This window comes from Isobaculum melis, from assembly GCF_900111355.1.
Classification (GTDB): Bacteria; Bacillota; Bacilli; order Lactobacillales; family Carnobacteriaceae; genus Isobaculum; species Isobaculum melis.
In genome coordinates, this window is record NZ_FOHA01000017.1 from 1 (window position 1) to 47,967 (window position 47,967).

Annotated in this window: 50 protein-coding genes and 1 pseudogene; 43 read left to right on the forward strand and 8 right to left on the reverse strand. The window is 35.3% G+C overall.

What is annotated here, in order from left to right; translation table 11 throughout:
- A partial coding sequence (locus BMW29_RS11140) for a DUF3324 domain-containing protein (RefSeq protein ID WP_143047347.1) occupies nucleotides 1-510 on the forward strand: 510 nt, incomplete at its 5' end.
- Nucleotides 511-653: 143 nt separating this feature from the next.
- Here BMW29_RS11140 and BMW29_RS11145 read toward each other — a convergent pair.
- The 4 genes and pseudogenes from BMW29_RS11145 to BMW29_RS11160 all read right to left on the reverse strand — a co-directional run bounded on the left by BMW29_RS11145 (nucleotide 654) and on the right by BMW29_RS11160 (nucleotide 3,767).
- On the reverse strand, nucleotides 654-1,583 hold the full coding sequence (locus BMW29_RS11145; RefSeq protein ID WP_092653389.1) for a cation diffusion facilitator family transporter: 930 nt from the start codon (nucleotides 1,581-1,583) through the stop codon (nucleotides 654-656).
- 292 nt (nucleotides 1,584-1,875) lie between these two features.
- A pseudogene (locus BMW29_RS11150) lies at nucleotides 1,876-2,083 on the reverse strand (PTS sugar transporter subunit IIA); the annotation flags it as partial.
- A gap of 11 nt (nucleotides 2,084-2,094) precedes the next feature.
- Nucleotides 2,095-3,018: a 1-phosphofructokinase gene (gene pfkB / locus BMW29_RS11155; RefSeq protein WP_092653391.1), complete on the reverse strand. Its 924-nt coding sequence runs from the start codon at nucleotides 3,016-3,018 to the stop codon at nucleotides 2,095-2,097.
- A complete protein-coding gene (locus BMW29_RS11160; RefSeq protein ID WP_092653393.1) occupies nucleotides 3,015-3,767 on the reverse strand; it encodes a DeoR/GlpR family DNA-binding transcription regulator in 753 nt (250 codons plus the stop codon). The genes pfkB and BMW29_RS11160 overlap by 4 nt, the downstream gene beginning before the upstream one ends.
- Before the next feature lie 209 nt (nucleotides 3,768-3,976).
- Here BMW29_RS11160 and BMW29_RS11165 point away from each other — a divergent pair, with 209 nt between their 5' ends.
- From BMW29_RS11165 to BMW29_RS11205, 9 genes are all read left to right on the forward strand, one after another.
- Entirely contained in the window at nucleotides 3,977-4,192 is a 216-nt protein-coding gene (locus BMW29_RS11165) for a PLDc N-terminal domain-containing protein (RefSeq protein ID WP_092653395.1), read from the forward strand.
- Between the two features lie 5 nt (nucleotides 4,193-4,197).
- Nucleotides 4,198-5,124, forward strand: a complete 927-nt coding sequence (locus tag BMW29_RS11170; protein ID WP_092653397.1) for an ABC transporter ATP-binding protein — start codon at nucleotides 4,198-4,200, stop codon at nucleotides 5,122-5,124.
- Complete coding sequence (locus tag BMW29_RS11175; RefSeq protein WP_245706278.1) at nucleotides 5,111-5,884, forward strand: ABC transporter permease; 774 nt, start codon at nucleotides 5,111-5,113, stop codon at nucleotides 5,882-5,884. The genes BMW29_RS11170 and BMW29_RS11175 overlap by 14 nt, the downstream gene beginning before the upstream one ends.
- Before the next feature lie 24 nt (nucleotides 5,885-5,908).
- Nucleotides 5,909-6,298 carry a GntR family transcriptional regulator gene (locus BMW29_RS11180; protein ID WP_177165760.1) on the forward strand — a complete coding sequence of 130 codons (390 nt, stop codon included), beginning with the start codon at nucleotides 5,909-5,911 and terminating at the stop codon, nucleotides 6,296-6,298.
- Entirely contained in the window at nucleotides 6,295-7,419 is a 1,125-nt protein-coding gene (locus tag BMW29_RS11185) for a DUF1648 domain-containing protein (RefSeq protein WP_092653403.1), read from the forward strand. The genes BMW29_RS11180 and BMW29_RS11185 overlap by 4 nt, the downstream gene beginning before the upstream one ends.
- 542 nt (nucleotides 7,420-7,961) lie before the next feature.
- Complete coding sequence (locus tag BMW29_RS11190; protein ID WP_092653405.1) at nucleotides 7,962-9,053, forward strand: DUF871 domain-containing protein; 1,092 nt, start codon at nucleotides 7,962-7,964, stop codon at nucleotides 9,051-9,053.
- Nucleotides 9,054-9,232: 179 nt separating this feature from the next.
- Nucleotides 9,233-9,742, forward strand: a complete 510-nt coding sequence (locus BMW29_RS11195; RefSeq protein WP_092653407.1) for an EndoU domain-containing protein — start codon at nucleotides 9,233-9,235, stop codon at nucleotides 9,740-9,742.
- A gap of 11 nt (nucleotides 9,743-9,753) precedes the next feature.
- Nucleotides 9,754-10,086, forward strand: coding sequence for a hypothetical protein (locus BMW29_RS11200; protein ID WP_092653409.1), 333 nt, complete (start codon nucleotides 9,754-9,756; stop codon nucleotides 10,084-10,086).
- Between the two features lie 412 nt (nucleotides 10,087-10,498).
- Nucleotides 10,499-13,546, forward strand: a complete 3,048-nt coding sequence (locus BMW29_RS11205; RefSeq protein WP_092653411.1) for a hypothetical protein — start codon at nucleotides 10,499-10,501, stop codon at nucleotides 13,544-13,546.
- A gap of 64 nt (nucleotides 13,547-13,610) precedes the next feature.
- Here the strand turns inward: BMW29_RS11205 and BMW29_RS11210 are convergent, their stop codons facing one another.
- Nucleotides 13,611-13,991 (reverse strand): DUF3021 domain-containing protein, encoded by a 381-nt coding sequence (locus tag BMW29_RS11210; protein ID WP_092653413.1) that lies wholly within the window; start codon nucleotides 13,989-13,991, stop codon nucleotides 13,611-13,613.
- A gap of 11 nt (nucleotides 13,992-14,002) precedes the next feature.
- Nucleotides 14,003-14,452: a LytTR family DNA-binding domain-containing protein gene (locus BMW29_RS11215; RefSeq protein WP_092653415.1), complete on the reverse strand. Its 450-nt coding sequence runs from the start codon at nucleotides 14,450-14,452 to the stop codon at nucleotides 14,003-14,005.
- A gap of 325 nt (nucleotides 14,453-14,777) precedes the next feature.
- Between BMW29_RS11215 and obgE the strand changes: the two genes are divergently transcribed.
- From obgE to BMW29_RS11350, 27 genes are all read left to right on the forward strand, one after another.
- Complete coding sequence (gene obgE / locus BMW29_RS11220) at nucleotides 14,778-16,091, forward strand: GTPase ObgE (protein WP_092653417.1); 1,314 nt, start codon at nucleotides 14,778-14,780, stop codon at nucleotides 16,089-16,091.
- 78 nt (nucleotides 16,092-16,169) lie between these two features.
- Entirely contained in the window at nucleotides 16,170-16,367 is a 198-nt protein-coding gene (locus BMW29_RS11225; protein ID WP_092653419.1) for a hypothetical protein, read from the forward strand.
- A 113-nt stretch (nucleotides 16,368-16,480) separates the two neighbouring features.
- A complete protein-coding gene (locus tag BMW29_RS11230; protein ID WP_177165761.1) occupies nucleotides 16,481-17,707 on the forward strand; it encodes an alanyl-tRNA editing protein in 1,227 nt (408 codons plus the stop codon).
- Nucleotides 17,700-18,494: a pyrroline-5-carboxylate reductase gene (proC, locus tag BMW29_RS11235; RefSeq protein ID WP_092653423.1), complete on the forward strand. Its 795-nt coding sequence runs from the start codon at nucleotides 17,700-17,702 to the stop codon at nucleotides 18,492-18,494. Before BMW29_RS11230 ends, proC begins: the two co-directional genes overlap by 8 nt.
- A 17-nt stretch (nucleotides 18,495-18,511) precedes the next feature.
- Complete coding sequence (locus BMW29_RS11240; RefSeq protein ID WP_245706276.1) at nucleotides 18,512-19,015, forward strand: VanZ family protein; 504 nt, start codon at nucleotides 18,512-18,514, stop codon at nucleotides 19,013-19,015.
- 170 nt (nucleotides 19,016-19,185) lie between these two features.
- On the forward strand, nucleotides 19,186-19,911 hold the full coding sequence (locus tag BMW29_RS11245) for a YebC/PmpR family DNA-binding transcriptional regulator (RefSeq protein ID WP_092653425.1): 726 nt from the start codon (nucleotides 19,186-19,188) through the stop codon (nucleotides 19,909-19,911).
- An 88-nt stretch (nucleotides 19,912-19,999) separates the two neighbouring features.
- Nucleotides 20,000-21,052, forward strand: coding sequence for a competence type IV pilus ATPase ComGA (gene comGA / locus BMW29_RS11250; protein ID WP_092653427.1), 1,053 nt, complete (start codon nucleotides 20,000-20,002; stop codon nucleotides 21,050-21,052).
- A complete protein-coding gene (comGB, locus tag BMW29_RS11255; protein WP_177165762.1) occupies nucleotides 21,006-22,067 on the forward strand; it encodes a competence type IV pilus assembly protein ComGB in 1,062 nt (353 codons plus the stop codon). Before comGA ends, comGB begins: the two co-directional genes overlap by 47 nt.
- Nucleotides 22,064-22,453 (forward strand): competence type IV pilus major pilin ComGC, encoded by a 390-nt coding sequence (gene comGC, locus BMW29_RS11260; protein WP_245706277.1) that lies wholly within the window; start codon nucleotides 22,064-22,066, stop codon nucleotides 22,451-22,453. Before comGB ends, comGC begins: the two co-directional genes overlap by 4 nt.
- Nucleotides 22,446-22,880, forward strand: a complete 435-nt coding sequence (gene comGD, locus BMW29_RS11265; protein WP_092653431.1) for a competence type IV pilus minor pilin ComGD — start codon at nucleotides 22,446-22,448, stop codon at nucleotides 22,878-22,880. Before comGC ends, comGD begins: the two co-directional genes overlap by 8 nt.
- Complete coding sequence (locus tag BMW29_RS11270) at nucleotides 22,861-23,184, forward strand: hypothetical protein (RefSeq protein ID WP_092653432.1); 324 nt, start codon at nucleotides 22,861-22,863, stop codon at nucleotides 23,182-23,184. The genes comGD and BMW29_RS11270 overlap by 20 nt, the downstream gene beginning before the upstream one ends.
- Nucleotides 23,129-23,632, forward strand: a complete 504-nt coding sequence (gene comGF, locus BMW29_RS11275; RefSeq protein WP_143047362.1) for a competence type IV pilus minor pilin ComGF — start codon at nucleotides 23,129-23,131, stop codon at nucleotides 23,630-23,632. Before BMW29_RS11270 ends, comGF begins: the two co-directional genes overlap by 56 nt.
- A 133-nt stretch (nucleotides 23,633-23,765) precedes the next feature.
- Nucleotides 23,766-23,957 carry a hypothetical protein gene (locus BMW29_RS11280; RefSeq protein ID WP_143047363.1) on the forward strand — a complete coding sequence of 64 codons (192 nt, stop codon included), beginning with the start codon at nucleotides 23,766-23,768 and terminating at the stop codon, nucleotides 23,955-23,957.
- 296 nt (nucleotides 23,958-24,253) lie between these two features.
- Nucleotides 24,254-25,315: a M24 family metallopeptidase gene (locus tag BMW29_RS11285; RefSeq protein WP_092653436.1), complete on the forward strand. Its 1,062-nt coding sequence runs from the start codon at nucleotides 24,254-24,256 to the stop codon at nucleotides 25,313-25,315.
- A 27-nt stretch (nucleotides 25,316-25,342) separates the two neighbouring features.
- Nucleotides 25,343-25,900, forward strand: coding sequence for an elongation factor P (gene efp / locus BMW29_RS11290; protein ID WP_092653438.1), 558 nt, complete (start codon nucleotides 25,343-25,345; stop codon nucleotides 25,898-25,900).
- A gap of 169 nt (nucleotides 25,901-26,069) precedes the next feature.
- Nucleotides 26,070-26,573, forward strand: a complete 504-nt coding sequence (gene accB, locus BMW29_RS11295; RefSeq protein WP_177165763.1) for an acetyl-CoA carboxylase biotin carboxyl carrier protein — start codon at nucleotides 26,070-26,072, stop codon at nucleotides 26,571-26,573.
- A gap of 11 nt (nucleotides 26,574-26,584) precedes the next feature.
- On the forward strand, nucleotides 26,585-27,934 hold the full coding sequence (accC, locus tag BMW29_RS11300) for an acetyl-CoA carboxylase biotin carboxylase subunit (RefSeq protein WP_092653442.1): 1,350 nt from the start codon (nucleotides 26,585-26,587) through the stop codon (nucleotides 27,932-27,934).
- Between the two features lie 18 nt (nucleotides 27,935-27,952).
- Entirely contained in the window at nucleotides 27,953-28,372 is a 420-nt protein-coding gene (locus BMW29_RS11305; RefSeq protein WP_092653444.1) for an Asp23/Gls24 family envelope stress response protein, read from the forward strand.
- Nucleotides 28,369-28,803, forward strand: coding sequence for a transcription antitermination factor NusB (nusB, locus tag BMW29_RS11310; RefSeq protein WP_342706553.1), 435 nt, complete (start codon nucleotides 28,369-28,371; stop codon nucleotides 28,801-28,803). The genes BMW29_RS11305 and nusB overlap by 4 nt, the downstream gene beginning before the upstream one ends.
- A 184-nt stretch (nucleotides 28,804-28,987) precedes the next feature.
- Nucleotides 28,988-29,482 carry an LURP-one-related/scramblase family protein gene (locus BMW29_RS11315; RefSeq protein WP_092653446.1) on the forward strand — a complete coding sequence of 165 codons (495 nt, stop codon included), beginning with the start codon at nucleotides 28,988-28,990 and terminating at the stop codon, nucleotides 29,480-29,482.
- A 385-nt stretch (nucleotides 29,483-29,867) separates the two neighbouring features.
- Nucleotides 29,868-31,940 carry a hypothetical protein gene (locus BMW29_RS11320; protein WP_092653448.1) on the forward strand — a complete coding sequence of 691 codons (2,073 nt, stop codon included), beginning with the start codon at nucleotides 29,868-29,870 and terminating at the stop codon, nucleotides 31,938-31,940.
- 148 nt (nucleotides 31,941-32,088) lie between these two features.
- Nucleotides 32,089-32,943: a bifunctional methylenetetrahydrofolate dehydrogenase/methenyltetrahydrofolate cyclohydrolase gene (locus tag BMW29_RS11325; RefSeq protein ID WP_092653450.1), complete on the forward strand. Its 855-nt coding sequence runs from the start codon at nucleotides 32,089-32,091 to the stop codon at nucleotides 32,941-32,943.
- Nucleotides 32,944-32,959: 16 nt separating this feature from the next.
- The gene (xseA, locus tag BMW29_RS11330; protein ID WP_092653452.1) at nucleotides 32,960-34,300 is read left to right on the forward strand and encodes an exodeoxyribonuclease VII large subunit; all 1,341 of its coding nucleotides are present in this window, start codon (nucleotides 32,960-32,962) and stop codon (nucleotides 34,298-34,300) included.
- Nucleotides 34,297-34,521: an exodeoxyribonuclease VII small subunit gene (locus tag BMW29_RS11335; protein ID WP_092653454.1), complete on the forward strand. Its 225-nt coding sequence runs from the start codon at nucleotides 34,297-34,299 to the stop codon at nucleotides 34,519-34,521. The genes xseA and BMW29_RS11335 overlap by 4 nt, the downstream gene beginning before the upstream one ends.
- Before the next feature lie 21 nt (nucleotides 34,522-34,542).
- Nucleotides 34,543-35,439 carry a polyprenyl synthetase family protein gene (locus BMW29_RS11340; RefSeq protein WP_092653456.1) on the forward strand — a complete coding sequence of 299 codons (897 nt, stop codon included), beginning with the start codon at nucleotides 34,543-34,545 and terminating at the stop codon, nucleotides 35,437-35,439.
- Nucleotides 35,440-35,447: 8 nt separating this feature from the next.
- Nucleotides 35,448-36,266 (forward strand): TlyA family RNA methyltransferase, encoded by an 819-nt coding sequence (locus BMW29_RS11345; RefSeq protein ID WP_092653458.1) that lies wholly within the window; start codon nucleotides 35,448-35,450, stop codon nucleotides 36,264-36,266.
- 316 nt (nucleotides 36,267-36,582) lie between these two features.
- A complete protein-coding gene (locus BMW29_RS11350; RefSeq protein ID WP_092653460.1) occupies nucleotides 36,583-40,812 on the forward strand; it encodes a Cna B-type domain-containing protein in 4,230 nt (1,409 codons plus the stop codon).
- A 92-nt stretch (nucleotides 40,813-40,904) separates the two neighbouring features.
- On the opposite strand, the gene BMW29_RS11355 is transcribed toward BMW29_RS11350, so the two are convergent.
- Nucleotides 40,905-41,462, reverse strand: coding sequence for a cysteine hydrolase family protein (locus BMW29_RS11355; RefSeq protein WP_092653462.1), 558 nt, complete (start codon nucleotides 41,460-41,462; stop codon nucleotides 40,905-40,907).
- A 114-nt stretch (nucleotides 41,463-41,576) separates the two neighbouring features.
- Here BMW29_RS11355 and BMW29_RS11360 point away from each other — a divergent pair, with 114 nt between their 5' ends.
- The 6 genes from BMW29_RS11360 to BMW29_RS11385 all read left to right on the forward strand — a co-directional run bounded on the left by BMW29_RS11360 (nucleotide 41,577) and on the right by BMW29_RS11385 (nucleotide 47,602).
- A complete protein-coding gene (locus tag BMW29_RS11360; RefSeq protein ID WP_092653464.1) occupies nucleotides 41,577-41,969 on the forward strand; it encodes an Lrp/AsnC family transcriptional regulator in 393 nt (130 codons plus the stop codon).
- Nucleotides 41,970-42,129: 160 nt separating this feature from the next.
- Nucleotides 42,130-42,579, forward strand: coding sequence for a transcriptional regulator AhrC/ArgR (gene ahrC, locus BMW29_RS11365; protein ID WP_092653466.1), 450 nt, complete (start codon nucleotides 42,130-42,132; stop codon nucleotides 42,577-42,579).
- 34 nt (nucleotides 42,580-42,613) lie between these two features.
- Nucleotides 42,614-44,317, forward strand: a complete 1,704-nt coding sequence (recN, locus tag BMW29_RS11370) for a DNA repair protein RecN (protein ID WP_092653468.1) — start codon at nucleotides 42,614-42,616, stop codon at nucleotides 44,315-44,317.
- Between the two features lie 117 nt (nucleotides 44,318-44,434).
- Nucleotides 44,435-45,412 (forward strand): thiamine pyrophosphate-dependent dehydrogenase E1 component subunit alpha, encoded by a 978-nt coding sequence (locus BMW29_RS11375; protein ID WP_092653470.1) that lies wholly within the window; start codon nucleotides 44,435-44,437, stop codon nucleotides 45,410-45,412.
- Nucleotides 45,409-46,389, forward strand: coding sequence for an alpha-ketoacid dehydrogenase subunit beta (locus BMW29_RS11380; RefSeq protein WP_092653472.1), 981 nt, complete (start codon nucleotides 45,409-45,411; stop codon nucleotides 46,387-46,389). Before BMW29_RS11375 ends, BMW29_RS11380 begins: the two co-directional genes overlap by 4 nt.
- A gap of 13 nt (nucleotides 46,390-46,402) precedes the next feature.
- The gene (locus BMW29_RS11385; RefSeq protein ID WP_092653474.1) at nucleotides 46,403-47,602 is read left to right on the forward strand and encodes a dihydrolipoamide acetyltransferase family protein; all 1,200 of its coding nucleotides are present in this window, start codon (nucleotides 46,403-46,405) and stop codon (nucleotides 47,600-47,602) included.
- Between the two features lie 113 nt (nucleotides 47,603-47,715).
- Here the strand turns inward: BMW29_RS11385 and BMW29_RS11390 are convergent.
- Nucleotides 47,716-47,967 (reverse strand): transposase (locus tag BMW29_RS11390; RefSeq protein ID WP_143047364.1); only part of this gene is annotated, 252 nt, incomplete at its 5' end.

Sequence of the window (47,967 nt, forward strand, 5' to 3'; positions counted from 1 at the left end):
ATTAAAAATGAATATGCCTATGTCGTTGGGATTGTGCTCAGTGAATCAGATGAGGCAGTTAAGCCAGAGCTTGTTTTAAATCAAGTGGTAGCAGATCAAGTCAATGCTAGAAATGCCATCAAAGCAAATGTCCAAAATACAACACCAACCTTTGTCAATCAATTGAAAATCTCCACAGAAATTCGTAAAAAAGGCAGCCAAGATGTGCTTTATAGCACCACAAAAGAAGCGATGCAAATGGCACCAAATTCTAACTTTGACTTTCCAACGATGTTAGAAGGAGAGAAGTTAGCAGCAGGAACTTACCTACTAAGTATGGAGGCTACATCAGGTGAAAATACGTGGCATTTTGAACAAGAGTTTACCATCGATGCAGATGAAGCCAAAGAGTTAAACAAATCGGATGTAACCATTCGTGAAGACTACACATGGCTTTATATTCTGTTAAGTGCCCTTGGTGGGATGCTGTTAATGCTTGCCTTTTACATCATCTTTAAAAGAAAAAGATAAGTATCAGTGAACAATCCAAAGATAGATAAAAAAAGACAAAACAAGGCTAGAGGTAAACTCACTTTTAGCCTTGTTTTAGTAAGCGATTGTTTTTATGGATAAAAAAATAGTGCGAGCAATTAAATGCACCGCACTATCTTTGTTTATTTATTTTTATATTTATAGTGTTTTTCCGTTATATGAGCCGGGGGATTTGTTTTAATATCACTAGGTTCAACATGAACCTTTGTATCAAAAACATTAAAATGATCATGGAGTGAAATTTCGATTTCCTCTGTAATTTCATGACTTCTAGCAACACTCATTTCAGGATTTGTCCAAATCACCACATCAACGAAAACATTCGCGCCATAGCTACGTGCTTTAATTGTTCGAACAGCCACAATATCTGGCATTTCTAAAATGGATTTTTTATATTGTTCCAATTGATGTTCATCAAAGCCATCAGATAGAGAAAAGGCACTATCTCTAAAAATTTCAATAGCTGTTTTTAAAATTAACAGAGCAACAATAATCGCGGTCACACCATCTAGCCAAGGCATGCCTAATTGAGAACCGAAAATCCCAATTGCCGCGCCAATACTGGTAAAAGCATCACTTAAATTATCTTTAGCTGCTGCAAGTAAGGCGCCACTTTTAATTTCTCTTGATAACTTCCGATTATAAAAGTAAACGCCTGCCATGATGATACTACTGAAAATTCCTGTGTAGGCAGCTAACATATCTGGTGCAGCTGTTTCACCCTTTGATAAACCTAAGATTGCAGCATATAAAACCTGTAAACCAACCAGTAGCATAATAAATGAAGTGACCATACTTGCAACGGTTTCAGCTTTCCAATGCCCATATGGGTGATCATCATCAGCAGGTCTTCTAGCAAGCTTTAAGCCAACTAAGACTGCTACAGAGGCTACGATATCAGTTGTATTGTTCAGACCATCCGCTCTTAACGCAGCTGATCCAGCAAGTTGTGCAATAAATAGTTTCAGAACAGACAAGAGCATATAAGTGACAATACTGATAATCGCGCCACGTTCAGCGACCTTTAATTCTTGATAACGTTCTTCCATCATGGGAATCACCTCTGGTTTAGGATTATAAAAGCTGCTTTTGAAGAAAAAGCAATAGGATTATTCTACTTGATTTTTGAAGAGGAAGCAATCAAAAACACCTATTTTTTTCATCTTCAAAGAGAACTTTTAGAATGTCGTTTTCGCTAAAAATATTTTAAGGTTGACCAAAAAAATAAGAGCGTAAAAAGCTAAGAAATTAGCGTTTTACACTCACTTTTTTTAGTTATTAACAGGTACTTTCTTTTTCCAGCAGTCTAAAATAATGCTGAAATACTCAATTAACGCTCGTATTACTTTTAGCATGTGGCATCGCAATACCATCCTAAGCCAGTAGAAGTTTGTGCTTCACGAGCCATAATGTGTTTTTTAAAATCAACTGCATCCGTAATTCTTCCACTAGCTACTAAACTGGCAACCATTTCATCAATTGCCGCTTCTTTAGTTGTTGCTTGTCAGTCCATAATCATGACATCTTTGACTAACAAATCATTGATTTTCATTGTTTTTCCTCCTAAATATTGCTGCTTAATTTTGTTATTTCTACTTCATCAACTAATTGCATAATCTGATTTTTTGTAGCTAAATCATCAGAAAAAGCTGTAGCACTTCCTGTTGCAACCCCCATTTGAAAAGCTTTTAGTGAGTTCTTTGTCGTTGTGTAAGTAGCAGTAAAGCCTGCAATCATTGAGTCTCCTGCGCCAACTGAATTTTTTACCGTTCCAGTTGGAACCGTTGAGGTATAGACATCTTCTCCATGGAAGAAAAGCGCACCATCACCAGCCATGGAAATTAAGGCATGTTTTGCACCACGTTTTAATAATTCTTTACCATAAGGAATCATTTCATCAATGGATTGGAAAGTCACTTGAAAAAGATCAGCTAATTCATGATGATTTGGCTTAACCAACAGTGGCTCAGCACTTAAAGCCTGCATTAAATCATCCCCAGTTGTGTCAATTACAAATTCAGCACCTGATTGTTTAATGAACTGAATCATTTGCATATAGTAATCTTGTGGCAATGAAGGTGGCTTGCTACCAGATAGGATCACAACATCTTCACTTGTTAAATGGGTTAACTGTGCTAGTAGCTGCTCTGCTTCTTCACTTGTAACTGCGGGTCCTAAGCCATTAATTTCTGTTTCAACACCAGCCTTTAGCTTAATGTTAATTCTAGTATCCTCTTTGACTGGAATAAAATCTGTTTGAATGCCTTCTTTGATGAGCCATTCCTCAATAAAATGACCTGTAAATCCACCAATTAACCCTAAAGTAGTCGTTTTTTGTCCTAATTGATTTAAAACACGGCTGACATTAATCCCTTTACCACCAGGGAGCTTTAAGTCTGAATCCATTCGGTTGATTTCACCTAATGCAACTGATTTTAGCTGCACAATATAATCAATTGAAGGGTTTAACGTTACTGTATAAATCATTTTTTCACCTCAAGTATTGTTGTTTTTGAAAAGTAAGGTTGATACTTTTCATGATCCAGTTTTTCTGTCAGAATCATTGCTTCTTCAATTCCACAAACATTTGCAAAATTAATTTTGTCGAATTTTGTTTGATCCATTAACATATAAGTTTTTGCACCTTGCTTAAGTGCTAGTGCTTTAAGTGCAGCCTCTTCAGGATCAGGTGTTGTAAAGCCATATTCTAGATGGACACCATTCATTCCTAAAAAGGTTTTGTTAAATTGGTATTTCTTTAAATCATTCATGCTAGTTGCGCCAATAATGGCTTTTGTTGAAAGTTTTAATCGACCACCAATTAAAAATGTGTTGATTTTATAATCGGCTAGTAAGGAAGCATGTTGAACACCATTCGTTACGACTGTAATATTTTTCTGTGTTAAAAAGGGAATCATCGAAAGGGTTGTAGAACCAGCATCAATGTAAATTGTGTCAAAATCATTCACAAAAGAAGCCGCAAATCGAGCAATTGAGTTTTTTTCGTGAACGTTTTTGAAAGTTTTTTCATTCATATCCATTTCTGTATCGAGTTCAAAGGTTGTTTTTGCACCGCCATGTACCCGTGTTAACTGGCCACTTTCCTCTAACAAAGCTAAGTCTCTTCTAATAGTTGATTCTGAGCAGTTTAATTCAGTCATCAAATCTTGGGATTTCACTAATCCATTTTCGTCTAAATGCTTTAATATGAGTGCATGTCTTTCTTCTGTTAACATGACAAATCTCCTTTTAAGATTTATTTAACATGATTATAACATCAGAAACGATCATAAACAATCAATAACATCCAAATAAGTTTTGATGTATTTTTTTGTTCTATTTGACATATAACAAAATTCGTTATATTCTATGTATAACAAAAAGATGGTTGTCGACAAATCTGATGTTAAAAAAATGAATTATTTTGAAGGAAGAAGGTTACATCATGAATGTAAATTTAGATTTTAATCAGTTTTTTGAAATAGATTGGAGACCGTTGATTCCGTTACTTATCCTATTTGCCATTTTAAGTGCAACAGCCTTATATGATTTATATAAAAATCGTGCGCATCGTAAGCAATTACCAATTTGGACATTAGGCATTATTTTCCTAACCCCAATCGGATCAATTCTCTATTTTATCTTTGGTAGAAAGGGATGACATTGATGAAAATTGAACTCAAACAGGTCAGTAAAAGCTATCAACAAAAAGAGGCTGTGAAGCATTTTTCGTTAAGCATAGCACCAAATGATTGTATTGGCTTAATTGGCCCAAATGGTGCTGGTAAAACTAGTTTAATTAAAATGATTGTTGGGGTGCTAGAACCAACATCTGGTACTATTTTAATCGATGGAGAAGTCATTGAAAAACGGAAAGATACAATTGGCTATTTACCACAAACGCCACAATTCTTTTCCTGGATGACAGCAGAAGAAACCTTATCCTTCATGGGTCAGCTTTCTCATATGACACCTGCAGAATTGGTCAGAGAAATTCCTCTTGTATTAGAAAAAGTTGGATTAAAAGGGGAAGAAAAAACGAAAATAGAAAATTTTTCAGGTGGTATGAAGCAACGTTTAGGAATTGCACAGGCGATTTTGCATCATCCCAAGTTTTTAGTCATGGATGAGCCGGTGTCTGCGTTAGATCCTATTGGGCGAAGAGAAGTCTTAGATATTTTAACTGAAATCAAAAAAGAAACAGCAATTATTTTCTCGACACATATTTTAAGTGATGCAAATGAAATTTGTGAACGCTTTTGTTTTATGAAGCAGGGAGAAAAAATTCTTGATCAAACAGTAGATGAAATGCTGGAAAATGAAGCAAGTGATCAGTTAGTGATTACGTATAAAGGCGCTATTGATTTATTTTTAAAGGAATTAAAAAAAGAGCAAGCTGTGAAAAATATTGTTGTCAGAGGACATCAATTAATGCTAACTGTTGAAAACCTAGAGCAAAACAAAATCCCTATCTTACAGCAATTAATAGCCTGTCAGGTTGATTTGTTAAGCTATAGCATTCAACGAGAAGATTTAGAAGAAATATTTTTCAAAAAGGTAGGTGTTTCTCTTGCAAACAATGGTGCTTTTTAAAAAGGAATTTCAACAATATCAAAAAGAAATGAAATTAATTTGGTTACCGATTTTATGTATCTTTATTGGCCTTTCCCAACCCATTATGCTTCATTTTCTACCAGATATCTTAGCTTCAATGGGTGGTTCTGAGGGGCTTGTTATCCAAACGACTACACAAACAGGAAATGAAGTCTTGGCCAATGTGATTGGTGCGCAATTTGATCAATTAGGGTTGATTGTGATTGTGATGACCTTTATGGGGCTGGTGTTAGCAGAAAAAGAAAATGGGATGTTAGATTTTATTTTGACGAGACCCGTTTCAGCTACATCCTATATTGCGAGTAAGTGGTTGGCAAGCTTTTCTTTTCTAATAGTAAGCTTGCTGATTGGTTTTATGGCGAGTGTTTATTATACGGATATTTATTTTTCAGCAGTCGATCTAGGTTTGGCTTTATCAGCTATTTTGTGTTACCTTCTTTGGATTGGTTTTGTGATGTGTCTCGTTTTAATGTGTAGTACTTTATTGAATAGTCAGGGTGTGGTTGCATTGGTGTCATTAGCAGTCGCATTCTTACTTAAAGTGCTAACAGGGCTTCACTTACCCATCAATCGCTTCAATCCAGCTTCATTAAGTACTCAAGCAGCAAATAAGTTATTAACTGGTGAGACAAGTACTGATTTAATTTGGCAAGTGATGGCGACTTTTGTGCTCAGTTTCGTACTGATTTATGTTAGTATAAAATGGATTCAAAAGAAAAACTATCAATTGAAAAGCTAAGAAACCTTGAAGGGAGATGATATTGTGTATATTCGGATTCGTCCAGATAGCGAAACGCCCATTTACACCCAATTGATTTATCAAATAAAAAAAGGCATTTTAAGAAAAGAATTATTACCTGGAGAAGGTCTACCTAGTGTTAGAAGCCTAGCAGGAGATATTGGTATTAATATGCATACAGTTAATAAAGCTTATAAGCTATTAGTGGAAGAAGGAGTGCTCACACAACAAAAAAAGGGGTTTATTGTTAACTCTGATACCAAATTAGAGATACAGCCACCTCATTTACTACTATATAAAGAGCGATTAGAAGCGTTAGTGATTGATACACAAATATTTGGAATGTCGGAAGAAATGGTGGAACAAATGAAACAAGAGATAGAAGCGACATTAAAAAAGGATGATGAAAAATGATGTTATTTATTGTGATGCTAAGCATTTTTGGATTAATCGGTTTAACAACAGGATTGACACCATATTATAGTAGAAAAAGTACGCAATTTGGTGTGTCACTTCCTGCTGCATTGCAAACGGGAAATCAGATAAAACTCTATCAAAAACAATTCTTTATTTTCCATTTAATAGCAGTTGCCATCTTGTCTGTTCCGCTTTATTTTATTTGTCAAATGGACTATTTGGTCATGGTTCAATGGGGAGGAATTTATTTAGTCGTAGGAATGCTTGCTCTTTTAATGATGACTAGCTTTTTATTTTTACACATGAGAAAGAAAGTGCTAACGCTTAAAAGCGAACTTCCTAAAACTGAATTAGAATCAGCAGCACAAGAAATAGTGGTGGATACAGCTTATCGCAAGCGTAGATTAGTTGTACCTGCCTGGCTTATGATTGTTCCATGTTTATTCATTATGCTCTTTACACTTGTGATGACCTATGAAAACTATGACCGAATCCCAGAGCTATTTCCTGTTCATTGGGGTGTGGACATGACAGTGGACAAATATGCAGAAAAATCAATACTAAGTGTTTTGGCAGTTCCAGCATTTCAATTAGTGCTACTAGTTGTGATGTATCTCTCAAATCTCTCATTGAAAAAAGCGAAACAACAAGTTTCATCTGTTAATGCAACGGCTTCAGTTGAAAAAAGCCAGGCTTTTCGATTTGCTTGGTCTGTCTATCAATGGTTTATGCTAATTGCGCTTGAATTATTATTAGTTAAAATTCAAATGGTAATGATTTTTGCTGAAATGAGTATTAATTTTCCTTTATTCATCATTGCTTTTTGTGTGATTTTTATTGGGAGTGGTTTATTTCTATCCTTTAAATATGGTCAGGGTGGCGAACGCTATCAGTTGAAAAAACAGTTGAAAGAGGAAAAATACAATACGATTGTCCATTATGATGATGATGCGCATTGGAAGCTTGGTATTTTCTATTTTAATCAAAAAGATCCTTCTCTTTTTGTAGAAAGTCGATTTGGTGTAGGAATGACAACAAATATGGCCAGATGGGAAACTTGGGCGATGTTGGTGGGATTGATTGTGATTATTTTATTGCCAGTTTTATTGATAAACTAGGCTGTTTCTGAAAACTACGGTGTGGTGTCATTCGAATTTTTCAGTGATTTTCAGTGACTATAGTGGAAAGCTAGAAAGAAAACATCGTTTATGTGGTGCATAAGCGAGTATCTCTGACAAATGGAAGAAGCGCAACAGAAAGCAATTTTTCTTGTTTTTCCAGTAGTTGCACTGCTTATTGGCGAGTTTATAGGTGTGTTATTCATTCGTTCTATGATTTTATTTGTATAAGGATTCTTATTTGCGATTTGGTTTATGAATCGTAGTATACGTAAATTTGATTATGAGCTTATTTTGACTTAAATTAGATGAGTGAAATGAAAGGATAAGGACAAAGCTAATGATTTAGTTTATTTCTTATCCTTTTTCATTTTTATTCAGACTTAGCCAACTAAAAAAACCAATTTGTAAAAAAAGTAAGTAAACTAAATTATCAGCTCCTATACCAATAAAAACAGCTAGATGTAAGCGGTTATATTTGGTACACTACTATTAGTAGTAAAAATGTAAGAGAATGATTGATTAAATGGAGGGTTATAGCAATGGGAAAATTAGGGATTTCGATTTATCCAGAACGTTCAACTTTTGAGAAAGATAAAGCATATTTAGATTTAGCGCATAAATATGGTTTTAAGCGCGTTTTTACAAGCTTATTAGAAATCAATGGGGATGCAGACAGTGTTTTAGGAAGCTTTAAAGAGGTGGTTGATTATGCCAATACTTTAGGTATGGAAGTAATGGTCGATATTAATCCAGATTTATTTACACAATTAAATATCTCTTATGATGATTTATCCTTTTTCCATGAAATGGGTGCATATGGTGTTCGTTTAGATTTAGGCTTTACTGGAAAAGAAGAAGCAATGATGACAAGAAATCCATATGGCATCAAAATTGAAGTCAATATGAGTATTGGAACAAGCTATATTGACAATATTATGAGCTATTCCCCAAATCGCGAGAATTTATTAGGCTCTCATAATTTCTATCCACATCGTTATTCTGGCTTATCAAAGGATCATTTCTTCTATTGTACAGGTCAATTTAACAAGTATAATATTCATACCGCAGCATTTGTCAATTCACATACGGCTACATTTGGACCTTGGCCAACACAAGATGGACTCTGTTCATTAGAAGATCACCGCGACTTAGCTTTAGAAACACAAGTCAAACACTTGGTTCAAACTGATAAAATTGATGACATTATGATTGGTAATGCGTATGCTTCTGAAGCAGAATTAAAAGCAATGAGTGAAGCCTTCAATGCAGAATATCCTGTTTTAAAAGTGACTTTATGTCATGATATTTCTGAACTTGAGAAAAAAGTGGTCTTAGATGAATTGCATAGCTACCGTGGCGACCGTTCAGAATATATTTTACGTTCAACAATGACACGTGTGAAATATAAAGATGAGGCTTTCCCACCACACAATACAAAAAATATTGAGCGTGGTGATATTTTAGTGGATAATGTTGAATTTGGTCAGTATAAAGGGGAATTACAAATTGCCTTAAAACCAATGGAAAACACAGGTCGTGTGAATGTTGTTGGACGTATTGCTGATGATGAATTATTCTTGTTAGACTATGTCAAACCTTGGTCTAACTTTAAATTAGTATTAGAAAAATAATCGGTAAAGGCAATAGTGATTTCTTTTTGAGAGATTGCTATTGCTTTTTATTAGACCGTATCTGAAATCGACGATGGCATCCGAATATTTCAGACACGGTTTAGGCGATTCTCATTACAATTTCCATGAAATATGGCATACTATTTAAAGAACAAGTAAATGAAAGAGGTTAGCTTAAGATGAAACGAATGATACAGTGGATTTTGTTTAGTACTTTTATATTTCTGGTGGGCTGTACAGGTCAAAGTCAGAATGAACAAGCAAAGACTCAAGAAACCGTAGTTGAATTAAGTGAGTTAAAGCATACTGAAAACTTTCAAAACGGCGCTTTAGCACATATTTTTGAAGGAGATATCAACCGAAAGGGAAAAGCTGTTGGTTTTCATTATGAAGGTGAAAAGATCAAAACTGTTCGTGGCGAAACCATCGAAGGAACTGTCTCACAGCCAAATAAAGAGGGTGTCTATCATGGCAAGGTAAAAATAGATGACATCACTAAAAATGGCTTTTCGACCTTTTTCCCAAAAGAATGGACAGCACAAGAAGTGGTTGATCAGATTAATCAAGCTTATGAAAATAAAACTTTTGTCACAGGTAATACCTATGTTGGAGTGGCAGCATCAGGTATTAAAATTGAAATGTATTTAAACCAAAAAGATCAAATTATTTCAGCATTTCCAAAAGAATAGGAGTGAAATCAATGTATTCATTTAGAAAAGTCACACTGGCTGATGGTAGTGAAAATCTTGTCATGGATTTTTCAGATAGTAAGTTGCAACTAATGTCAGCTTTTCTATTTACTGAAGCGGGTCCTTTCAGACAAGAAATTTTAGAAAAAATCGAAGTTGTTAAACAAAACAATTGGAAGCATGAAATTTTTGAAGGCAATGTTTTCTATGTTGAAATGAGTAAAAGAGTGATTTATCTAGAAAACCAATTAACGGAAGAAACATTACAAGTTGAAAGCAATTTGTTTTTTGATTTGTTTACTATCTGGATAAAGGAAACAAATCATTTTTATCAAAAAAAATAATTTTTACCTTTCGTTATTAGTTAATTGTAATTTCTGGGTATGGAATAATAGCTATAAGCTATTTTTTTTCTGAACATCATTTTTCTATATTAAAAAATCAAAACGCTGTATTTCCGCTTATTTTAAAGTGTTGACAACAAATAATCAATAAGATACTATTTGTTTGCAAGTAACAAATGTTTAATGCAACAAACTTTTGTTATTCTTTTAAAATGAATAGATGAATAATTACTGAACTTTAAAGTGTTCGTAACACACACTTTAAAGTTTTTTTGTATGCGCCCATTTAAAAAGTTCTCAATTTGTAAAAAACATTTGATTTTTGCAGAGAAAAGAAGTCCTAGTTTGACTTTTTATCATTAAAAATCACAAATTGATTGAGTCATTTAAGCAGTAAAGGGAGCGTGATACATTGAATATACATAATAAAAAATGGAAAAAGTATTTTTTACCTATCTTAGGTCTAGTCATGATGTTTTTTGCCATCAATGGCTTTTCTTCTACCTCAAAAAACATTTCAGCTAAAAGTAATGATGGTGGTGCGCCAATTGTGATTAATGCTAATCTTGCACAAGCTTTCGTTTTACCTTTTAATGATATTGGCTTAAAAGAGCCACGATTACAAGGGCTTCCTGCATATGCTAATTCTGTTCAAGGGAATAAACGAGAACTAACTTTTGAAAAAGGAAAGCTTTATGCAGTGAGCACCAGAGTAATGGATGAAGCAAGAGAAACCATGACTTTACCTAATAATAGAAGTTTTGTACTTTATCGAAGTGTAAATCATCCTTCTGGTCAAGTTGCAGCTTGGTATATAGCAATCTTAGATAAAGACGGTAATATTATCAAAAAAGCTTCACTTTCAAATCCAAATTTGTCTTCTGAATATAATTTTCAGCAACCATTAACAATGAATGAAGCTTATCGATTTGCTGGTGGTGTTGGTATCACTAAGGTCAGTGAGACACCAAATGAAACAATTGTGACTATTCCCTATACAAGTGGTAGTGGAAATCAAACAAAAATTAGTTTTAAAAATATTGTGATTACAAGAAACAACCAAATTTCATATCGAGAAATCACAGCTGAAACATTGCAAGGGATGGGTTCAGGAGACAATCAGTTTTGGGGAGTAACGATGGGACCTACTGGTGCAATTACAGGAAATTGGAATTCATCAAATGGAAACAAACTGAATGTTACGCCAAGATGGTACCATATCAACCCTCAGACAGGGAAACTAACCAAAAAGATTGTGACGAATATGGCAAAACCGAGTCTACCAACAGCTCAAGAGCTAGGGTTTCCAATTAACGATACGGTGACAATCACGCCTCAAGGAGGCTATGGTCTAGCTGATGGTAATTTTCTTGTGCAAAGTAATCATGCTGGTAGTGCGAATGCTTATAAAGTTTCCCTGACATTATTTGATGGAAAAGGAGAAAGAAAAGCTTATGTTTTTGAATCAGGTTTACAGGGGGTGACAGCGCCTCAATTTACTTATATCAGAAGTCTTTCAAATGATAAAGTGCTCTACTTTACGCTAGGGGGAAACAATACAACAACAAAATTATACAGAGTAGAAAGTGGTACAAATAGAATTGACCTTGTTAAACAATATCCAAATCGAACAAGTATTGTCTTTACCAATTTCAGTGATCCAAAGTACCCTAATGTGAAATATATTGGAATTGGTTTTTTAGAGAATAAGGCAGGTGAGTTAGGTGCGTTTATAGATTCAGGGACTTTTATGGGCTATTTTGATCAAAATTTTAGTCCCTATCTTGTTAAAAATGAAAAAAAATCAAGTAGCACTTCTCCAGTCCTCTATAAAACGCTTGATTACCAAGAAGGTGTTTTAACTGTAGGTGGAAAGATGGCCAACAACAGCACCTTTGTGAAGTATCCATTTCCTATGAACATTTATCAGTCTAAAATTAACTCAGGACAAATCTATGATGCCTTTTTTGGTACTTTTAAAGTATTAGAAGATTACGCTCCAGCGATGGATGTAGGAGAAAATATTATCGTAAATTTAGAGGATCCTGTAGCACATGGTTCAAATAGTCAACAATTAGATCAATGGTTATTAACAGGTAGTAAAACAGGTAAACTCACAGATAAAACAGGCATTAAAGCTTATGATATGTTTGATTTAGGTGAAGGGGAATTAACTCAGGCTTGGCTAAATAGTAGAATTAACCGCAATCCTAATAATTTGTCATTACCTATTGATTGGACAGCATTAGGCTATCAGCCGAATAGTCGTGGGCCACAAGAAGTCACCTACTTTGTAACGGACTCCTTAAAACAAGTAACCGTTAGTTCAAAAATAATTAATAGAGTAGACAGTGACACAGTTGTATCGGGTAAAGGTGCGATGGCTGCTTCGAATTTTGCAATCCATGTCAATGATTTAGATCAACTAACCACTATCAGTGCAAAAAATCATGCTAAGCTACTTGCTTGGGAATTAGATACAGGTAAAATAGCTGATGATGGCACAGCTGGAAAAAATGGTGTTTTCCTTGACCAGGTACAATTGCAAACAATTAAAAATGTAAAAAAAGCTTATCAGGCATTAAAAGAGGATGGGGATAAATCGCTTCTAATTAAACCCTATCCATTAAAAATGATGTATCTGACACCTAATTATGAAGTAATAGAAAGAAACATTACAATTTTTGTAACAGATGATACAACAGAGGTAGATGAGCGAAACAAAGTGGTTATTTATGGCTTTGACTTCAAAGAGTCATTGAAAAAAGTAGCGGGTCTTTCCTCAGCTGATGTGGTAGCTTTATCAAAAGGCTCTGCTTGGAACTATACAATGAATCGTGATAAAGGAGAAAATAATGCTTACCCAGTGAAAAACATAACGGCCAATGTAACTGATCCAGTTCATCCAACTAACCCAGCCTTAACAGGGCTTAATCATGTCACTACAGTAGGGGATTATAAAGTGAAACTGACTTATCAAAAAACAAGTAACCATAAAGTAACAGCTCATATTTATGATGATTTTTCCACGATTCATATCCGCCAAATTATCTTAAACGAAGCATCAAATCTTGTGATTCCAAGTAAAGGTTTTCTAATGATTGAAAATATAAAAAATCAAGCAGCGACAGATATTGCAAGTAACAGTCACATAACGAGTTTGAGTGAAGCAGCTGGAAAAAAACAATCATTCACAGATATCCGTTTAGAAATGACCTACAATTATTGGTGGTACCGAATTTCACCGATTATCCCGGAATATTATCAATATGCTGGCTATGTAGCGACAATAACCAACCAAACACATGATGAAAGTAAAAAAACTGCTACACTCCCTATCTTGGATTTCAAAAAATCAAATGAGTATTGGGTCACTATTTATTTAAATCCAGTAACTGAAAATGTGAAATCATATAGTTGGGATTATCAAACAAATAAGTTTGGTAAGATGAAGCCTTAAAAATAGTCACCGTCTCAACTATCGAGATGGTGATTATTTTTTACAGCCTAGTTTAAAACTAAATTTATTTCGACAACTTCTCATTAATGACTGCAAGCTCTCTTTTCTCTATCAAATAGAAGAGACTCCAAATGACAAAGAAGATAACAACAAACAGCAGTGAAGCTGTAAAAATAATAGGTAGCTTAAAAGGAAACCATGCGCCTAAGAATGCTGCAACTAAAAAGCTAGCATAACTGCTAAAAAATTGAATCGTACATTTTGTGAGTAAAGACAATGTTTGATTTTCATGAATCGTTGAAAATGCACCAATTAAAAGACCCATGATAATGACTAAAAGGATGCTTTTCTGTATCATTCCAGTCGTAAAAATAGCGCCTGAAATCGTATAAATGGTACAACCGATGCCTAAACCAATTCCGCTGTTTTTTAATAAATTTTTCATCTGTTTTCCTCCTAAATAATGTTTAATTTTGCTTTCAATTGAGGTAAGTACCTTCTAGAAATACTGGTTGTTTTACCACTTTTTAAATAGGCCAGCATATTTCCTGAAAAGGAATTTTCTAACTTTTGGATTTCTTGACAATTCACAATAGCAGATCGTGATACTTGAACAAATTGTCGTTGATTTAATGCCTCAAATAGCTTATATAACCTGCCTTTTGTTTGAATCTGTCTATTGGATAGCAGAAAAAGCGTCATTTCCTCACCCAAAACTTCGATTAATTCAATCTCATTTGTCATAACCAATTCATAGCCATCTGCTGTTTTAATAGATAATGTCTCTGCCTTAGTACCTTTTCCCTTCAATAAATGAACAACTTCCTCAGCCTGTTCATATGTAGGCGCTTCAATGAGAAGAGTTAAATCCTTTAATGCTTCCTTAATCGATATTGTGATATTCATTTATTCACCTCCCTGATAGCAAGTAGTATAGCTTGATTTTAGGGCTAGATGTAAAAAAATAGATAAGTGGTCAAAATAAACCGACAAGCGGTTATGAGAGTTTGCTATATATCAATGAACTTTTATAGACAAATTGACAAATCACAAGTACAATAGAGTGTGGATTAAAATGGGAAAATAATCTTTTCTCATAAATAGAATGTGATGAAGTAAGGCTGTCTTAAATTACATCATGGAACAAATGTAACAATTAGATAAATCATGCTGATATCCGAATAGAATGTTTCGTTTCATCAAAGGGCATTCAAGTTGAGGAGGAATGACAATGTCAATGTTTTTAGATCAAGTCAAAATAAATGTAAAAGCCGGCGATGGTGGGAATGGAATGGTCGCCTTTAGACGTGAAAAATATGTACCAGATGGTGGACCTGCTGGTGGAGATGGTGGTCGTGGGGGGAATATCGTCTTTGTTGTTGATGAAGGGATGAGAACCCTGCTGGATTTCCGTTTTACCCGTCATTTTAAAGCGATACCTGGAGAAAATGGGATGAGTAAAGGCATGCATGGTAGAGGAGCTGGGGACACATATATTAAAGTCCCACCTGGTACCACCATTCGTGACGCCAACACAGACCGTGTCATCGCAGATTTAATTACCAATGGACAAGAACATGTGGTAGCTAAAGGTGGTCGTGGCGGACGAGGAAATATTCGTTTTGCTTCACCAAAAAATCCAGCACCAGAAATCGCTGAAAATGGCGAACCAGGTCAAGAATTTGACCTAGAATTAGAATTAAAGGTTTTAGCTGATGTTGGATTAGTTGGGTTTCCATCAGTTGGTAAATCAACGATTCTATCTATCGTTTCAAAAGCACGTCCTAAAATTGGTGCTTATCACTTTACAACCTTGGTGCCTAACTTAGGAATGGTCTCAACGGAAGAAGGAGATAGCTTTGTCATGGCTGACCTACCTGGTTTAATTGAGGGAGCTTCACAAGGTGTTGGTTTAGGGACACAATTTTTACGCCATATTGAACGGACCAGAGTTATTTTGCATGTGATTGATATGAGTGGTAGTGAAGGTCGTGATCCTTTTGAGGACTATGAAGCGATTAATAAAGAATTAGAAACCTACAATTTAAGATTAATGGAACGTCCACAAATTATTGTAGCGAATAAAATGGATATGCCAGATTCCGAAGAAAATTTACGGATTTTCAAAGAAAAATTAGCTGCATTGAAAACCGATGAATTTGCAGATGATCTGCTCGTTTTCCCAATTTCAGCAGTAGCCCATCAAGGAATGGAGCGTCTCTTAAGTGCCACAGCAACTTTATTAGAAACAACGCCAGCCTTCCCATTATATGAGCTTGAAGATGAGGATGAAACTGTACTTTACAAACATGTAGCAGAAGATAAAGGCTATCAAATTACGCGTGATGATGATGCAGCTTGGTTATTATCTGGTGAAAAGCTAGAGAAATTATTCAAGATGACGAATTTTGGTCACGAGGAAAGTATTATGCGCTTTGCACGACAATTACGTTCTCTAGGTGTGGATGAGGAAATGCGTAAATTGGGTGCAAAAGATGGAGACCAGGTTCGTATTATGGAATATGAATTTGAGTTTGTTGATTAAAAGAAAAAATCAGTGATTTTGGAAGCCTAGTTATGGCTTCCAAAATCTTTTTTATTAGAACGATTGGAGTTGAATGAGATGACCCCAGCTTATGAATTTGGCTATGTGCTTGGTTATTATGGTATTGGGATGATTATTGCTTTTTGTGTTGTACAATTTGTTTTAAAACCAAAGTATTTTAATAAATATCAAAAAGATATGAACTATCTGATTTATTTGATTTGGCTATTTATCATTTTTATGCTCGTAACATTCTTGCTCTTCTTGATTGAGTAAATAATGCTACCTTCATTTTTTTCTTCCATTTTTCATCCTAAAGTATCATACTAGATAGTAGAAAGATTCAGTTGTATGAAAAAATGAACATTCAACTAAGGAAGGAGCCTATTATGCAGACAATCAAACTTTATAACGATGATTCTTATTTGAAAGAAATGACCACGACAGTCTTAAAGTGTGAACAAGATGAACACGGACCATATGTTGTTTTAAAAGAGACTGTTTTTTATCCAACAGGAGGCGGACAAGCCCATGATACTGGTCTTTTAGATGGTAAAAAAATTACAAATGTCGCACTTGTACAAGATGAAATCAGACATTATCTGACTGAATCCATTGAAGTCGGAAAAACAGTCCAAGGCAGTATTGACTGGATAAGACGCTTCGATTTGATGCAGCAACACTTAGGTCAACATATTTTATCAGCAGCCTTTGAGCAGCTATTTGATATTGAAACGGCTAGTATTCATATTGGCGAAAGGTACTGTACAATTGATTTAGAGGTGGCGCAATTAACAGCTAAGCAAGTCGAGCAAGCGCAAGGATTATCCAATCAAGTCATTCTTGAGAATCGCAAAGTCAGAGCTTATTATGTAGAAAAAGCGGATTTGGGTCAGTTTCCTTATTTAAGAAATCAACCGAAAACAGATACAAATATTCGTTTAATCGATATTGCAGACTTTGACACCATTGGCTGCGGCGGCACCCATCCTAAAGCAACAGGAGAGGTAGGAAATCTGGCCATTTTAAAACAAGAGCGTAACCGAAAACAGGTACGTTTAACCTTTATTTGTGGTCAAAGAGTGGTGCAGGAACTGATTCAAGCTAGCCAATTAAATCGTGAAGTTGGTGCCTTATTACATGCACCAGAAGCAGAAATCATCTCTAAAACAACAGAGCTTCTGGCGCAAAAGAAAGCATTAGAAAAAGCACAAAAAGAATGGCAGCAACAGCAATTTATGCAACAAGCAGAAGCGCTATTGACAGAGCAACAGTCTCTTTTTGATAGAACATTAATTTTAAAAGAAGACAATCAGCAAAGTGTAGCAGCATTAAAAAAGGTTGCCCAACAACTCATCAATTTAGACAGCACATTATTGGTCATTTTTTTCCAACAAACAGGTACACAAGTCACTTATCTCTTAGCAGCTGGAAAAGAGGCCAAAGTCAATTTACGTTCATTGATTCAGTGCTTCAATCAAGCTTTAAATGGCAAAGGGGGAGGCTCCCCATTTTTGGCACAAGGTAGTGGGACTTTTCAGGAAAACAATGGCAACTTAGCAACAACAATCAAAGAGCTTTTAAATCAAGAATTGGGGGAAGAAAATCATGAATAAAACAAAAATAGGTGTGATTGGCGCAGGGAAAATGGGTGGCGCAATTATCAAAGGCTTAATTGACTCTACTGTCTATTCGGCACAACAAATTACGGTTAGCGGTGGGAAAAGCGAACGAACAGCTCAGTTAGCGAAAGTACTTGGCTTTCAGTTAGTGCATAGCGCAGCAGAAGTTGTTGCAGCCAGTCAAGTGATTCTAATCGCAGTTGTACCAAAGCTTGTCCCAACCATCTTAAAAGAAATCAGTCCACTATTAAGTGAAGACCAAATTGTAGTGAGTGTCGCTGGCAACCCTCCGCTGGCAACATTTAGAGAAATTTTAGGTAAAGATAAAAAAATTGTACGAGCTTTACCAAATACACCAGTTGCTGTACTAGCAGGAATGACCAGTATTTGCTTTGAAGCACCTGTACAGGAAGCAGAGCTTGCAGAAGTCTTTCAGCTATTCCAAGCAATTGGTAAAACAGAAGTGATTTCAGAAGACCTCATGAACACAGCTTCAGCTTTAGCTGGTAGTTCTCCAGCATTCGTTGATGTTTTTATTGAAGCCATGGCAGATGCAGCTGTTTTCAAAGGAATGCCTAGAGATGCTGCCTATCGTTTAGCTAGCCAAGCCGTAATGGGCTCAGCAAAATTAGCTTATGCCTCAAATCAAAATCCAGCCATCTTAAAAGATGAAGTATGTGTCCCAGGAGGAACAACCATTGCAGGGATTCGTTCATTAGAAAAAAATGGCATGAGAAGTGCTGTCATTGAAGCAATTATTGCCACCGTAGAAAATCATTAAAAGAAGTGAGTGATGACATGAAATTTATTAGAAAATATGGCTACTTTATAGGCGCATTAGCGATTATGGGTGTGCTATTTTATAGCTCGGCTCAACCATATGGTAACCAGTCATTAGTTCCAAAAATTGAACAGCTCTTACCAAATGAACCCTTTAAGGATTTTCTAGCGATGATTCATTTTAATTATGCTGGACAAGAAGTTAGTATTGCAGCCAGTGGCTATGCTAAATTTATTGAATTTTTTATTCGTAAAGGCGCTCATTTTGGTACCTATTTCTTAATGGCTAGTTTTTGGTTTTTAGGTTTTAGAGGATTGAAAACAACCATCAAAAATAAAGCAGCCTTGCTTGCTTGGGGCTTATCTGCTGGCTATGCTATGTTAGATGAATTCCATCAAAGCTTTACAGCTGATCGTACCCCCTTAATTCAAGATGTTTTATTAGATAGTATCGGTGCTTTAACAGGTATTTTATTTATTATGCTAATTTTAACGATTATCAAAAGAAGAAGCTTCAAGTAACATTGAAGTTTCTTTATAAAGCTTAAATTCGAAATGTGTTCGATTTGTATCCTAAATTTAGGGAAGATAAGGATCAGAGTTGAACGGTGTTCAATCTGTATCATGTTTCTAAGGATTAAAAATCCTAAGAAGCATGACAAAAGTAAACAACAATGAAAAGAGGGAAAGTAATGGCTGGACATTCAAAGTGGAAGAACATCCAAGGTCGTAAAAATGCACAAGATGCAAAACGAGGAAAAATTTTTCAAAAATTATCGAGAGAAATCTATATGGCAGTAAAAAGTGGTGGCCCAGATGCAGCCTCAAACCCTGCCTTACGAATGATGCTTGATAAAGCCAAATCAGCGAATATGCCAAATGACAATATCAGTCGTGCGATTGCTAAAGGCAGTCAAAGTGGTGAAGGTGAAAACTATGAAGAAATCACTTATGAAGGTTATGGACCGAATGGCATTGCTGTACTAGTTCACACCTTAACAGATAACCGAAACAGGACAGCAACCAATGTTCGTATAGCATTTAATAAAAATGGTGGTAATATTGCTGAAACCGGTTCGGTGAGTTATTTATTTGATCGAAAAGGGTATCTAGCTATTGATCGTGAAGGTCTAGAGGTTGATGAAGATACCATGCTGATGAGTGTTTTAGAAGCTGGTGGAGAAGAATTAGAAACTTCTGATGAAGTATTTGAAATTTATACAGAGCCAGCCGATTTTACTACCGTACGAGATGCGCTTGAAGCAGAAGGTTATACCTTAGCTCAAGCAGAAATGACTATGGTTCCACAAACAATGAGTGCATTACCTGAAGAGAAAGCAGCACAATTTCAAATCATGCTAGATAAATTAGAAGAAGATGATGATGTATCAGAAGTCTTTCATAATGCAGATATCTAAAAAATAAAAGCTGTAAAATTTTTTCCTGACGAGAAAATTTTACAGCTTTTTTACGTATATTTTAATTACAGAGAAAGAGAGGTGTCATATGACAATTGAAGAAATCGCGCAAGAAATCTTAATTACAGCTCAAAATCAACAAATCAGTGATATTCATTTATTGCCCACAAAGCATCACTATCAGTTATATTTTAGGTACTTAGATAGCTTACAATTACAGCAATCCTATTCACTTGAAGAAGGAGAAAAAATCATTTTATATTTCAAATATTTAGGCGAAATGAATGTTGGAGAGAAAAGAAAACCACAAAGCGGTGCAGCAAAAATCACCCTATTAAAGCGCGCATTTGATTTACGTTTTTCTGTTTTAAGTAACTTTAGGGCACAAGAATCACTAGTGATTAGATTATTAAAGCAACAACAACTATTTCAGTTAGAAAAACAAGTTTTTTTACCACAGCAATTAATAAAAATCAAAGAATTACTGACCAAAAGCAAAGGTCTGATTATTTTTTCTGGACCAGTGGATTCTGGAAAAACAACTACTATGTATGAGCTATTAAAGCCATTTGCTCAAACAGAAAAAATGCAGGTGATTACAATTGAAGATCCAGTTGAGATTGAAGCAGTTGATTTTTTTCAAGCACAAGTCAATGAAAAAAGTGGTGTCACTTATGCCTCTTTATTAAAAGCAAGTCTTAGACATCATCCAGATATCATTATAGTAGGTGAAATCAGAGATGAAGAGACAGCAAAAATGACCATTAGAATCGCTTTAACAGGTCATCTTGTTCTCACCACAGTCCATGCACAAAATGCAATTGGCGTTATTGCAAGACTCATTGATTTAGGTGTAAGTGAAGAGCAGCTCAAGCAAACGATTAATGGCATTATTTATCAGCGCTTACTACCGGAAACTTGTTGCTATTGTATAGAAAATTGTACCAAATCATGCCAACAATTAAGTGGCAAAATGAAGCGGAAAGTACTCTTTGAATTATTAGCAGGAGACGATTTAAAAGAGTTCTTTCTACAAAAAACAAGACCCAAGCATTTTCCAACATTTCAATATTACTTAAGAAAGGTGTATGCATATGGCTATCTTTCAGAAAAAAATTATCAAAAATATGCCCAACTTTAAGCATAAAAAATGGCATGCTTTTTTTCTCTTGAAATTAGGCGAATTATTACAAGCGGGCTTTTCCTTAAAAGAAGGCATTCAGTTTCTATGCCATTTAATGCCAAAAGAAAAAGAACATTTAAACAATATGCTGACTGCTTTACAACAAAGTGCTTCCTTTTTTGAAGTATTAAAAAACCAGCAATTTCCCGAGCATGTATGCACTCAAGTCCTTCTTTCAGAAAGTCATGGTCATTTTGAAGAAGTCTTATTGCACGCAGGGCATTATTTATTAGCTAGAGAAAAACAACAAAAGAAATTAAGAAAATTGCTCCAGTATCCAGTTCTGTTATTGATTTTTATGCTAGGACTGTTACTTGCCATGCGTTCCTTTTTATTGCCACATTTTTTAACCATCTTTGAAGGAGAGCAAGCAGAGCTTCCTGTGCTGAGTGCACTAGCAATGAAAGGCATTGAAAATTTTCCATCTATGCTATTCCTGTTCCTCATTTTTTTAGTTGTCATCCTACTGATTTATAGAAGCCTTGTTGCCAATAAAAGTGCAATAGCTAAAGCCACTTTGATTTGTCGTTTGCCATTAGTTGGACAACTTAGAAACTATCTATATACCCATTATTTTGCCCATGAATTAGGTTATTTATATCAAAGCGGCCATGAACTCTACCAAATTTTACACATTATGCAACAGCAAACCATTGATCCTTTAATGCAAGAAGTTGCAGATAAAATTAAGCAAGGGCTAAGCGAAGGAATAACCCTACATAAAAGTATTCAAAAAATGCCCTTTTTCAGAGTTGAGTTAGCCCATATTTTAATGCATGGTGACCGCACCAACAATTTAGCAAATGAACTATTTTTCTATGCACAGGATTGTCAAACCCAGTTAACAGATAAAGTAGAAAAAGCGATGGGCTTCATTCAACCGTTCATTTTTCTCTTTATTGCTGTCTTTATACTCAGTATTTACTTAGCCATTTTATTACCAATATTTGGCATGATGGAGGGGATTTCATGAAAAAAATAATGCAAGATCAATCTGGTTTTACACTAATAGAAATGAAGGATAGTAAATATGCTAACCCAGTTGTTAAAAAACTAAAACAACAAACTGGGTTCACCTTAATAGAAATGGTGATTGTTTTGCTCATCATCACTGTACTAATGCTCTTAATGATTCCGAATATAGGCAATCAGAAAAAACAAGTCAATAGTAAGGGGACGGAAGCCTTAATTCAAGTGGTTGAAACGCAAGCTCATCTTTATCAATTAGAGCATCACAGCGGCATTCCTAGTATTGAAATACTAATTAAAGAAGGCTATCTTAAAGAATCACAAGGAAAAACACCTGAAGGGCAAAAATTAATTATCCAGTCAAATGGAACTGTGACAGTGAATGACTAAAAAAGGGTTTACATTGCTAGAAATGCTACTTGTCATAAGCTTAATAACGACAACAATCTGGTTAACCTTTCCGTTATACTTTGAAGCATTAGAAGAAGTAGCAACCCATTTATTTTTAAAAGAATTTCAGATGAAATTAAGAATGATTCAAAATCAGGCCTTGATTACAGGGAAAACAACGAAAATGACATTAAATTTCACTGAGCAAGAAATCTTATTTGAAGGCTACTATCTAGCGCAAAAAAAAGAAGTACTCAAGATTCCAACCCAAGTAACAGGAGAAGGCACCATTGTTTTTCAATTTAAAGGTGGTACAGGAACTTATGGGAAATTCCAACGCATTACCTTTATCAGTCAAAGAAATCAACATCATTTTATTTTTCAAATAGGGAGTGGCAGATATCGTTATGAAAAAGAATCGCTTTAAAAAAGGCTATTTATTATTAGAAGCAATCTATGGCTTTACCCTGTTAGTGACAGCCATCAGTTTTTATTTACCTATTTTATTGGACCTAGTTACCAAAAATGAAGTGGCGCGACATCAAACTCAATTAAGCCGTAAAGTGTATGAACAAGTGCAACAGATGGTTTTATTTGAAGGCGAACAACATCAGCAATTTGTCATTGATCAAAAAGAATATGAATGCTCTCTAGTGGAAGTTGGTGGATTAACAGGTGTACAAATCACAAATGAAGCAGCTTTTTCTTATGTGCCAATCAAGTTTGAATAAAATGACCCAGCAAGGCTTTACTTTATTAGAAACAATTGTTGCAAGTGCAATTTTCCTGCTGATTGTGACTCTGATGCAGCTGATGCTCACACAATATCAGCAATTTGAAACAAGACTTTATGAAGATCGCCAAATTGAATGGCATGCTTTTCTGATTGCAACAGAAAAAGAATTACAGGGAGCCAAAGATATTCATTGTACATCACAAAAAATCACTTTTTTATCCAAACAAAATAAATCCTTCCTTTACGAAGTGAAAGGGAATATGATTAGAAAAAGAACCGATAAAGGCGGTCATCAACCAGTCCTACTAAATGTGCAATCAGTTACCTTTAGTCAACAAAATCAAAAAATCCTAATCCGAGTAACTTTTGATCATGATAAAACCTATCGAGGTGAGATTTATCTTCAAGCCAATCAGCAAGCCACTAAAAAATTGCAAGAATAAAGGAGGTATTCTATTAACCGTTCTTATTTTTTTGTATTTCACGATTGTCCTTGTGTTAAGTAGTACCAGTATCTTTTTTGGCAGTCTTAGAAATGAGCTGCTGGTTAAAAATCATTATGAAGCTCAATCACTCATGCTATTGACTCAATATCATCTGATGAAAAATGAATCAGTTCTCACTAAAAAGATGATGATGCACTTTCAGCAAGGTGTCGTCAGTATTGAAAAAATAGCTGAACAAGACTACCAATTGAAGGTAACCTTAGCCAATCAATATCAGGAAGAACAAGTTTTGAACATTGCGCAAAAGAAAAGCGCTCCTTAAGGGAAGCAGCGCCTTGTTTATTCAAATTAAAAAGCGGTGCAATTGATGATTGATTTCATTGATTGTACCGCTTTTCCTATCTGATTTAGCAGCTGACTGTAGAAGAACACACAGAAAATAAATCTTCATCAAAGTCCCCTTTTATTCGTAAGAGACTAAAAAGAATCCACAAAAAAATTTTATAAGGAAAAATGTGAAAGAAAATGGTATAATTACTCTGAGTTAGAGCGCTTTTTTTACAAAGAAGCGAATATTCCTTAATAAGTGATAAAGAAAGCAAAAATAGGAGGGGTTTTATGAGTCGAGTTGAAAAATTACGCATCCGTATGCAGGAACAAGGATTAGATGCTATGCTAATCACTAGTCCATATAATTTACGTTATATGTCCCACTTTACAGGCACAACAGGATTAGCAGTGATTACTTTAGAAAAAGCTTTTTTTGTAACTGATTTTAGATATACTGAACAAGTTGCAAAACAAGCAATTGGATATGAGATTATTCAAAATAAAGGACCAATCTATGATGAAGTTGTTAATACTGTCCGCTCAAATGGAATTGAAGCATTAGGTTTTGAAGAAGATTTTGTGACATTCAGTACATTTGAAGCATTAGAAGATATGATGCCATGTGACCTTGTCCCTGTTTCAGGAATGATGGAAGCTTTACGCTTAATCAAAGAACCAGCAGAAATTGCAACTATCAAAAAAGCATGTAGTATTTCAGATGCTGCCTATGAACATATTTTAGGTGTTGTTAAACCAGGTATGACTGAGATTGAAGTGGCAAATGAATTAGATTTTTATATGCGTAAATTAGGTGCAACTGGCGTTTCTTTTGAAACAATTGTTGCTAGTGGTGTTCGCTCAGCAATGCCTCATGGTGTAGCAAGTAGCAAAGTCATTGAACAAGGCGATTTTGTGACCATCGATTTTGGTTGCTATTATGATGGGTATGTTTCTGATATGACCCGTACGTTTGCGATTGGAGAACCTGATCCAAAATTAAAAGAAATTTATCAAATCGTTTTAGATGCACAATTAAAAGTAATTGATGCAGCAAAACCAGGCGTTACGGGTGCACAATTAGATGCGATTGCCCGTGATTATATTGCAAGTCATGGTTATGGAGAGGCCTTTGGACATTCAACTGGACATGGGATTGGGCTTGAAATTCATGAGTCACCAGGCATTTCATCTAAATCAGACTATACCTTAGTGCCAGGTAATGTGATTACTGATGAACCAGGTATCTATTTACCAGGAATTGGTGGCGTTAGAATTGAAGATGATCTTGTCATCACTGAAACAGGTAATGAAATAATCTGTACACCAACAAAAGAATTAATTGTGCTATAATGGCATGAAACTATAGGGGGAAAATAAATGATTTCAGTAAATGATTTTAAAACAGGCTTAACAATTGAAGTAGATGGCAGCATCTGGCGCGTTGTTGAGTTCCAACATGTAAAACCAGGAAAAGGTGCAGCATTTGTTCGTTCTAAATTAAAAAATTTACGTAATGGTGCCGTACAAGAAAAAACTTTTAGAGCTGGTGAAAAAGTAGCGAAAGCTCAAATCGACAATCGTCGTATGCAATACTTGTATGAAAGTGGCGGTGCTCATGTCTTTATGGATACTGAAACTTATGACCAAATTGAATTACAAGAAGCGCAAATTGAACAAGAATTAAAATTCCTAAAAGAAAATATGGAATTACAAATTATTATGTATGGTGCAGAAACACTAGGTGTTGATTTACCAAATACAGTTGAATTAAAAGTTGTTGAAACAGAACCTGGTATCCGCGGTGATACTTCTTCAGGTGGTTCAAAACCTGCAACAATGGAAACTGGCGTCATTATCAATGTGCCATTCTTTGTTAACGTTGATGATGTTCTAGTCATTAACACAACAGATAGTTCATATGTATCCCGTGCATAAGCTATTCTAATTAAAGTTAGGTCAAACGAGGGGCATGACTTTAGCATGTAGCTTACAGGTGGTTATTTTTAGAAAGCAACCCGTTTTCTTAAAGCAGAAAAATAACTCCTTGATTACCGAAAATGACATCAATCATACGAATCAATTCGCTAAAAAGGAGTGTTTAATCATGAGTTCAGAAAATAAAGAGCAATATTTTTTAAGTTATGAAGAAATCAAAGAATTATTAGAGGTTTTTAGTCAGTCTGAGGCCAGTGAATTAAAATTAGCGATGGGCGACCAAAAACTAAAGCTAATGAAAGCATCCAATCAACCAGCATCAGTTGTTTATCCAACTGAGACGCTACAACAACCAGTTGCGGCACCCTTATCACAAGTAGCAACTACACCCGTTGTTGAAGCAAATGTACAACCAGCAGAGGATCCAAATCTAGTTGAAATCAAATCAGAAATGGTGGGTACTTTTTATAGTAAACCTACCCCAGATGAGGAAGATTATGTGCATGTTGGGATGAATATTACACCTGAAACAACAATTTGTATGATTGAAGCGATGAAACTATTTAATGAAGTCAAATCAGAATTAAGTGGTCAAATTGCAGAAGTTTTAGTATCAAATGGCCAAATGGTAGAATACGGACAACCTTTATTTAAGGTTCGTACAAACGGATAGGTGATTTTGGAATGATAAAAAAAATATTAATTGCAAATAGAGGCGAGATTGCGGTGCGTATTATTCGTACCTGTCGAGATATGGGTATTGAAACAGTTGCGGTTTATTCAGAAGCTGATCAAGACGCCTTACATGTTAAGCTAGCAGATGAAGCCTATCAAATTGGGCCTGCAATTGCGAAAGATAGTTATTTAAATACAGCCAATATTATGACAATCGCCATGTCAACTGGGTGTGATGCCATTCACCCTGGTTATGGTTTTCTTGCAGAAAATGCTAGCTTTAGAGAATTATGTGATGTTTGCGGGATGGGCTTTATCGGTCCAAGCGCAAATAGTATTGCTTTAATGGGAACAAAAGATGTAGCAAAAGCCACAATGATTGAAGCCAATGTGCCAGTTGTACCAGGTAGTGAGGGCTTACTGATTGATGAAGCAGATGCAATTCAAACTGCCCAAGAAATTGGGTACCCTGTGATTCTCAAAGCCACTGCTGGTGGTGGCGGAAAAGGGATTCGTGTTTGTGAAAATCAAGAAGAATTGATCCAAGGTTTCCATTTAACACAAATGGAGGCAGAAGGTGCTTTTGGTAATCCAGGTGTCTATATGGAAAAATTCATTCAAGAATTCCGTCATGTTGAAGTTCAGATTCTAGCCGATCAACAAGGAAATACGATTCATTTAGGTGAACGTGACTGCTCCATTCAAAGACGGATGCAGAAATTAGTCGAAGAAGCGCCTTCACCAGCTGTTTCAGATAGCTTAAGAGCAGCAATGGGAGAAGCTGCGATTCGTGCGGCCAAAGCTTGTGGCTATTATAGTGCAGGAACTGTTGAATTCATCTACGATGAAAAAGCTGGAAAATTCTATTTCATGGAAATGAATACAAGAATTCAAGTCGAACACCCTGTGACAGAATTTGTCACAAATACAGATATTATTCGAGAGCAATTACAAGTTGCAAGTGGATTGCCACTGAGTGTCACACAGGAAGATGTTATGTTAAAAGGATGGGCCATTGAGTGCCGGATTAATGCTGAGAATCCTAAGAAAAACTTTATGCCCAACCCTGGGAAAATTACGCAGTATTTAGCCCCAGGAGGTATTGGTATTCGCGTTGATTCAGCGGCTTATGCAGGCTATCTGATTCCACCTTATTACGATTCAATGATTGCAAAAGTCATTAGTTATGGCGCAACAAGAGAAGAAGCCATTAACCGGATGACTCGTGCGTTAAGTGAATTTGTGATAGAAGGAATAGAGACCACAATCCCATTCCATTTAGCTTTATTACAACATCCAACATTTAAAAGTGGACATTTTAACACAAAGTTCCTACAATTAGAGAAAATAGATAGTTAAAAAATGGAGGGAAAACAAATGGCAGAAGAAACAAACTTAACCTTAAAAAATGAAAAAACAAGTTTAGGTCAAATTGAGTTAGCGCCAGAAGTTGTGGAAATTATTGCAGGTATTGCAACAACAGAAGTTGAAGGTGTTTATGCAATGCGTGGAAATATCGCATCTGGTGTTGTCGAGCTATTTGGTAAAAAAAATCATGGGAAAGGCATTCGTTTAACAATGGACGAAGCTGGTATTAAAGTGGATGTTTATTGCTACTTTAATTATGGCGTGTCTGTTCCAAAAGTAGCACAAGCAATTCAAGAAAATGTCCGTCAACAATTATTCTTCATGACTGATTTAGAATTAGCAGAAGTGAATGTGCATATTGTTGGTGTGATTCCTGAGAAAAAAGATTTAAAGAATCTTCCAACATTTGAAGACGGTGAAGATGCGTGAGTCAAGCAATGAATAGAAGAGAAATGCGAGAAAAAGCCTTACAAACGCTTTTTCAATTAGAAACAAATGAAGACTTAGCCATTAAAGATGCCATTCAAACGGCTCTTTTAGGTGAAGAAGATGAAGTCGAAGATGCCATTTTTGAAGTGCCAACTTATTTAGAAGTACTTGTGAGTGGTGTCCAAGCGAATCAAGCAGCAATTGATGAAAAAATCAAAGCACATTTGGAAAACTGGTCAATGAATCGTTTAGCAAAAGTGGATTTAATCATTATGCGTATTGCAATCTTTGAAATTTGCTATATTGATAATGTGCCAAATCGTGTTGCTTTGAATGAAGCGATTGAAGTCACAAAACGTTATAGTGATGAAAAATCTAGAAAGTTTGTTAATGGTTTATTAGCAAAAGTTGTGGATGAAATAGAAGCATAGGTATAAGCTTAAAAGAGAGTTGAAAAAAACTCTCTTTTTTTGTATTTAGAGGAAGACTTCTTTATAAAAAATAACCATTTAGGTAATAAAATACGCAATTTAGGAAATTTAATAGGCTGCTCTTACTTTTTTAGTTATACTAAATGTAATAAAGATTCATTTAAAAAAGTAGGAGGAGAAACAAATGAGCAAATTATACATTAAACAAAAAATATTTAGCTTGGCTGGTAAATTTACCGTCAAGGATGCTGACGGACAAGACAAATATTTCGTAGAAGGTAGTCTAATGAAAATCCCTAAAATGTTTACAATTAAAGATATAAATAATCAAACAATTGGCACCATTACTAAAAAAACTTTTTCTTTTCAGCCTAAATTTTTTGTTGAGGTAGCAGGAGAAGAAATACTAACTATCAAAAAGAAAGTAACCTTCCTTAAATCAAAATATGAGATTGAGAGTAACGAAATAAGTATTCAAGGAGATTGGTTAAGTAAAAACTATGAAGTGACTCATCAAGGGAAAACAATCGCAATAATTAGTGAAAAATGGTGGGCGACCAGTGATACTTTTGAGGTTGATATCAAAGATGAAGCCTTTGAGCATTTAATTATTTCAATTGTGATTGCTATTGATTGTGTGAAACAAGATGAAGAAATGGCAGCAACTAGTGTGAACTAATGGGCATTCTTTTTTCAGAAGATAGTTAAATCAAACCGTTTTATATTTTAAATTAAAAATAAAAAAACTGTTTTTTTGTTTAAAAAATAAGGGATTGTTATTAGTTTAAAATAATTAAACGATTCTGCTGGAAATGTTGAGATAAAAGCGTTTGACAAGTAGAAAAATATCATTTAATATGAGACTGCAAGTAACATGTGTTTAATTCACAAGTGGTTTTCTGTACATATTTAGTGTAATGTAAAAATAATTTAAGACACCAAACATTGTTAAATCAGTGTTTGGTGTTTTTTTGTTTTTCGGTACGGAAAAAATGTAAAAAACACATGTTTTTTACATCATTCAGCTCTATAAAAAAGCTGAACTTAAAAAGGAGAATCCATCCGTGAAAAAATTAAAGAGTTTCAATAAATTAAAAATTTTATTACTCATTTTGCCACTATTTATTATTTATAAAGGCACTCAAACACAAGCAGCAACAACAATTACAACTGGTAGTTTTGCATTAAATGTTCAAAATAAAAAGGATCCAACTGATAAAGCTTATGCAGAACTTAAATGGGATACAGTACCTGATGCGGTAGGTTATACATTATGGCAGAAAGAAGATGGACAAGTAGATTTTGAACAAAAATCAACCAATTATGAGAAACCAATCAAAGTCTTAAATATTTACCCAGATATTCCAAATTCTAATACATTAAAGACATGGATGGAAACCAATGGTTATGGAATGAAGCTGATTGAGGTAACGCCTGTAACCATGACAGCATTCAATGCGAATCCCGATCAATATCTGCTAGATAGTAATAAAGAATATGTTCATGATGTTTTAATGTTTGGTTCATGGAATGTAAATAACTACTTAGATATGAATCAAAAATCTGCAGATGCAGTTAGAAAATATTTGGATACGGGTAGAGGTGCTCTATTTGGACATGATACAATCTCCGGCTCATCAGGCTATTATAGTGGATTTGGTGCACCTCATCCTTGGTTCAATAAATTTGCTGAGGATGTGGGTGTTACCTTAGTAGAGAACAATCCACAACAATCAAATTTTGTTTCACACGGAATAGGGGGAGCAAGTGTAAAAATCAAGAATAATGGCTACATGATGAAGTATCCTCATCTATTAAAAGAAGAAATCACTTATACTATTCCACCAACCCATACTTTTGGGCAATTGGGAAAAGGAAAAGTATGGATGGAATTTGTTCAGCCTGGTTTATTCTGGGGTCCTCCTTTTGCTGATGCTAGAGGAACCAATAATTTCTACCTGGTCACAAATAATAATGCGGGAATGATCATGACAGGACATTCAGAAGGAAAAGCAACACCTAATGAGCAACAAATCATTGCGAATACATTGTTTAACCTTGCCCAATTTACCAAAGACACCTACGCATCTGATCGTTCAGTTGAGGATAAAAAAGCACCAAAACAAGCAACTTTTAGTGAAGCCTCTACATCAACTGTACCAAATACGATAATCGATATTGCAGCAGAAGATGAGGGAACAACTTATCAGTGGTATGTGGAAGCTAGTATAAAAACTGGAAATCAGTTCTCGGATACAATGGAAGAAAAAATTGTAAGTGGAACCAAGGGCTTTATTCATGTAATAGATGAGGCACCTACAACTGCAATTACTCCAACTAAAGATACAAACGGCCTAGTTGTTCTAACATTAGATTCGCCAACGCCTCAGATTCAATTTAATGGCCTTACAGATGGGGAAAAGTGGTTACATATTAGAGCTGTCGATTATTCAGGAAATGTGGGACCTATTCGCCATATTCAATTAAAAGATTTAATGGAGACTTTTCGTATAACAGAAAGCTATCAAGATGAGACTGGAACAGTATTAGCACCTAACACCTTCACTGATATAAAAAAAGGCAGTAACTATACGAAAATTGCACCTACAATGCTTCCAAATAACTGGAAAATACTGGGAAATAAAACAGCTGATCAATATCAAGTAGGTAGTATCAGTATGATTGCTACTATTCAAAAAAATGAAAAAGTTGTATTTATTTATCGCAAAAGTACAGTATCTCTTCATTTAAGACAAGTGATTTTATCAGCAAACGAAGAGCTTGTTATACCAAGTGAAGGTTACTTTAATGCTATATATAAAGATTTGAAGTTAAATGTTGCCGGAATTTCATCTGATAATCTCAATGAGGCCTATCAAGAAATAATATTGGCAATGGAAAAAGGTGCACCTTACCAATATCAAGTACAACCGATTATACCTGAATACTATCAATATGAAGGCTACTCTGTCAGTAATGAACTAGCTATTCATTCACCTGAGAATCGCATATTAGGCGCATATCCAACATTAGATTATACAAATGAGAAGGATTTTTGGCTGACGATTTATTTAAAGCCAAGTACTAGAACATTAAGTCCTTACAGTTGGGATTATCAGATAGAGCATTTACAATAATTTAGACCCAAACGACCTATTTTATAATGAGAGATAGGTCGTTTTTTCTTATCCTAAAAATCATAAAAGCAAGACTGTTTCAACTTGAACATTTGTGCTAAAATGAAATATAGTAATAAAAAGTAAGTTTAAGGGGGAAGTTGTCATCGTGTCAGCAACAATTATTGATGGAAAAGCATTGGCAGATCAACTGTCAATGGCGTTAAAAAAGGAAGTAGCAGCATTAAAAGAAAAAGGGACGACCCCTGGTTTAGTCGTATTGCTTGTAGGTGACAACCAAGCAAGTCAAGTTTATGTAAGAAATAAAGAGAAACGTGCACAAGAATTGGGCATTCATTCAATTGTTGAAAGATTACCAGCTGACATTTCAGAAACAGAGCTACTTGAAAGAGTCGCATTTTATAATCAACATCAAGAATATCATGGTATTCTGGTTCAGCTTCCTTTACCAAAGCATATCAATGAAGAAAAAATTATTCTAGCCATTGATCCAAAGAAAGATGTAGATGGCTTTCATCCAATTAATATGGGAAAACTGCTGATTGGCAAGCCTGATGCATTACCATGTACACCATATGGTATTATGAAAATGTTAGAAGCGTATGATGTAGAAATTGCAGGTAAACAAGCGGTTGTGATTGGTCGTAGCAATATTGTCGGAAAGCCAATGGCTCAACTTTTATTAATGAAAGATGCAACTGTAACGATCACACATTCAAAGACGCAAAATTTAGCTGAGCTTGCTAAAACAGCTGATATTTTAGTTGCTGCTATTGGACAGGGACATTTTGTGACAAAAGACTTTGTGAAACCAGGTGCAGTTGTCATTGATGTAGGCATGAATCATGATGAAAATGGGAAATTGATTGGCGATGTTAAATTTGATGAGGTCAAAGAAATTGCCAGTATGATTACACCTGTACCTCGTGGCGTAGGTCCAATGACGATTACTATGCTAATGGCACAAACGGTTGACCATGCCAAAAGAACACTTAACCCATAATTAAGGGGGGACAATTGTGACAGAAAACTATTTAACAGTTACTGCATTAACCAAATATTTAAAACGAAAATTTGATGCTGATCCCTATCTTGAGAGGGTTTATTTAACAGCTGAAATTTCTAATTTTCGGATGCGTGCAAATGCACATCAATATTTTAGCCTCAAAGACCAACATGCTAAAATAAATGCAGTCATGTTTAAAAATGCTTTTCAAGGACTAAAATTTACACCAGAAGAAGGAATGAAAGTCCTGGTTATTGGTAGAATTTCCTTGTATGAAGCCAGTGGAAACTATCAGATTTATGTTGAACACATGGAGCCAGATGGTGTTGGTGCTTTATATCAAGCCTTAGAAGAGCTAAAGAAAAAACTAACCTTAGAGGGTCTATTAGATGCAGCCAAAAAATATTTACCTAAATATCCAAAGAAAATTGCTGTGATTACCAGTCCAAGCGGTGCAGTGATTAGAGATATTTTAACAACGGTCAAAAGGCGTTATCCGATTGCCAAAGTGGTTCTTTATCCAACACTTGTACAAGGAAATCAGGCAGCAGATAATATCGTTAAGAATATTGAACGTGTGGATCTTGCTGGAGACTATGATACCATGATTGTGGCAAGAGGTGGTGGCTCGATAGAAGACTTATGGCCTTTTAATGAAGAAAAGGTAGCAAGAGCTATTTTTAACGCACAAACGCCTGTTATTTCCTCTGTCGGCCATGAAACAGATGTTACGATTGCTGATTTAGTAGCAGATGTTCGTGCAGCAACACCAACTGCTGCAGCCGAATTAGCAGTACCTGTTTTAACAGAAGAAATCATGAAAATTAATCAGTTACAAAATCGTCTCATTCAAGGAACGAGCAGAAAAATAGAATTAGCACAAAATCAATTGAAACGCTTAACCGATTCTTATGTTTTTAGACAACCAGAGCGTCTTTATGAAAGTTATGCGCAAAAATTAGATTTTCTAAAAGAAAGCTTAAACAATCATTTTTCAAAAAAAGTAACCGATTTACAGCGCCAATTAGATTTGTTAATGATGCGTCAAAAAAATAGTCAACCAACCATCTTGATTCAAAAACAACAAGAACAATTGGCTTTACTCAATAGACAATTCAATCAAACCATGATGCGTTATATGACAGAAAAAAACCAACGCTTTGCTGTTTTATTACAATCTCTAGATCATTTAAGCCCACTTAAAATTATGAGTCGTGGTTATAGCTATGTATTAAAAGACGAGGCAGTGATTACATCAGCAGAGCAAGTCACAGTAGGAGACACGATCCAAGTAAGCTTTGCCAAAGGATCAGTAGCTGCTGAAATTGTAGAAAAAATGGAGGAAGAAAAATGAGTGCAAAAGCAAACATCAAATTTGAAGATGCCATGACCCAGTTGGAAAATATTGTTACAAATTTAGAACAAGGAGATATTCCTTTAGAAGAAGCTTTAGAGCAATTCCAGCAAGGAGTAGCCTTAACAAAAATTTGTAAAGAAACACTAGAAAATGCTGAAAAAACCTTAGCAACGATGATGGAAGAAAATGATAAAGAAGTGCCATTTGAGCAAGAATAAAGCAAAGAAGGAGATGCCATAATGACATTAGCAGACTTTCGACTAACCGTGATGCCTCAATTTGAAAGCTATTTAAGAGAACAATTAGCCACCACACTTGAAGCCAAAGACACGATTTTTCAAAGTATGGATTATTCAGTGGCTGCTGGAGGGAAAAGAATCCGTCCAATGTTATTATTGGCCACACTTCAAGCACTGAATGTGCCGGTAGAACAAGGTTTTTCAAGTGCAGCAGCCTTAGAATATATTCACACCTATTCTTTAATTCATGATGACTTACCTGCAATGGATGATGATGATTTAAGACGAGGAAAGCCAACTAATCACAAAGTTTATGGTGAAGCCATCGCCATTTTAGCAGGAGACGGCCTCTTAACTTTTGCTTTTGAGCTTTTAGGCAAAGATGAGACGTTATCTGCTTCAAAACGTATTGCACTAATGACAGCTTTAGCAAGTGCTGCTGGACCGAAAAAAATGGTTCAAGGACAAGTCTTAGATATGGAGGGGGAAAAACAAGCCCTGACTCTAGCTGAGCTTCAAAATATTCATCAGAAAAAAACAGGTGCCTTAATCAGCTTTGCAGTTGAGGCAGCTGCAATCATAGCAGAAGCTTCAGAAGACATTACTGTTGAACTATTAAAATATGCTAATCATTTTGGTTTAGCCTTTCAAATCAAAGATGATATTTTAGATATTATTGGAGATGAAACCATTCTTGGCAAAAAAACAGGAATGGATCAGCTCCATGACAAGAATACCTATCCAAGCTTATTAACCCTTGAAGGTGCAGTTACAGCTCTAGAAAAAGAACTAATGGCTGCTGAAAATTGCTTAACCAATGCACAAAAATATGCCGAAAAACAAGGTATAGTAATGAATAAAGCACTTCTTGAAGCGCTACTTTCATTGCTACGTTAGGAGAAAAAATGAAAAAAGAACGTGTAGATATTCTCTTAGTAGAACAAGGTCTGTTTGAAACAAGAGAAAAAGCCAAAAGAGCCATTATGGCGGGGCAAATTTATAATGAAAAAGAAGAACGATTAGATAAGCCTGGTGAAAAAATTCCTGAAACAACCATTTTACAGATTAAAGGTGAAACCTTAAAGTATGTGAGCCGTGGTGGTCTCAAATTGGAAAAAGCATTAGAAGTTTTTGATTTAGATGTCAAAGATAAAGTCATTTTAGATATCGGCTCTTCAACAGGAGGCTTTACTGATGCAGCCTTACAAAATGGTGCGAAAATGAGCTATGCCTTAGATGTAGGCTATAATCAATTGGCTTGGAAGCTACGTCAAGATGAACGAGTTGAAGTGATGGAACGAACGAATTTCCGTTATTCAACTTTAGCTGATTTTAAAAAAGGCCAGCCTGAATTTGCAACAATTGATGTGTCATTTATTTCCCTTCGTTTAATATTACCTGTCTTAAAAGAAATTTTGGCCTCAGGTGGAGATGTCATTGCTCTTGTTAAGCCACAATTTGAAGCAGGAAAAGAAGGCGTTGGTAAAAAAGGGATTGTACGAGATCCAGCAGTGCATAAGCAAGTACTTGAAGACATGATTGCTTTTACTCAAGGCATTGGTTATGATATCCGCGCTCTTGATTATTCACCGATTACTGGTGGAGAAGGTAATATTGAATTTCTTCTTCATTTACAGTGGAATGAGCAGGTAACAGGAACCGTTGCTTTTCATGTTTCAGTAGATGAAATGCTAACAAAAGCTTATCAACAATTGAAAAAATAAGAGAAAAATGAGAAAAATTTTATTATAGTAAATGGCACTGAAACATAAAATGTTCAGTGCTGTTTTTATTGGAATAGATAGAAAATTCTACTCTTGTTAAAACTATACATCAATAATTTATACCCATAAAGAGTAGTGTTATAGTTTGACAGGGGTTGACTAAAAAGCCTTTTTTTGGGAAAATTTAAATGAATATTTTTTTGATGGATAAAGCAATTGGCTAATTTTTATGTTTAAATTAGTTGGTTTGCTTTTTTTATATCTTAAAAAATTCAGTCATTTGTAAAAAAGAGCAAGAAAAAAAGGGAGCACGAATATGATAAAAATAGTCAACAAGATTACATCATTTTTTCTTATTTTTTCACTGATGTTACCGCTCATCATTGGGGGAGTAATTTCAACTGCCAGGATTGTTGAGGCAAAAGAATTAGGTAAAGAAGGCTTTATTGATGTTGTTAAAATGGAAAAAACTGACCTATACACTGGGGAACGTATTGGTATTTCAGTTGAATTTTCCGAAAAAGAAGGAATGAAAATTAAAGATGGGGATACCATTACGATGTCTCTCCCGCCAGAATTAATTGGGATTGTATCGTCAGTGGAGCTAAAAGATCCCGAAACTGGGAATGTATTTGGCCAAGCAAAAATTGTCAATGACCAAGTGATTTGTACCTTTAATAAAACGGCGGAGGAATTTATCCATGTGAAAGGTTATTTTCGTTTTAATGCGCGAGTTGATAGCCAAACGGAAGGAACCATTTCTAAAGCAACTGATTTTGGTGTGGATATCGCACCAGTAGATTATACCGTGACTTATGAACCCAATTCAGGAGAGGTGGAAGAAGGCAGTTATCCATTTTTTACAAAATATGGGTATATGTCTGAGGATGGTAGCAATACCGTTACATGGCAAATGCTTATCAATCAACCCAAAAAAGCATTAGCAAATGATGGTTCAGTAGAGAAATGGGTTGAAGTAGAAGATACCTCTAAAGATGGTCAGGAATTATTAGCTGGTAGCTTTAGATATTTTATTGAAGATAAAAATAAAAATTTTACATGGTTAACACCAGAAGAATTCAATAACTATGGTGTGCTTGAAATCAATCAGGATAATCCAAACAGTTTTAAGCTAAAAGTCAGAGCAAAAGAAGTTTCTGAGAAAAAATTTGGTGTTGTTTATGAGACTCAAATTACTGATTTAAGTAAAAAAGAATATGGAAATGATTATACAATTGATTATCAAGTTACAGGCGAAGAAGAAATCCTAGAGAAAGGAACCGCGAGTGCTGAAAATAACAGTGCAAGTGGCGGAGGTAGTGGTGATTTACCAGAAAAAGGAAGTGTTCGAATAGTTAAAACACTTGAGAATAATCCTAATGTTTTATTAAAAGGCATCACTTTTGAATTATTTACACAAGCTAACCAATCATTAGGAACATACCAAACGGATGAACAAGGACAGATAAATGTGCCAAATTTAGCACTTGGTCAATACTATTTTAAAGAAATAGCTGCGCCATCACATTTTAGTATCGATAAAGATAAAACTTATCCGTTTGAAATTAAAGCAAGCAGTGAAACGGGTGTATTGATAAACGTCACAAATAGTATTGAAAAAACAAGTCTTAATTTAAAAAAAGTCTGGGTTGGACCAGAAACAGAACAGGTTACTGCTAAAATATATGCAGATGGACAGGATATTCATCGACAAGTTATTATTTCCAAGGAGTATGGTTGGGAATTAACTGTTACCAATCTTGATAAATATCATCTTGATGGTTCATTGATTCACTATACAGTGGAAGAAGTAGCGGTTCCTGAGCATTATGAGTCAGTGATTAGTGGAGATGCTGAAAAAGGTTTTACGATTACCAATACAAATCAAGAAAAAGTGAGCTTTCCTGTGACGAAAAAATGGGCAGGTGACGCTACCTCATCTGTTACAGTTTATCTGAAAAAAAATAGTAAAGTAACCAATCAATCGATTCAACTTTCTGCACAAAATAATTGGACAGCAATATTTAATGATTTGCCAAAATATGATGAAGAAGGACAGGAAATCAGCTATAGTATTGTTGAAGCGGATATGGCGGACTATGTTGCAACCTATAGTGGAAATATGAAAACTGGCTTTATCCTAACCAATACACGCGCTGCTTCTATTACCATTCCAGTTGTAAAAAAATGGATAGGTCCTGTAGGAGAACCTGTCACAATTGAATTATTATCCGATGGTATGCCAACTGGTAGAAAAATTAAACTAGATGCTGGAAAAAATTGGGAAAGTAAATTTACAAATTTACCTCAATACAATCAGAATGGTCAAGAAATTAAGTATACCGTCTCAGAAGAAAAACAAGAAAATTATGATGTGCAAATCACTGGTAATGCTACAGAAGATTTTACAGTCATCAATACAAATAATGAAACGATAGAGATACCCATTGATAAAGAATGGTCTGGTCCAGTTGGAGAGAAGGCCATCATTAATTTATTTGCTAATCAAAAAAGGACCCCTTATTCATTGACGCTAACCAAAAATCAAAATTGGAAGGGTTCCTTTAAAACATTGCCGAAATATGATGAAAAAGGGAAAGAAATCACTTATACCATCAAAGAAGAAGAGTTGGCTGAATATATTCCTTCCATTCAAGGAAATCAAAAAACAGGCTTTACCATCATCAATTTAAATACAGAAGAAGTGAATATTCCCGTTAAGAAAAAATGGCAGGGAGAGACAGGTGGCCCTGTAAAAATCTATGCAACAGCAAATGGGGTACTTTTACCAGATGTTTTTGTGATTTTATCTGAAGAAAATAATTGGGAAGGAACTCTTGAACATTTATTTAAATATGAAGTCAATGGTACATTAATTGACTATTCTGTTGTGGAAGAAGAATTGGATGGTTATGTTGCAGCTTATAGTGGGGATTCAAAAACAGGATTTACTGTAACGAATACTCGAGAAGATTCCATCACGATTCCAATCACAAAGAAATGGGTAGGTCCCAAAGGTGAAGAAGTGACAATCAAGTTATTAGCGAATGGTCAAGAAAGTGGAGAAGAGCTTGTTTTACGAGCAGATCTTCAGTGGCAAGGAAAATTTACAAATATGCCTAAATATGATGCTCAAGGTCAAAAAATTCTCTATACAGTGAAAGAATCGATATTACCAAATTATGAAACACAAATTACAGGAAATGCAGACACAGGCTTTATGATTACCAATATCAATCGGGAAGAAATTAATATTCCAGTTACGAAAGTCTGGAATGGACCTAAAAAGAACGCAGTAAAAGTGCTGTTGTATAATAATGAAAACATGAAAGTAGAAGAGTTGATAGTTGATGAGACGACAAACTGGCAAGGAACTTTTAAACATTTACCAAAATATGATAGCGAAGGTCAAGAAAAACGTTATTTTATCAGAGAAGAAGCGATAGACAATTATCGTCCATCCATTACAGGGAATCAAAAAGATGGTTTTATGATTACGAATACCAATACAGAAACGACTTCAGTAGCTGTTACCAAAGAATGGATTGGTCCTGTAGCGGGACGTGTGCAAGTGAATCTAATGAGAGATGGGAAAATGACCAATAAATTTACCTTTTTAGATAAAGGAAATGATTGGCACACCACTTTTTCAGATTTGGAAAAATATCGTGAAGATGGCACCGAGTACCAGTATACAGTAGTAGAAGCAACAACCTATGAAAATTATGAGACAACAATTAGTGGAGATGCTCAAGCTGGCTTTATCTTAACCAATACCAATAATGAAAAAATAACACTACCAGTGAAAAAAGAATGGATAGGTCCAATAGGCCAAGAGGTTACGATTGAACTGCTTCAAAATGGTAAAAAGATAGTTCATCAACTGAATTTAAATCAAAGTAATGACTGGCAAGGTGTCTTTACAAACCTGCCAAAATATGATGATGCAGGAAACGAGTATGTTTATGAAATAAAAGAAGTACCAATTGAAGGGTATCAATCTATTATCACTGGTGATGCTAAACAAGGTTGGATCGTTACAAATAAAAATATTGAAAAAATGGCCATTACAGTGATGAAAAAATGGATGGGCCAGACAGAGGATGAAGCGATTTTTTATCTAGTGAAAAATGGTGAAAAGACAGATAAAATGCTTACTTTAAATGAAATGAATCACTGGCAGAGTGCTTTCATGGGGCTGCCGAAATATGATGAAAAGGGACAGAAAAATGTTTATACAGTGATGGAAAAAGAAATTTCAGGGTATCAATTAGAACTGATTGGTGATGCAGACAAAGGATTCGTTGCTATTAATCATCATTTATCTAGCGATGAAGACAAGCCTACTAATCCAATGATACCTGAAGAGGATATCATTCATGAGATTGTTGAAAATCATCCTCAAGAAATTAAAACAATAGCTGACAAAGAAAAACCTTCACCATTACCTTTAACAGGAAGTAAAAATGAAGGCTATCAGGTCATTGGCTTGCTTTTACTTTTTAGTGGCTTGATGTTTTATTCTCTCAATCGCAAAAAAATATAAATCTATCCTATAAATCAGAAAGCTAAGATTAAAAACGCATGATGACAACATTGTTCAAATGTGCTTCATGCGTTTTTTATTGTGTCTTTATTTTACTTAGTTGAATGGAGAAAGTCTTTGCTAGAGAGAATGCTAGTAGAAAAATGTTGTAGTGCTGATAAAAAAGCAGTCTGCACATCTGTTGCAATGACAACTTTTTCTCCAAAAGCTAACTCTTTTGTTGCAGTCGCATCTGCTATTAAGACAGGCTGAAAGCCCAACTCCTTTGCAGCACGTGTTGTTGAATCGACACACATATGTGTCATCATACCCGTTATCACTAACTGATCAACCTGGAGGGCAATTAAAGTTTCTTGAAGTCCAGTTTCAAAAAAACTATTTGGATGGGCCTTAACAATCGTTATTTCATGCCCCGTATTCGAAGCTAAAAGCAGTGGATGAATTGCGACCCCTAATGTATCTTTTTCAAAAAAGTCAGCATTTTTTTTGGCATTAATATGTTGAATATAAATCACAGGCAGTTGTTGCTTATCAAAAAAATCCTTGACCTTTAACAGCTGCTGTAAAGCTTGATCTGAATGCATTAAAGGCATTTTACCACCCTTAAAATAATCATTTTGGACATCAATGATTAATAGTGCTTGTTTCATCTAAATCACTCCTCGTATGTTATGATACAATGGTATAGTTTTTTTACCTATTTTTGAATAGTACGCTGAAATAAGTGCGCCTGCTATGGTTTCATATTGAAAGGGTTGAACAAGATGGATGAAATTGATTGGAAAATTTTACAACAATTAAAAAAACAAGCAAGATTAACAAATAAAGAAATGGGTCAGATGATCCATATGTCAGGTCAAGGTGTCGGTCAAAGAATCTCCAATTTGATTGATCAAAAAGTGATTGAACGATTTACCATTGAGATCAAAAATGAAAAAAAACAAATCATCTTAGTCTATTTAAATGAGGCTACCTATCAAAGCTTTGAACAAGCCATCTTAGCGTTTGAAGAGGTCATTGAGTTTTATCAAGTGAGTGGTGAAAGTTGCTATACAATCATTGCTTCTTTTGAAGCAGAAAAATTAAACCAATTCATAGCAGTAATCTCCAAATATGGCAGATATAAAGTAAACACAATCATGAATAAATTAAGATAAATCCTCAATAAAAATACTTTTTACAAAAAAATGAGTCTTTGATTAAATGACATATAGTATAAATATAGCTTAATTTTCTGCTTTTCTTGCTAGCTTGCTTAAAGATATGATAAAATAAAGAGTGCATAAGTATACTATTTTGGATAAAAGAGGTGTAAGCATGAAAAAGCGTGAGCGTCATCGTTTATTACAAGACTTAATTCAAGAAAACATTGTTGAAAAGCAAGAAGATTTTGTAAAATTGCTGGAAGATAAAGGGATAGAAATTACCCAAGCCACAATTTCAAGAGATATAAAAGAATTGCATCTCATCAAAACACCTTCTGCGCAAGGCGGATACCGGTATAGCATGCCGCCAGATATACATTTTGATACAACCAATAAACTAGGTAGATTATTAGCAGATGCCTATGTTTCAATGGACATTTTAGACTATTTCCTAGTGATGAAAACATCACCTGGAAATGCGCAAGCTGTAGGGGCATTAATGGACAATGCAACTTTTGAAGGTGTGATTGGCAGTATTTGTGGAGATGATACCATGCTTGTGATTTGTCATACTCCAGAAGATGCCCAGCGGATTAAAGAAAAATTAGTTAGTTTAATTTAGAGCAGCAGAAAAGTGTAAATGAGGTGAAATAAATTTGCTACAAGAATTAGCCATTAAAAACTTTGCGATTATTCATGAATTACGTTTAGAATTTGAAAATGGAATGACAGTCTTGACTGGTGAAACAGGTGCAGGAAAATCAATCATTATTGATGCTGTTGGCTTATTAGCTGGCGGTCGTGGTTCAAGTGAATTTATTCGTCATGGTGAAACGAAGTGTTCTTTAGAAGGACTTTTCACAATCCCTAAAGACTCTAACGTTTATTCAGTTTTGGCAGAATATGATATTGAAGCAGAGGAGCAGACCTTATTACTTCAAAGAGATATTCATACAAATGGAAAGAATGTTTGTCGCGTCAATGGACGATTGGTAACAACAGCGATTTTACGCCATATTGGCGAAAATATGATTGATATTCATGGTCAAAATGAGCATCAAGAATTAATGCGACCTGAACAACATTTATCGATGCTTGATCAATTTTCTAAAAAACAAATTGAACCTTTATCTCAAAAATATCTCCTTGCTTATCAAGCCTATCAAGAGGCCAAACAGGCTTATGATAAATGGGAAAGTAGTGAGCAGGCATTAGCACAACGCTTAGATATGTTGACTTTCCAAGTAGCTGATATTTTTTCAGCAGAATTATCTATTGGCGAAGAAGAAAGCTTAATGGAAGAAAAAAATCGTTTAGTCAATTACCAAAAAATTATGAATGCTCTATCAGCAAGCTATGAAGCTTTACAAGGTGAAGAAGGAGCAGGCTTAGATTTAATTGGTGTGGCAATGACAGAGATAGAAACCATTGATGAAATGGATCGAAAATATAAAGAATTATCTGAAACCATTACCAATAGCTATTTTGCATTACAAGAAGTAGCCAGTGATTTACATCGTGAAATGGATCAACTCGCCTGGGATGAAAACCGGTTAAATGAGATAGAAACAAGATTAGAGCTTTTAACTCAAATGAAACGCAAATATGGCAGTACAATTGATGAAGTCCTACAATATTTTGAAGAGATTTCAGAAGAGCTATCACAGCTTGAAAACCATGAAGGACATGCAGAAGCATTAGCAGAAAAGCTGGCTACAGCAGAAGCAGAAGTGATGAAAACTGGGCAAAAATTATCCCAAATACGACATAAAGTAGCGACACAATTAGAAAAAGAAATTCTTGTACAATTAAAAGAGCTATATATGGAAAAGGTTCTTTTTGAAATTCGTTTTAACAACACACCAGAAGTTGAAAAAAATATCCAAGCTTATCATGAAGCAGGTGTGGATCAAATTGAGTTTTATATTAGTGCCAATCCAGGTGAACCTTTAAAACCACTTGCGAAAACAGCATCTGGTGGAGAACTTTCTCGGATTATTTTAGCAATGAAAACAATCTTTTCTAAAAATCAAGGCATTACAAGTATTATTTTTGATGAAGTCGATACAGGAGTAAGTGGTCGTGTTGCTCAAGCAATTGCTACTAAAATCCATTCTGTGGCTATCCATTCACAGGTGCTTTGTATTACCCACTTACCACAAGTTGCAGCGATGGCAGATCATCATTTATTTATTGCCAAAGTTCCTGTTGGAAACCGGACAGAAACAACCGTTGTTGCTTTAGATAAACCAGAAAAAATTGAAGAAATTGCCAGAATGCTTTCAGGTACGCAGATTACGAAATTAACATTAGAGCATGCAAAAGAGTTGTTAACGTTAGCAGAAAAAGAAAAGAAATAAGCTCAAAAACTGTTGGATTTTTTCAACAGTTTTTTTTGTTACAGCTAGGCAAATCCTTTACATTTAGTTTTCATTAGTCTATTATTAGTAGCAACTACTAATAAAGGGAGCGATTTGATGCAAAAAACAGCAATAAACTATGAAAAAATGTATGAATTGCTTATCTTAGCAAGAAAAATAGATGAACGATTTTGGCAGTTAAATCGAGCAGGAGAAGCCCCATTTGTCATTAGTGGTAAAGGACATGAAGGCTTTCAAGTTGCATTAGCGCAACTATTAAATCAAAAAATAGATTGGATGGCGCCTTATTATCGTGACTTACCATTAGTCTTAGGTTTTGGTGAAACACCAAAAAGTGTGTTCCTTAATCTGTTAAGTAAAGCAGATGATACCAACTCAGGTGGCAGACAGATGGCTTTTCATTGGGGCAATCAAGCAAATCATATTTTATCCCATTCAAGCCCCGTCACCACACAATTTCTTCATGCATGTGGTGTCGCATTAGCGCTAAAAAAACAAGGTCAGCCTGGTATTGTTGTGACAACAGTTGGCGATGGCTCGACCAGCCAAGGTGATTTCCATGAAGCCTTAAATTTTGCCTCAGTTTTCAATTTACCCGTTCTATTCATCATTGAAAATAATCATATTGCAATGAGCGTAGCTCAAGAAGACCAATATAAACAAAAAGATTTTTCAGGTTTTGGACAAGCCTATCAAATAAAGTATGCAAAAATTGATGGCACAAATGTTATGAGTTCCTATCAAGACTTACAAAAAATTATTGAAGAAATGAGAGCCGAACCACAGCCTGTTTTGGTTGAAGCAGATGTTGTAAGATTAACAGCTCATTCCTCAGATGATGATGGTAGCTACTTAAATGAACAAGAAAGAAACTATCAGGAAAATAAAGATCCAGTTACTATTTTCCAACAAGAGCTTTTAGCACAACAGTTACTTTCACAAGAAAAAATGACGGAAATTGAAGAACAAATTTCAGATTTAATTGATGAAGTGACAGAAGAAGCCTTAGCAGCAGCAGATCCTGCAGCTGACACACTTGAGCAATTTGTCTATGAGGAAGGTGAAGGCAAATGAAATTAAATATGATAGATGCCATTCATTTGGGCCTACAAGAAGAGCTTGTTAGAGATGAAAAAATTTATTTAATTGGTGAAGATATTGGTCGTAAAGGTGGCGCATTTGGTGCGACTAAAGGACTACAGGAACAATTTGGCGCTGATCGTGTCATGGATGCCCCATTAGCTGAAAGTGGCATTGTTGGTATGGCCTTAGGAAGTGCAATGGCTGGAATGCGTCCAGTTTGTGAGATTCAGTTTGCTGATTTTATTTTCCCGGCCTTTAATCAAATTTATTCAGAGGTTTCTAAACTGCGTTATCGGACCAACAATGATTTTGAAGCGCCAATGGTAATTCGCGCGCCTTATGGTGGTGGCATTCAAGGTGGTTTGTACCATTCACAATCAATTGAATCATTTTTTGCTCATATGCCAGGTTTACGTGTGGTGATTCCATCAGGACCTAGAGATGCGAAAGCTTTATTAAAAACAGCTATTCGTAGCAATGACCCGGTTCTTTTCTTAGAACATAAAAAAGCGTATCGCTCATTAGTTGAAGTAGTAGGAGATGCAGAAGAATGCTTCCCAATTGATCAAGCAATCATGAAAAAGCAAGGAACAGACTGTTTAATTATCACCTATGGCTTGTTTGTGTCAAAAGCAGTCAAGGTTGCTGAAAAGTTAGCAGAGGAAGGCTATTCAGTTGGTGTGCTGGATTTGGTTTCAATTTATCCATTAGATCAAGCAACTATTTTAGATGCGGCTAAAGCTTCAGGAAAGGTCTTACTACTTTCAGAAGGAAATAAAGAAGGCAATGTGATTAGTGAAGTTGCAGCAGTGCTGGCAGAAGAAATTCTTTTTGAGCTAGATGCACCGATTAAACGCTTAGCTGCACCAGACGTGCCAGCTGTACCAAATGCCAAGACATTAGAAGATGCCTATTTACACTTTAGCGAAACATTAGAGGAAGAAACAAGAGCATTAATCTTGTTTTAAGGGGTGAAAAAATATGTCGATTAAAATGATAGAAATGCCCAGAATTGGTGAAAGTAGCGTAGAAGGAACATTGGTCAAATGGCTAGTTGAGCCTGGGGAGAAAATTAAAAAATATCAGCCTATTGCTGAGATTATGACAGCTAAAGTCACCACTGAAATGCCTAGTATGTTAAGTGGAATCGTGCAAGAACAATTAATTGAAGAAATGGCTACCGTTGCAGTTGGTGAGGCTATTTTAGCTGTTCAAACGGTGGAAAAAGCAGTGGAAGAACAGGTGGTACAAGCACCATTAAAAGAAACAATCAGCCAACCAAATACAATGGCAAGATTACCAGAAAAAGGTTTATCTCCAAGTGTCAGAAGATTATCAAAAGAGCATCAGATTGATTTAACACAAGTAACCGGAACAGGGATTCGAGGCCGCATTACTAAAAAGGACATTGCACAATATGTCCAAAATAGAAATCAATCGCCACAACCGCAAGTGACTTCTACTAAGAAGGTTGAAGTGAAGAAACTGATAGCAAGTGATACACAGCAAGTCATTCAGCCATCTCCAATTCGTTTAGCGATAGCCAAGCATATGGAAGAAAGTAAAAGTGACATTCCCCATGCGTGGATGATGGTCGAAGCAGATGTGACACCTTTAGTGAAGCGAAGAGAACAATTAAAACATCATTTCCTTGAAGAAAATGGGGTCAAGCTGACTTATTTCCCTTATTTTGTTAAAGCAGTTGCAATCGCATTGAAAAAAGTGCCTTTACTCAATGCTTCATGGCAAAATAATCAAATTTTACAGCATCATGAGATCAACTTGTCTATTGCAGTAGGAACAGATAAAGCACTATTTACACCTGTTATTATGCATGCTGATCAAAAATCAGTGAGAGATATTGCAGTCGAAATTCAGCAAATTGTTCAGCATATTAGAGCTGGAAACTTACATCAGGTGCAAATGGAAGGTGGCACCTTTACTGTAAATAATACAGGTGCTTTTGGTTCCGTTCTCAGCAAAGGCATTATTAATGCTCCACAAGGTGGTATTTTACAGGTTGAAAGTATTGTCAAACGTCCTGTTGTCATCGATGATATGATTGCGATTCGTTCAATGGTTAACCTTTGCTTATCCTTTGATCATCGCTTATTAGATGGGGTTATGGCTGGAGAATTTTTAGCAACCTTAAAAGAAACATTATTACAAACTGAAGCATAAAAAGAAGTCCTTCACTTGTTGAAGGACTTCTTTTTATGGCACTTTGTCAAATCGGACTGATAGTGTCACCTATGAACATTGGAGGAAGAAGAAATTCTTTCCCCAATGTTTTTTTATGCGTATTGAATTAAACCATTCATTAAAAATACCCGTGTTCTCATATTTGAGAAGCTACGAAAGCCATAAGAGACGCGTTTCAGTGTTTTGATATGAGTGTGAAGATTTTCCAATCGTGCATTTGAGTAGCTCTTTTTAAAAGCCATTCGAATGCCATCTTCATATTTAATAAATGCTTTTTTTACATAATGAAGTTCCTTTGGAACATGATGAGGCATTGTTTGAAGCAACTGGAAGAACTGATCTGC

What these genes read in the sequence shown, in the direction of transcription:
- BMW29_RS11145 (WP_092653389.1), bottom strand. Translation starts at nt 1,583, where the DNA reads ATGATGGAAGAACGTTATCAAGAATTAAAGGTCGCTGAACGTGGCGCG.
- pfkB (WP_092653391.1), bottom strand. Translation starts at nt 3,018, where the DNA reads ATGATTTATACAGTAACGTTAAACCCTTCAATTGATTATATTGTGCAG.
- BMW29_RS11160 (WP_092653393.1), bottom strand. Translation starts at nt 3,767, where the DNA reads ATGTTAACAGAAGAAAGACATGCACTCATATTAAAGCATTTAGACGAA.
- BMW29_RS11165 (WP_092653395.1), top strand. Translation starts at nt 3,977, where the DNA reads ATGAATGTAAATTTAGATTTTAATCAGTTTTTTGAAATAGATTGGAGA.
- BMW29_RS11170 (WP_092653397.1), top strand. Translation starts at nt 4,198, where the DNA reads ATGAAAATTGAACTCAAACAGGTCAGTAAAAGCTATCAACAAAAAGAG.
- BMW29_RS11175 (WP_245706278.1), top strand. Translation starts at nt 5,111, where the DNA reads ATGGTGCTTTTTAAAAAGGAATTTCAACAATATCAAAAAGAAATGAAA.
- BMW29_RS11185 (WP_092653403.1), top strand. Translation starts at nt 6,295, where the DNA reads ATGATGTTATTTATTGTGATGCTAAGCATTTTTGGATTAATCGGTTTA.
- BMW29_RS11190 (WP_092653405.1), top strand. Translation starts at nt 7,962, where the DNA reads ATGGGAAAATTAGGGATTTCGATTTATCCAGAACGTTCAACTTTTGAG.
- BMW29_RS11195 (WP_092653407.1), top strand. Translation starts at nt 9,233, where the DNA reads ATGAAACGAATGATACAGTGGATTTTGTTTAGTACTTTTATATTTCTG.
- BMW29_RS11200 (WP_092653409.1), top strand. Translation starts at nt 9,754, where the DNA reads ATGTATTCATTTAGAAAAGTCACACTGGCTGATGGTAGTGAAAATCTT.
- BMW29_RS11210 (WP_092653413.1), bottom strand. Translation starts at nt 13,991, where the DNA reads ATGAAAAATTTATTAAAAAACAGCGGAATTGGTTTAGGCATCGGTTGT.
- BMW29_RS11215 (WP_092653415.1), bottom strand. Translation starts at nt 14,452, where the DNA reads ATGAATATCACAATATCGATTAAGGAAGCATTAAAGGATTTAACTCTT.
- obgE (WP_092653417.1), top strand. Translation starts at nt 14,778, where the DNA reads ATGTCAATGTTTTTAGATCAAGTCAAAATAAATGTAAAAGCCGGCGAT.
- BMW29_RS11225 (WP_092653419.1), top strand. Translation starts at nt 16,170, where the DNA reads ATGACCCCAGCTTATGAATTTGGCTATGTGCTTGGTTATTATGGTATT.
- BMW29_RS11230 (WP_177165761.1), top strand. Translation starts at nt 16,481, where the DNA reads ATGCAGACAATCAAACTTTATAACGATGATTCTTATTTGAAAGAAATG.
- proC (WP_092653423.1), top strand. Translation starts at nt 17,700, where the DNA reads ATGAATAAAACAAAAATAGGTGTGATTGGCGCAGGGAAAATGGGTGGC.
- BMW29_RS11240 (WP_245706276.1), top strand. Translation starts at nt 18,512, where the DNA reads ATGAAATTTATTAGAAAATATGGCTACTTTATAGGCGCATTAGCGATT.
- BMW29_RS11245 (WP_092653425.1), top strand. Translation starts at nt 19,186, where the DNA reads ATGGCTGGACATTCAAAGTGGAAGAACATCCAAGGTCGTAAAAATGCA.
- comGA (WP_092653427.1), top strand. Translation starts at nt 20,000, where the DNA reads ATGACAATTGAAGAAATCGCGCAAGAAATCTTAATTACAGCTCAAAAT.
- comGB (WP_177165762.1), top strand. Translation starts at nt 21,006, where the DNA reads ATGGCTATCTTTCAGAAAAAAATTATCAAAAATATGCCCAACTTTAAG.
- comGC (WP_245706277.1), top strand. Translation starts at nt 22,064, where the DNA reads ATGAAAAAAATAATGCAAGATCAATCTGGTTTTACACTAATAGAAATG.
- comGD (WP_092653431.1), top strand. Translation starts at nt 22,446, where the DNA reads ATGACTAAAAAAGGGTTTACATTGCTAGAAATGCTACTTGTCATAAGC.
- BMW29_RS11270 (WP_092653432.1), top strand. Translation starts at nt 22,861, where the DNA reads ATGAAAAAGAATCGCTTTAAAAAAGGCTATTTATTATTAGAAGCAATC.
- BMW29_RS11280 (WP_143047363.1), top strand. Translation starts at nt 23,766, where the DNA reads ATGCTATTGACTCAATATCATCTGATGAAAAATGAATCAGTTCTCACT.
- BMW29_RS11285 (WP_092653436.1), top strand. Translation starts at nt 24,254, where the DNA reads ATGAGTCGAGTTGAAAAATTACGCATCCGTATGCAGGAACAAGGATTA.
- efp (WP_092653438.1), top strand. Translation starts at nt 25,343, where the DNA reads ATGATTTCAGTAAATGATTTTAAAACAGGCTTAACAATTGAAGTAGAT.
- accB (WP_177165763.1), top strand. Translation starts at nt 26,070, where the DNA reads ATGAGTTCAGAAAATAAAGAGCAATATTTTTTAAGTTATGAAGAAATC.
- accC (WP_092653442.1), top strand. Translation starts at nt 26,585, where the DNA reads ATGATAAAAAAAATATTAATTGCAAATAGAGGCGAGATTGCGGTGCGT.
- BMW29_RS11305 (WP_092653444.1), top strand. Translation starts at nt 27,953, where the DNA reads ATGGCAGAAGAAACAAACTTAACCTTAAAAAATGAAAAAACAAGTTTA.
- BMW29_RS11315 (WP_092653446.1), top strand. Translation starts at nt 28,988, where the DNA reads ATGAGCAAATTATACATTAAACAAAAAATATTTAGCTTGGCTGGTAAA.
- BMW29_RS11335 (WP_092653454.1), top strand. Translation starts at nt 34,297, where the DNA reads ATGAGTGCAAAAGCAAACATCAAATTTGAAGATGCCATGACCCAGTTG.
- BMW29_RS11340 (WP_092653456.1), top strand. Translation starts at nt 34,543, where the DNA reads ATGACATTAGCAGACTTTCGACTAACCGTGATGCCTCAATTTGAAAGC.
- BMW29_RS11345 (WP_092653458.1), top strand. Translation starts at nt 35,448, where the DNA reads ATGAAAAAAGAACGTGTAGATATTCTCTTAGTAGAACAAGGTCTGTTT.
- BMW29_RS11350 (WP_092653460.1), top strand. Translation starts at nt 36,583, where the DNA reads ATGATAAAAATAGTCAACAAGATTACATCATTTTTTCTTATTTTTTCA.
- BMW29_RS11355 (WP_092653462.1), bottom strand. Translation starts at nt 41,462, where the DNA reads ATGAAACAAGCACTATTAATCATTGATGTCCAAAATGATTATTTTAAG.
- BMW29_RS11360 (WP_092653464.1), top strand. Translation starts at nt 41,577, where the DNA reads ATGGATGAAATTGATTGGAAAATTTTACAACAATTAAAAAAACAAGCA.
- ahrC (WP_092653466.1), top strand. Translation starts at nt 42,130, where the DNA reads ATGAAAAAGCGTGAGCGTCATCGTTTATTACAAGACTTAATTCAAGAA.
- BMW29_RS11375 (WP_092653470.1), top strand. Translation starts at nt 44,435, where the DNA reads ATGCAAAAAACAGCAATAAACTATGAAAAAATGTATGAATTGCTTATC.
- BMW29_RS11380 (WP_092653472.1), top strand. Translation starts at nt 45,409, where the DNA reads ATGAAATTAAATATGATAGATGCCATTCATTTGGGCCTACAAGAAGAG.
- BMW29_RS11385 (WP_092653474.1), top strand. Translation starts at nt 46,403, where the DNA reads ATGTCGATTAAAATGATAGAAATGCCCAGAATTGGTGAAAGTAGCGTA.